Origin of the sequence: Bernardetia aquimarina, assembly GCF_042180575.1 — a bacterium.
Classification (GTDB): Bacteria; Bacteroidota; Bacteroidia; order Cytophagales; family Bernardetiaceae; genus Bernardetia.
This window is the reverse complement of the sequence record NZ_CP170094.1, coordinates 403,700-461,370: the sequence shown is the minus strand read 5'-3', so window position 1 is coordinate 461,370 and position 57,671 is coordinate 403,700. Positions and strand designations below refer to the sequence as shown.

The following is a 57,671-nucleotide window of genomic DNA, read 5'->3' as shown; positions in this document are numbered from 1 at the left end:
TAAGTTATTTCAACTCAGTAAAGTAACAAAATCTTTGAATACACTTCCTGCTCAAAATGAAACAGAATCAGAAGAGAAAACTCTAAAAATAGAAACAGTAAAACCTATTGAAACGCTTGAAATAACTCCTCAGTCAAAAAAATATATAAGACTCACTTGGGTAATTTCTATCGCTTTTCTGACTTTTTTTATTGGCTATGGACTTTCAGTTTTTGTGTCTGCGAATGAATTACAAACTTTTGTTTTTCAGATTCCGACAGAGTTTTTTGAAATGATAGTCATTGGTTTTTTCGCTCAACTTGTCAATGGAAGTATCGGAATGGGCTATTGTGTGGTTTGTGCTACGGCTATGATGTGGGGAGGAATTGCACTTCCAGCCATTAGTAGTAGTGTAAATATGTCGGGTGTTTTCTCAAATGCCATTAGTGGATATTCGCATTATCGTTTTGGGAATGTCAATAAGAAAATGCTCTACTGGCTTGTTGGTTTTGGAATGATAGGAGCAGTTAGTGGCGCACTCTTACTCATTTATTTAGGTGATAAATACAATCAACTGGCTTATTTGCTCTTAGCAATTTATACTTTGTTTGTCGGTTTGCGCTTGTTAGTGGTTTCTTTTAGGTCAGATTCTACAACTAAAAAATCCAAACATTTAGGACTTTTAGGATTGGTGGGAGGTTTTGCAGCAGCTTTTTCTGGAAGTGGCTGGGGACCTATCGTAACCTCTTCCTTAATGAGCAAAAGAAAAGGAGTGAGTTATGTTGTCGGAACATCTAGTCTAGCTAAGTTTTTTATCAATTTTATTTCTTCGACAGTACTTTTTTTCAGTATTGGAGTGAGTCATTGGTACGTCATTGCAGGTCTGATTTTGGGAGGTGTTGTGGCTGCACCAATGGGAAGTAAGCTCACTAAAAAAATCCCTCGCAAGCCTATGATGATACTTGTAGCCTTATTAGTAATTTTATCAAGCGTTAAGATTTTGATGAAATATGTATAGGGACTTAGTTTTAAAATTCAAGCGAGGAGGCTTGAATTAGACAAAATCTGGTTTAAGCGTCCTCGCTTGAACCAATTTAAAAAAAAACATAAAATTTTCAAAATTATGACAAAACAAGAAATTTTAGCTTTTGCAGAATCTGAGCTTCATAGAGAATTATTTCCTTTAGAACTACTTGAAATTCTAGCCGAAAAGTTTCCTCAAAAAGTATGTTTTTCAACCAGTTTAGGAATTGAAGACCAACTAATCACTCATTTTATCTTTAAAAATGAAATTCCTATTGATATTTTCACACTTCAAACAGGAAGATTATTCGAAGAAACCGAACAGCTTTTGATAGAAACTCAACATAAATACAAACAAAAAATAACTGTTTTTGAGCCTAATCAAACTAAAGTTGAAGAATTAGAAAACGAAAAAGGCAAGTTTAGTTTTTATGAATCTGTCGAAAATAGAAAAGAATGTTGCTTTATCCGAAAAGTAGAACCTCTCAATCGTGCTTTAGAAAACTACACCATTTGGGTAACAGGAATTAGGGCAGAACATTCTGACAATAGACAAAATATGCCTCTTTTTGAATGGGATGATGCACATAAAATGCTTAAAGTTCATCCTCTTTTACATTGGAATTTTGAAGATGTAGAAAAACGAATTAATATCTATCAAATACCTTACAATCCTCTTCATGATAAAGGTTTTGTAAGTATTGGGTGTAAACCTTGTACTCGTGCCATTAAAGAAGGTGAAGATTTTCGTGCTGGACGTTGGTGGTGGGAAAACAGCTCTAAAAAAGAATGTGGATTGCATCAATAAGAAATAATTACGAATTAAAAATTATGAATTACGAATGTAATACATCAATAATATCGTGTATTCATTTCTGAGGAAACAAACACACAAAATAAATTACTAATGCCGTTGTCGGTGTCCTCACCGACGACAACTATACCAAAAAAAACTATGAACTATTTAGATCAATTAGAATCCGAAGCGATTCATATTTTACGTGAAACGGCAGGACAATTCGAAAAACCTGCTTTATTATTTAGTGGTGGAAAAGACTCTATTGTCTTAGTACATTTGGCTCTCAAAGCCTTTCGTCCGGCTAAATTTCCTTTTCCTTTAGTCCATATTGATACAGGTCATAATTTTCCTGAAGCTCTAGCTTTTAGAGATGCTTTTGCAAAGGAAATAGGAGAAAAACTTATTGTTAGAAATGTAGCTGACACTATCAAAGCTCAAAATTTAGCCGAACCAAAAGGCAAATTTGCAAGTAGAAATGGCTTACAAACTTATACTCTCTTAGAAACTATTGAAGAATTTGGTTTTGATGCATGTATTGGTGGTGCTAGGCGAGATGAAGAAAAAGCTCGTGCAAAAGAACGTGTTTTTTCGGTAAGAGATGAGTTTGGACAATGGGAACCCAAGCTGCAACGCCCAGAACTTTGGAATACTTTTAATGGAAAAATAAATAAAGGCGAAAATGTGCGTGTTTTTCCGATTAGTAACTGGACAGAGTTAGACATTTGGAATTATATCAAAAGAGAAAATATTGCTCTACCTCCAATTTATTTTTCGCATTTGCGTAAATGTGTTTTTACTTCAGAAAAGCAATTAGTGGCCGTTTCGGATTTTATTCAGATTGATGAAAATGATGTGATTGTTACAGAAAAAGTCCGTTATCGTACCGTAGGAGATATGACTTGTACGGCTGCCGTTCCTTCAGAGGCCTCAACGCTTAATGATGTAATTAATGAAATTATCGCTTCAAGAATTAGTGAAAGAGGCGAAACACGTATTGATGACAAAGTTTCAGAAGCTGCCATGGAAGACAGAAAGAAAAATGGGTATTTCTAAAAACACTGTATTTGTAGGTTAAAGGCAAGCCTTTGCCCTACACAACAATATCACTAAAAAAAATTACAATCAATCAAAAAAACAAATATGGATATTTTACGATTTATTACGGCAGGAAGTGTAGATGATGGAAAAAGCACACTTATTGGTCGCTTGTTATATGATTCAAAATCAATTTTGACAGACCAATTAGAAGCCATTAGCAAGCAATCCAAAAATAAAGAAAATGGCGAAATAGATTTGGCCATTCTTACTGACGGTTTGCGTGCTGAACGTGAACAGGGAATTACGATAGATGTAGCTTACAAATATTTTTCTACGCCAAAACGCAAGTTCATTATTGCCGATGCCCCAGGTCATGTGCAGTACACACGCAACATGGTTACTGGAGCTTCAAATTCTGACCTTGCTATTATTTTGATTGATGCACGAAAAGGTGTTATCGAACAAACTCGTCGTCATTCTTTGATTGCTTCACTTTTGAATATTCCTCATGTGGTGGTGGCTATCAACAAAATGGATTTAGTGGGTTTTAGTGAAACTGTTTTCAATCAGATAAAAGAAGATTATCAAGCTATACAAGAATCACTAGGGCTTTCAAATGTAGAATTTATTCCTATTTCTGCGCTGAGTGGAGAAAACATTGTTGATAGAAGTTCTGTGGTTATGAACTGGTATCAGGGCGACACATTGCTAGAGTACCTTGAAAATGTAGAAATTAAGCAAAATGAAAACCTTACTCATCCTCGTTTGTCAGTTCAATATGTTTTGCGTCCTCAAAATGATGAATTTCATGATTATAGAGGCTATGCAGGAAAAGTAGGAAGTGGAGTTTTCAAAAAAGGAGATACTGTTTTGATACAACCTTCTGGAATTCGCACCAAAATAAAAGCGATTGAACATAACTTAAAGGAAGTACAAGAAGTTTCGGCAGGGCAAAGTGCTGTTTTACATCTTGAAGATGAGATTGATATTAGTAGAGGAGATACGATTGTAGGAGAACAAAATGCTCCGAATATTACTCAAAATATAGAAAGTCTTTTTTGTTGGATGGATACCAAAGACTTACAAGTTGGAGGTAAATATTTATTACAACACAATAGCCGAGTTGTACGTTGTGTAATAAAAAATATTGATTACAAGCTCAATATCAATACATTAGAGAAAGAAACAGGTGCAAAAACAATTCAATTAAATGAAATTGGAAAGTTAGAAATCAAAACAGCATCGCCTTTAGTTTTTGATTCATACAAAGAATTAAGAACCAATGGAGGAGCTATCTTGATTGATGAAACTACAAATCTGACGGCTGCTGCATTGATTTTACAATAAAAATTACTGTATTCGTAGGGCAAAGGCTTGCCTTTGACTATATTGGTATTCTTATATAACAAGTCAAAGGCAAACTTTAACCTACTTTTGAAAATTCTGTCTTTTGTTTTTATAAAACTATCCTATGCTAAATTATTTTGATTCTGATTCTGAATTTGTTCTTGAAAGTGGTCAATCTTTACCTTCACTTCGTTTAGCTTATCATACTTTTGGTAAGCTCAATGATAAAAAAGACAATGTTGTTTGGATTTGTCATGCCTTGACAGCGAATAGCAATCCGTTGGAATGGTGGGATATTCTAGTAGGTAATGAGATAGGCGAAAACAAAACTATAAATCCTGAAGACAATTTTATTATTTGTGTAAATATTTTGGGTTCGTGTTATGGTTCTACTAATGCACTTTCTGAAAATCCAAAAACGGGACAACCATTTTATCATGATTTTCCATTTTTTACCATTCGTGATATTGCAAATTCAATAGATTTACTTCGAAAAGAATTGCAATCAAAATTAGGTTTTGATAAAATTTGGTTGTGTATTGGTGGTTCAATGGGAGGGCAGCAGGCGATGGAATGGGCAATAAAAGAACCAGATTTAATTGAAAATTTGGCTCTCATTGCTACGAGTGCAAAACATTCAGCGTGGGGAATTGCCTTCAATTCTACTCAACGCCAAGCAATAGAAAATGATGTTACTTGGAAAGAATCAAATCCAAAAGCAGGATTAAACGGAATGAAAGTCGCCCGAAGTATTGCACTTTTATCTTATCGAAATTATGAAGCTTATAATCTTACACAAACAAATGATGATGGAAGAACACAGAATTTTAGTTCAGAATCGTATCAAGTTTATCAAGGCGAAAAATTAGCACAGCGTTTTGATGCTTTTGCGTATTACAATCTTTCGAAAGCAATGGATTCACATGATGTAGGAAGAAATAGAGGAGGAGTTGAAAAAGCTCTTTCACAGATTAAAGCAAAAACAGTTGTGGTTAGCATAACAAATGATGTTTTGTTTCCTTCTGAAGACCAACAACTATTGGCAAAATATATTCCTAATTCAAGCTATTTCGAAATAAAATCTCCTTACGGACACGATGGTTTTTTGCTGGAAGGTGAGAAATTAGGTAAAATAGTAGCTGATAGTTTCCAAATTGTCAGAGAAAAAATAATTCTTTAAACTCCACTTTAAAAACCCTAAGGGTCTCAAAGACCCTTAGGGTTTAAAAAATACTAATATGAAAAAAACATTAAAAATTGGTTTGTTTGGTTTTGGTTGTGTCGGAAAAGGGCTGCACGATATTCTTCAAAACAACACCGAAAATACAGGATTTGAAGCACAGATTTTGAAAATTTGTGTAAAAAATAAAGAAAAAAAACGTGAGATAGATTCGTCTTTTTTTACGTTTGATAAAAATGAAATTTTAGATAACTCTGAAATAAATCTTGTTGTGGAGCTTATTTCTGATGCAGAAGAAGCTTATCAGATTGTAAAAAAAGCATTGCTAAGTGGAAAAAATGTAGTTACAGCAAATAAAAAAATGCTTGCTCTGCATTTGGAAGAATTAGTAAAGATTCAAAAAGAAACAGGAACTTCACTTTTATATGAAGCTGCTGCTTGTGGAAGTATTCCGATTGTCCGAACATTGGCTGAATATTATGATAATGAACTTCTATATTCTGTAAGTGGAATTTTTAATGGTTCTTCGAATTATATTTTGTCAAAAATAGCTAATGAAAATCTTACTTATGATGTAGCTCTAAAACAAGCACAAGGTTTAGGTTTTGCAGAAGCAGACCCAACGCTTGATGTGGCAGGTTTTGACCCAACATATAAACTTTGTCTTTTGGCTGCACAAGCGTATGGAATTTTTGTCAATCCTGATGAAATACTTAGAATCGGAATTAATAATCTCAAAAAAGAAGATATTGATTTTGCTTCAAATTACAGTAGAAGTAATGATAATAATCAAAAAACTACGAATTTCAAAGTAAAATTGGTAGCTAATATTTCACGTATTCAATCATCAAAAAATGGAAAGACGGAAAATAACCAACTTTTACTTTATGTTTTGCCTACCTTTATTGATGTTGAAAATCTACTCTATAATGTAGAAAATGAAAATAATGCTGTTTTGGTAGAAGCTGCTTTTTCAGATAAACAAACTTTTATAGGAAAAGGAGCAGGAGGACATCCAACAGGTTCGGCAGTTCTTTCTGATATTTCTGCGCTGCGTTACGATTATCAATATGAATATAGAAAAGTAAAAGATGTCGTTAGTGAGACACCAACAGTGGCTGAATTTTCACCAACTAGAAAAGCTTTATCAGAAATTTATTTACGTTTTGATGAAAACTTGAGTAAAAAAGAACTTCTTCAAAATATTGATTTTAAAGAAATTTTGACAGAAAATGAAAATTATATCGTTGGCAAAATTCTTTTATCAGAACTTTTTGAAAAGCGTCATTTTATTGAAGAAAACAAAATTTTTGTGGCAATTAGTGGAGAAATAAAAGCTGTAGAAGAGGAAAACCTAATTTTAGAGACTCTTGATAAAAACTAATACTTTTCTGTACGTCTTTAAACTCACAAAAAAACAAGTCAGAATTTCTACCTCAGACTTGTTTTTTTCTAGTTTGAAATTGCTTAAAAATAATATTGTCTTAAATCTATTATACTCATTCTTAAAACAACGTCTTTATTTTTTTATTTCCATTACTTCACAAATACACCTAAAACCTAACCACGAAGTAGGATAACGATAACGAATACGCTCATTTATTGTACTTTGGAGAGGAACATGCAACCAAGAACCACCTTTCGAAATTCCTTCTTCGGCTATCATTTCAGCTACATTTCCGATGGTGTGATGAAGTCCTAAAAGTGTTGTAGGGTCAGAATAAGCATAAGTTGTTGGTGGAATAGGTGTGGAATCATTTTTTGATTTGTTTAATTTTTCACTCAAATTAAAAACAGAAGGCGAGATAATAGAAGTATCAAAACCATATTTTTTATTTTCTTTATATAATGTAGTGGTGTCAATAAAAGAGAGTGCAGCTTTTTCCCATTCTTTTTCTGTGGGTAATCTATACTCAAAACGATAGTTGTTTTCTCTACTACTGACGAAATTTTGTGTTGCCATTTCACTTCTCCACGCACAGTAATTGATAGCTTGTTGGTAAGAAACACCCACTACAGGCAAAAAACGATAACCTTCATATTCAAGATAACCCAAAGAAAGAGAAAGTTTTACAGAATCTGAAAAAGGCACTTCTTTATCCATCCAAACGCCATTGGTAGGAATTTGATTTTGATAATACGTATAAGAAGAGTCTTCATTTATATAATGTAAATATTCTAAATAATTTAGATTTACAACCTCTGTTTTGTCCATAAACAAATTATCATTTATCCACACTGTATTTGGAGGAGTAGGAAGGTTTGGCTTTTCAGTAAGATGAGCTTTGACTTTTCTATGAACTTGTTTTTGCCAAACTTTATAGGGAGTAGAACAAGCAAAAAATGAAAGTAGAAAGATGAATAGCGTTATTTTTTTGATAGACATGGAAATAAAGTAAGAAATAAGAAGTAAAAGTTACAAAATAAAATAAGGAATTGAAATTAAATAATATACTTATTTGAAAATGATAAATTGTTGATATTTAGGGTGTTGGGTTCGTAATCTTTAATTAGCTTCGTTGCTTTGACAGGTCGTAATTGTTCCTAAGAAATATAGATGTTGAAAATTGATTTTTTTGAAACAATGCAATTAAGAGTTTTTAATTAACTTGATAACGAAAAAATAAAAAAAACTTGCATCTGTAAACTATTCTATCAAAAATTTAGTTATTTTTTTGATAAAATTGTATTTTTGTAGTAGAAACAGATAAAGACATTCGATTTTATTGCTGTCTTATATCTCATTTTAAGTTTCTGATTTTAGTTTTCTCAATCTTATTTCAATTATGAATTATTCTTCAAACTCTTCTTTTATGACTAACTCTGAAATAAATAATTTAAAATATTCTACTAACTTCTATTCCAACACAGAAACAGAGGTTTTAGAAAAAGTAGATACAAAAGTAGAAGAAGGTCATCGTTTAATTGTTTTTAATGATGAGGTAAATACCTTTGACCACGTTATTGATACATTAGTGGAAGTTTGTGAGCATTCAGAACCACAAGCCGAACAATGTACACTTATTATTCATTTCAAAGGAAAATGCTCGGTAAAAGAAGGGTCTTGGAATGACCTCGTGCCGATGCGTAATGCTATTTGTGACCGTGGAATTTCGGCAGAAGTGGACTAGTAGTTAGTTATAAATGATTTAATCAAATGGCTTTCAAATATTATTTTGTGAGCCTTTTTTATTTTAGAATTAATGATAATTATGCCCCAAGCTCACGTTTATTTATGATAATATTTTTATAAATTGTTTTCATTCTAAAATATTCGTAAATTAGAAAATTAATCTAGCCAGCTTAGTAAGTAAATTTATAAAACTATTTCTGGCAATAAACTTATTATTATGTGATAATAAGCAATTCGATAAATTGAGAGATTTAATTAAATTTTAAAATTAAATTTGTCATTCATTCTATTAAAAATTAAATTAGTAATTATTCAGTATGGATTTTAACGCCCTTAACAAAGAACTAGAAACTATAATTCAACAAAAAAGTATGCTCGCCGATATGGATTATAACGACGAAACCTACGACGATGCAGAAGAAAAGCTACATGAATTTGAAGATGATTTTTTAGAAAATTATGGTGAGTATTTAGAGGATATTTTGGAAGATTTGTATGAACAACACAGTCCAAGTTTGGATGTGCTTTCTCCAATCGCTTATATTGCACGTAATTATTCGCCATTAGAAGAAACCGAACACGGACAACAGTACAGCTTTAAACCACAAGATGCTGTTCAGTTTGAAGTACAAAAAGCTCCAAAAATGGATGCTCGTTTAGTTTTTATTCCTAACCCTGTTCGTCTTTTACTCGTTTTGGATAAAAAAGAAGTAAGCGAACTTTGGAGACAACCTGAAGAAAAATCTGTTAGCTAAAACTAATTACGAATTATTAATTACTAAAGCAGCGAAGCTAATTACGAATTAAATTCGTTTGGTTATTTTTATAATATTACCCAGTTTAACTGACATTTAAAAACTAACTCTGATGAATAATCAACTATTACAAATACGTTTTATGTAATTAGCTTCATTGCTTTAACAAGTCGTAATTTTTAATTCATAATTGAAAATAAAAGTATGAACGAGAAAGATAATCCTAAAAATCCTAGTAACGAACCTAAAAAGGAACAAGATAATTTTGAAGAAGAAAATGAAAAGTTTCCCAATCAAAAATTTGAAGAGAAATTAAATCAACTTCCCAAAAATCTTATTCCAAAAAAATATACTTCACAATCTTCTACCCAAAATACAGATAGTGAGGCTAGTGATTTATTGAAGGTTGCTGAAGGATTTAGAGAAGAAATACAAGAAACTCGTTCGTATTTGCGTCGTTTTGATAAAGATTATGAAGAAAATGTAAAAAAAGACCCTATTTATCATCACCTCAGTCAAATGAGTGACCTTACCATTGAAGATGATGAACTAGCACAACGCATTTATAAAAATAAAATAAAAGAATATAAAGGAACACGAGAAAGTACACGCCAAACAGGCGATATGGTGGGCAGAGGTAGAAAAGTATATTTAAAAGTTTTTGGAGGAGAAGAAGGAGAAGAAGAGCCAAAAGAAAGAAGAAGTGGACCAGACCCTCGTTATCAGAACAATACAACTACACTACAAAATCAAACTCGGACAATAGAAAATATTTATAGCCAAAGTAAAAAAGGATTTGAAGAGTTTTTAGGTGAAAATCTACTCAACAAGGTAGGTATTATTATGCTAATTATAGGTGTAATTATGCTTATCAATTTTGGTATCGATGCTGGTTTTATTGGAAATATCGGACAGTTATTTATTGGTTTTACCGTAGGTGGAATTTTGCTTGCTCTTTCACATCGTCAACGAAATAGTAGCAAAAGTTTGAGTGGGATTTATTTAGTAGGTGGAATGATAATTTTGTATTATTCGGCTACTTTACTCTTTGAATATTATTCGGTAGGAAGTCAGATTTGGGCGTATGCAATAAATCTGCTTATTACCTTGATAGCTGTTGTTTTAGCCATTGCACACAATAGAAAAACGTTAGCTTTGGTTTCCATAATGGGTGGATATGTTACAGCTTTTGTTGTTGTTGGTTTCGAATCTACTAATTATATTGCCCTTTTTACCTATCTTTTATTGCTTAATATCATTGCTTTAGGTATTGCACATCGAAAAGAATGGGATAATATCAATATTTTTACTTTTATAGCTTCACTTGTTCTTTTTGATATTTGGGTATTTGTAGCGGATTTTAATGTTGGAAATAATGCCACCACAGCTCTTCTGTTTTCTACTCTTTATTATATTACTTTTTTTGTGATGAATGTAATTTATAGTATAGGTACAAAACAGCGTTTGAAAAGTTTTAATTATGCAATGCTACTGGCAAATGTAATTTCTTATGTTATCATTATTTCTTATGTACTCTATCAAATTGATAGTTTTGGGTATTTAGGAGCATTTATTTTTGGTCTAGCTATATTTAATTCTTTCTTTTCTTACCAGCTTTATAAGTCAGATAGCGCAGATGTAAAACTTTTTTATACAGTTGTTGGCTATACAATTTTATTTTTTACGGTTGCAATTCCACTTCTTATTGATAAAGAATACATAAATATTTGTTTTGTTTTTGAAGGTGTAATCTTGATTTGGGTAGGTGTTCGTTCACAAATGAGTGTTTTCAAAACAGCTTCTATGTTTTTGATTGGAGCATCTATTATTGTTTGGTTTTTTGATTTATACTGGTCGTATGAAAATGATTTGACAAGACGATTTTTATTAAATGGAGCAGTTTTAAGTAGTCTTCTTACAATGGTCGGACTTGCATTTTCTATTTATTTATTGAAGGATGAAGACGAGGAGGAAGATATTGGATTTATAAATGTAGGTATGTACACCAATTTTTTAGGTGGTTTTATGCTTTTGGTTTTGTTTATGATAGGAAATTTGGAACTCATTATCCATAAATCAAATAATTTTGGAAGTTATGATTTCAAACTTATTCTTATCGGACTTTTTAATGTCGTTTATGCGATTGGTGTATGGCAATTTGCCAAAACAGTAAAATGGAATGGAGTACAACAAATTATGGGAGGAATGGTCTTTGTCATGACTATTGTTTACTTTATTTTGGTACAACCTCAAGCTATGGATTTGCTTTTAGAACACATTCGTACCAAATCAGCAGAATCTCACTGGCTCACTAACAGCAACGCACTTTCTCAATATTTAGGACATTATCTCAATCTTTTGATTACACTTTTTGGGTTGCTTTTGCTTACTCGTGATGTGTATTATGAAGATGGCGAAAAATCAGTTGTTTATGCGACCACAATTTATATTTTGTGTTTTGCAGTAGTTGCTTACTTATCTTTAGAACTTAGAAATACAGTCGTTTGGATTTTTTATGATATTGCTGATGGATTAGAAGGAAAAGATGCTATTTTAGAAACGAATAGTCAGTTTGGCTATCCTATTTTATGGGCATTGTTATCTGTGGCTGCTATTTCTTTAGGACTAAGATACAAGATAAAAGAGGTGCGTTTGTTTGCTCTTGTTTTATTTGTTGTGTTGCTTATAAAATTCTTTGCGTGGGATTTTTGGCAAATGGGAAGAGTGGAAGGAATTATTACTTTTGTTATTATTGGTGCAATTCTATTGCGTATTGGTTGGAAATATAATCAACTCAAAAAAATGGTTATGGAAGGCGAATTACAAGAAGTGTATCAAAATACTACGGAAACAGACCCACCTAGAGCGCAACCCACAGGAAGAATTTCTTCGGAAAGACAACCTAGTCAAGAAACTAAAAATAGAAGGAATCCTAATAGAAATATTGGTTCAGAAATGAGTACTGAAGATAGAAAAAAAGAAAGAGAGGAATTAGCAGATTTACCTCCTCTTCCAAATCCTCGTGCAGAAGATAGAATTCCAAACAGAGATGAAGAAGAATAAAAAAATTATAGTTTATGACTTTTGAAGAATTAGCAATTATTTTACAAGAAAAGTTTCAAGATTCTATTTCAATCCAAAATACAGAAACACTTCAACCTCGTATTTTGATAGAAAAAAAAGAAGCTCTGTTAGAGATTGCTCATTTTTTATATTCTGATGATAGACTTTATTTTGATAATTTGGCTTGTATAAGTGCCTTAGACAATGAAAATTCTTTCGAAGTAGTCTATCAATTCTATTCCTATCCTTTTGAGCATTCCATTACTTTGGCTATTTTATTAGATAATAAAGAAGAAAAAAATCCTGTTGTAGATTCTTTGACCTCAATTTGGAAAGCTGCTGATTGGCACGAACGAGAAGCCTTTGATATGATAGGAATAAAATTTGAAAATCATCCAGACCTTAGAAGAATATTAATGCCTGCTGACTGGGGAGGTTTTCCACTTCGAAAAGACTACAAAACACAAGAAGAATATCACGGAATAAAAGTAGATTATTAGAGTTTTAGACCACACAAAAAACTCAAATCAAATTAGACTCTAATCGTTTTTGTTCTAAATTTTCTTGGATGATAAGTTTCTTTGTATCTAAATCAAAACAGATTAATTTGCCAAAACCTTGATTTTTGAAATCATAAAATACAGCTCCATTGTCAAGACAAATCAAAGGCGAATTATTTTGAATAGAATAATGAATGTCAATGAGTGGTGTAGGCTGATGTCCAAAAATGATAGTTTTAGATTTTGCTAATTCCTCATCATAAAACGCATCACGCATCCAAAGCATAGAATCAAAATCTTGAAAAGGCTTTTCTGCATCAAATTCAAAACCTGCATGAACCAAAAAATAATCCTCTAACTCAAAATAGTAAAATAGATTTTTGAGAAAAGTATGATATTTTACTTCTAAGTAGTTAGACAAAATTATTAAATATTTTTTTTATCTTTGTTTTATGAGAGGAAAAAAACGTTTTATTAGTTTGAGTATAGAGGAAGTATCTTCCTTAGAGCAAGGTTGGAAAGAAGGTAAATCATCAACTTTCCGTACTCGTTGTCATTACATTCTTTTAAGCCATCAAGGAAAAAAGGTTAGTGAGATAATGGATTTTTATCAAGTTACTCGCCAATTAGTTATTCGTTGGTTTAATCGGTATGAAAAAGAGGGCATAGCAGGATTAGAGACGAGTAAAGGACAAGGTCGTCGCCCTATTCTTCGTATAGATAATGAAGAAGAAATGAATAAAGTAGAATCTCTAGTTGAAGCCAGTCCTCAAAGTTTGAAAGTAGTTGTTTCTCAATTGGAAGAGGAATTGGGTAAATCTATGTCAGTCAAGACTTTAAAAAGGTTGCTTAAAAAAAAAATGGTGTTGGAAACGCTTCAGAAAAGTAACTGTTAAGAAACCTGACCCTGTTGTATATGAAGAAAAAAAACGTAGTTTAGAATTTCTCATTCTTTTATTTTTAGCAGGCTGTATAGATTTGCGTTTTTGTGATGAGTCTTCCTTCAATTTAGAACCCAATGTTCCTTATGGTTGGTGTAGAATAGGAGAACAAGTAGGCATTAAAAGTAGTAAGGGAGGTAATTTAAATGTATTTGGATTGCTTAACTTGCGTGGAGAACTAAGCAGTTTTGTAAGCACCCAAAACATTAATTCTAAAGTTATCATTGATTGTATAGATCAGTTTGTAGAAACAATTGAAAAAACGACTGTTCTAGTGTTAGATAATGGACCTTGGCATATTTCTAAAGAAATAGAAGAGAAAATAGAGGAATGGGAAGAGAAAGGAGTACTTATTTTCTACTTACCTTCTTACAGTCCACATTTGAATCCCATAGAAACACTATGGAGAAAAATCAAAATAGAGTGGTTAAGACCTCAAGATTTCACGAGTAAAGAAGACTTACATCAAGCTGTAAAAAATATTCTAAAAAAATACAATAGTAAAAAGTATAAAATTGATTTTACTATATATAAAGGAAAATTGTTACGATAATTATGTCTAACTACTTACATTGCCATTTTCATTCAATAAGTTTTCTAATTGGTAGGCTTTATGAAAAATAAGAGGATTTTCTGGGTATTCTTCAATGCTTTCTAAAAGTGTTTGTTCGTGATTTCCTCTAAGTAGAAAAACTTGATAGTTTTCAGATTGAAGTCGTAAAATCTCATCAATCACTCCCTTACTGTCTATTCCTTTATCGATATAATCCCCCAAGAAAAATAATAAATCATCGTGTGTAAGATTGATTTTTTGAAGTAAAGCACGAAATGTAAAAGAACAGCCATGAATATCTGGAATGACTAACCTTCTTCCTTTAGTTTGCTTTGTGTTAGTGAGTATTTTTGTTGGGAATAGGGGCATATTTTAAATGTAGTTCTCATACTACTAGACATTTTTGAAAAAAATCAAATAGGTCAGTCCCAAAGGGCAGCCCGTTTACTGAAAACACACTACAAACGGTCTGCTCTACGAGGCTGACCTATATAAAAATACAAGATTGGTATTTATAATACTTTTGTATAGTAGTATGTGTAGTTCTAATAATTAACTCCAATTTTACAATCAGAAAGTTGTTTTTTTAGATATTCAATTTCCTCTTTAGAAAGATTACAACCATAACAGTAAAACTCTTCTAGCCATTTCATTTTACTAACTGTTTCTATATCAGAAAAACTAGGATTATCTGTTAAACTAAGAATTTTAAGCTTTTTCAATTCCAAAATTTCAAGAGGAAGTTTTTCAATATAATTCAAAGTCAATGATAGAGTTTCTAAGTTTTTTAAATTCTTAATCTCTTTTGGGATTTCTCTAATAGCAAAACACTCAACTCCTGCCATACAACAGTCTTGTCCAATAACTGAAAGATAAGTTAAGTTTGTTTTGTCAAAAACTTCAGTAGGAATTTTTTTTATTTTTATTAAGGTTAATGAGTTAGAAATGAGATTATCCAATTTTTGTAATTGCTTGACATCCTTCCGTGAATGCCTAATAATATTATCTTGGTTACAAGCAAATAGAAAGAGAATTATCGAAAATAATAGAATTTGGTTTTTCATTAAAAATAAATTTTAGAATTATTGAAGAATATTGAGCTAACTTGACCACTATTGATTAAACGAATTTAATCCTTTTTCAACAGCATTTTTAATTAAACTAGATTTATGACTAATGTAATACTGAAAAAGTTCAAATTTTTCTTTGTAGTTTGAACTCGCTAATAACATAATGCCTTGTGCTATAGTCATTTCTGAAACATCATTTCGTTTCAAGAAAGAGATGTAAGCGTTTATATTTATTTCATTTTTATCAGGCTGTTCCCATATTCCTACTTCTAAAGCACGAATAATTTCACTATTAAGTTCATCTGAATTATTATCATTACTAATCAAATTAGAGATTAGAGTATTCATAAGAAATGAAACTCCTAACTTTGTATGTCTTTCATACTCAAAAAAATCATAGGCAAATCTAGCACCATCAATTTTGTCTTCTATATTTTCCTTTACTAAAAGGTCATTAATTCTTCTAAGAGAATATCTTTCCTCAAAACTCAATCTGTAATAATCTGTATTTGTCATGTTTTCAAATTATAAATTTTTCATTCAAACAAAAATACGATTTATCCGACCAAAAAATAGAAAACAACTATTCTTTTTTTCTTATCCCCTAACTCTCAATTTACACACTCTTTATTGTAACAAAATCAATAAGAACATAACTATCCACATAAAAAATATTGAATAATTGAATACCAAAAATTGCAAAAGTATTTATTTATTAATATTTTGTACTTTATTTAACCTAAAAAGATGTAAAAATGATAAAATTAACATTCACTCTGTTTTTTATTTTGAGTAGTATTATGTACGCACACGCTCAAGTCAATTTATTTTCTGATACTCCATATGCCGTTTATTATGGTGTAATTGAAGGTGGTGACTTAAAATATGAGCAAATAAAAGGTACTCCTTATACCAATGATTCATTCCAAGAAGCTACTCTAGTAGGTGATAGTGTAGAATATCTCATAAGATATGATGCTTACAAACAAGTAATGCAGGTAACAGAAAAAGATGTTCTTGGTAAGGTAAAAATATTTTCTCCCCAACAGCCTTGTCGTTTTGATTTGGTAGGTAAGAATCAGTCATATATTTCTGTAACATATCCTTCTCTTGAAAAAGGTTTTGGGTTACTCTTATGGAGCAATGAAGCAGGTGTCGAATTAATCAAAAGGGAAACTGTTTTTTTTCAAAAAGGTAGAAAAGGAAATGGAGGATATGAAGTTGCTATTGCTGATTCTTTTAGCGAGATAAAAGAAAGTTATTTTATTCGCTTGACAAAAAATGGAGAATTGGTTGAAATACCTTCAAGTAAAAGAGATATTTTAAATTTTTTAGGAGCAGAAATAAAAAAAGAGGCAAAAGCTAAGAAACTCAACCCAAATAAAGAAGAAGAACTTATAAAATTGATTAGTTTAAAATACGATATAAATAATGATTAAACAGAACAGATAGAAAAAATCATATTCAATTTAGGTAATTATGGAATAAAAAAATACGGTTTATCCGACCAAAAATCGAACAAACCGTATTGTGTTTTCTAATTCCTAGAAATTTCCTAGAAATTAAGTTTCAAACCTACTAAGAAGTTACGCCCAGCTTGTGGATAGAAATAATTTTGACGAACAGTTTCTGCTCCTGCAATGTATCCAAAAGTATAACCATTGCTTTCATATTCTTCACTCAAGATATTATTTACAAGTAAATTGAGTTCTATATTTTTGAAGAACTTATAAGAGAAATTATAAACCAGTTGTAAGTCATTTACAAAATAAGCATCTAGTTTTCTTGTGTCTGTACTTGTGTTATCCAAAAACTGTTCGCCTACATATTTTGATAAAAAATTGATAGAAAAACCAGTCGCAGGACGGAAAGAGAACGTATTTGCAGCAATAATTGAAGGCGAAAAAGCAATATTTGTTTCTCCATAATTGATTTCTTGCTGTCCTCCATTATCATAATCATCTAAAAACTCTGTAAAATTCTTAATTTTATTTTGGCTAAAAGTAGCATTTGCTGACCACGAAAATTTTTGACTAAAATCATAATTTGCTACAATCTCCACTCCTGTACGATAACTTTTATCTACATTTTGGCGAGTGTAAGAACCCACATCATTTACCTGTCCTGTCAGAATAAGTTGGTCAGTATAATTCATCAAATAATAATTGGCTGACAAAGAAAGTTTCTCAAAACGACCATTCCAACCCAATTCTATATTATCCAAACGTTCGGCTTTTGGACGAGTAGCAGGTGTAGATTCTGTAAAATCATCACGATTTGGCTCACGATTCGCTCTAGCCCACGAACCATAAAAACGATGATTGTCTAGTTTGTAAGTCAAACCAAATTTTGGATTGAAAAACGAAAGGTTTGCATTTTGTTCTACATTACTAAGGTCATTATCAAAGCCCAAAAAATCATAATTGATAGTTCTGATTTGAAGGTCAGCAAAAGCAAAAAGGTTTTCCACAACTTGATAATTTACTTTTGTGAATAAATTAAAATCCTTTTTTGTAGCATCATTTTCATAATATTTATCTCTAATACTGCTAGTTGAAGCATACTCTGCCCAAATGATTTCTCCAAAGTGTCCACCTTCATAAATATTATAGCCACCTCCAACAATGGCAGTCAAGACAGATTCATTACCTTTTGTGGTGCTACTTTCATAGTTTAGATTAAAAACAGTTCCGTAAAAATCATTATCCAACCAACGGCGACGAATCAAATCAGTTGTATTAATGGTAACAGAATCATTAATTACAATCGGCTCTAAACCATAATCAGAAAAATCTTCATCAGATTTGAACTGCTCAAAATATCCTTTTCCTCTAGTATAGTGTAATGCTAGGTTTGCCGTCAGATTTTGATTAATTTTTTGGTCAAAAATAAATTGATAATGGTCTTGTCCATAATTATCAGTTTCGTTATCGTAACCTGCAAGTTCGTTGTAAGTACGATTTCCTTCGTCTAAAATTTCTTGAGGAACACCATTCCACGCTTGAAAAGTCTGTTCTCTTCCTCCAAAAATATTTAATTTTATACTTGTTCCTACTTTATTTTGATAAACACCAGAAACAAAAAATGATTTCAAATCTGAAAAAGCCTCATCAATAAATCCATCAGAAGTAATTTTTGATAATCTTCCAGAAAATTTAATTCTATCTTTCAAAAGTCCTGTATGAAACTGAACATTATGACGAAAAGTATTAAACGAACCATAAGAATTACTAATTTCTGCTCCAGCTTCATCTTGTGGTTCTTGGGTTGCAATATTTACAGAAGCACCAAAAGCACCTGCTCCATTTACAGAAGTTCCTACTCCTCTTTGAATCTGAATTGAACTTGCAGAACTTGCAAAATCGGGCATATTTACCCAAAAAGTTCCTTGTGATTCAGCATCATTCATAGGAATTCCGTTTACAGTTACGTTTGTACGAGTGGCATCGCTTCCACGAATTCTCATTCCTGTATAACCCACACCAGCACCTGCATCAGATGTACTAACCACAGAAGGCGTATATTGCAATAAAATAGGCAAATCTTGTCCTAAATTACGTTTCTCTATTTGCTTTTCGTTGAGTTCTGTAAGCGTTACAGGATATTCTCGGTACGATTTGATAATAATTTCTGAAAGTGTTTTGCCATCTGGCAATACAATATCAAGAACTGTATTTGCATTTAAAGTAATTGTTTTTTCAATAGTTTGGTAGCCGATATAAGAAACTATCAAGGTATATTCTCCTACTTGAGAAGAAAGATTAGAAAGGTTAAATTCTCCGTTTAGATTAGTAATTGTCCCTTTGCTAAAACTACTGTTATTGAAGTTTAGAAGAACAGTTGCACCAATAAGGTTTTCTCCATTTTTATCTTTTACAGTTCCAGTAATGGAATAATTATCTGTATTTTTATCAGATTGAGCAAAAGAAAAATTAGAAATAGATAAGATAATGAGAAGAGAAAAAATCAAATATAGATTTTTCATAATTTCCGTTTTGTTTTAGTGTTTTTGGTTGAAAAGTAAAACGGAAAGGAGATAGGAGAATAAACCCTAAGGGTCTTTGAAGACCCTTAGGGTTTCGAAGACCAAATATAAAAATGAAGGAGCGAATCCCTACGCTTGCATTACCAAGTTCAGGTTCATCTACAAAATTTTGTATAGGGTATAATCTCAGCTTTTGATTTTCTTTTTTGCTTTGAAAAGAAATAAGAAAATCATCAGCACCCCTTTCGCAAGTGCAAAGGTAAACGAATTTTTTAGATAGATGCAAATAAATATTTGTGAAGTCTTTTTTTACCTTGAAGAGTAAGCCATAAAAATAATTTTAGTTTTTCATCAAAAATTTGTAGTTTAGTAGAATATAAATTTTTTATGGTATTTTTTTTATATCTATCAAAAAATAAATCAAACAAAATAGGCTATTAGTTTGTCGAAGAAAGTAAATATTGATTACTCACGATACCGTTTTAATTAAGAAAAAATGTCTTTTCCTCTCATAAAAGTTTGTGGAATGCGTGATGCTCAAAATATTGAGCAAATAGCTTCTCTTTGCCCAGATTTTGTAGGATTTATTTTTTATCCTCGTTCGAAGCGTTATGTTCGTCAATCAGATTTGTGTACAGAAAAGTTAGATACGTTACTACCAAAAGGTTTGCCTATTTCTATCAAGCGAGTTGGTGTTTTTGTGGAATCTCCCGATGCAGAAGTAGAGCGAATTGCTAATCAATGGAAATTAGATTTTGTGCAACTTCATGGGAATGAATCGCCTGCCTTTTGTCAAAAATTAAAAGAAAAAGGGTTTAAAATTATCAAGGTTTTTTCGGTAGGGAAAGAAGGAATTTCATTACCTCTGATGCGTCAGTATGAAGACTTTGTAGATTATTTTTTGTTTGATACTCAAACACCAAACTATGGAGGAAGTGGACATAAATTTGACTGGGAAATGCTTAAAATTTATGATTTAGAAACTCCTTTTATGTTAAGTGGTGGGATTTCTCTACAAGATGTAGAAAAATTAAAGGGACATATTCATCACAAATGTATTGGTTTTGATGTCAATAGCAAGTTCGAAACAGCTCCTGCTAAAAAGAACCCAATACTAATTGAAGAGTTTATTACTATGATGAGAAAAAAGTAATAAAAAAAATAACACAAACTTTACTATTTGCGTTATTCAATAAAAATTTGATGTTTTTTACTTATTCAATAGCCCATTGTGCGCTCCACCATCCACTTTGAATGTTACCTAGTTGTAAATTTCCATGTTCATTGTGTAAGTAAGTTCCTTTCCAACGGTTTTTTATCCTTACAAATCCATCTCCTGCGTTTTCGATGACCCATTGTGCACTCCACCATCCACTTTCAATTTTTCCAATTTCTAGTTTTCCACTTTCATTGTTTAAGTAGGTGTTTTTCCAGCGATTTTTTATTCTTACAAATCCATCTCCAGCATCTTCAATTACCCATTGTGCACTCCACCAACTGTTTTCAATTTTGCCAGTTTCTACTTTTCCAAACTCAACATGGATGTATTGGTTAGGTTTCCATCGGTTTTTGAAAAAATTGAATTTATTCTTTTGAAGTGTTGTAATTGAGGATTCTGAAAATGATTTTTGAGGAAACACATTATGTGTGCTTAAAAGTAGTACAAGTGTTAATAAGATTTTCATAATAATAGTTTTTTACTTGTGTAAGATTTATTTGAAATACCTAGCCAACTATTAAGCCAAATTAACACTTTCTAATATTTATTAATGGGAGCTTTCAAAAGAAGTATTTTACCTAACGACCTTATATAATCGAATGGTAGTTGTATCTTGAACCTGTTTTTGCCATAAATCGTAGCTTTCTGAAAAATTCAAACCTAAATACTGACTGTGTTCTACATATAAAAAGGGTTCTGAAAGTGTGGGTTCTTTCCATTCTTTCAGAAGTTTATATTTCTGTTCATATTTATTTCTGATTGAATATTTTATTGTTTTATCTTTCATTATTGTTTCTGCTTCCAAACAATCATTAGCCAAAATACAATAATCATCTGTTAGAATGTAAGAAACAGAATCTGAAATAGAGAGATTGGTATCAAAATTTTGAGGTAAGATAAAATAATTAATCGTCTCTTTTTCTAAAAATGGAATTGGTTGTAGTGTTCCTTTCAAGTAGATTTTATGGATTTGATTTTCTATTATGTAAGCAGTTGTTGCATTGTAGGAAGAAGAAGAATAGGAATAAATATGAGCCATAATAAGCCAACAATTATAGAATATTCCTAAAAAAAGCAACCATTTTCCAGATTTATTGAGAAGTTCTCCAAACAAAAATGCCCAAGCAGAAAGTGCATAAGCAAGAATCAAAACCAAAATCCATATACGAGGAGCTTTTTCTAAAAAAAATGTCGGAAGAGCAATAGAAGCCAAAAGTAAAAGCCAAAAAATAATTTTTTGATTAATTAATTCATTCCAGTCAAATGAAAAAGAAGTTTTGTTGTCTTTAGTTTTATTTTCATTTCGTTTCAAAAACTTCTTGATTACAGAAAAAATAACCATTCCCATTCCTATCCAAATCAAAGGATTTTCGAAATAAAAAATGTATTTGAAGTAATAAAGCAAATCAAATTCTACCCAAGATTCTCCTGTAACTTCTCGCTCATGTGCTTCAAAAATTAAATAATATAAATTACCCAAATAAGCCGTCCATTTTCCTGTAAGTAATTGTCCAGTTAATGTCCAAAATCCACCAAAAAGAACATTTATTCCACCAAAAAGAGCTGTTTTTTTGATAAAATCAAGAATGGAATTTTGATAAAATAAGTAGCCAAAAACAAAAGGCAAAATCAATATTGATTTGTAATTAAAACCAAAAGCAATCGCAAAATAAATACTTAGATAGATGATAGATTTGTGATTTTTACTTTTAAAAGTTAGTTTCCGAAGTTGATTCAAAGTAAGAATGACAAAAAGCAAACTTCCATTATCAATCGTCAAGCAACGTCCAGAATAAACGAGTAAAGGAGAACTTCCCACAAAAATAGCCAAGAAAAAAGCTGCCGTAGCTGAAAATTTCCAATCTTTTTTCAGAATAGAACTCAAAAACAGAATAGCCATAATCTGTAAACTTGCTTCTGCATAAACTAAAAAAGTAAACGAATTAGAAATATTTTGAAATGCAAAGTAGGATAAAGCATCAAAAATATGTAAAAAAGGTGCAGCATGATGAAAAAGCATCGAAAAGTCGCCTTCTACTATTTTTTTTGCAGACAAAAAATTAGTTATGGCATCATAATCATGCAAACCTAATTCAGATAAACGAAAAAAACGAAGCAAAAATAAAAAAATAAAAGCGACAACAAGCCAAAGATAATTCTTAGAGTTATTCATTATATTCTACTTTGAAATAATTTTTAATGCCTCTTCTTTTTTAGGAAAATCTGGAATATTCATAATGGCTGAATGCAGTCCTAATACTCCTAACTGACTTTCTATGAGAGCAAGTTTTTCGAAACCCACACCTATCAGAGTTGCCAATTTTTGAGATTTGGGATAGTTACTCTTATTCAAATCTATTTTTTCATTTATGTCCATGTGCAGTTTTGCAGCTTCTTGATATACATCTAAATAACTTTGTAATTGACTTTGCTTAGATAAAGACTCATTTTTTTTATTTATCAGATAATCTTTGCCTTTTTGAGGGAGAGAAAGTCTGTTGAAACGCATGAGTAGAGTAAGTCTTTTGGCTTCTTTTGTTTTTGCACTATCAGTAGGCATTGCATCAACTATTTTTTCTAATTCATAAACTCCAAATTTTGCAGAAATTTGACAAACTTGTTCGTGATTAAGGTTGGTTAGTTCGCTTAATTTGGTAAGATAAGCATTGTTTTTATTATCTTTTGTTTCAAAATCTGTAATACTTGCTGTTTGTTCTGTTTTGCGAAATGACTCTATAAATTGTTTTTGATGAGGTTTTAATTCATCAGAGTTAGCTTTTTTTTGTGTAAGTGTAGAATCTATTTTGCTTTTTTGATTAAATATCTCTTCACTTTGTGTGGTTTTTTCTTCTTTTTTATTTTCACAACCAAAATTAAAAGCGATTATTGAAATGATAAATAGTTTTTTGATAGTTTTTAGATTGGTTTTCATAGAAATAAAACAGTTGAAAAATTTTAAGGCTCTTACCTAATATTGGACTGTTAGGAAATATTGTGTAATATTACCAAATTTTATTCGGTGTAAATATCATTTTTTCTATAGAATTGGGTTTGCAAACCCAATTCTATGGAAAAAACAAAACTATATATTGTTGAAAAATGAGATAATCAAAATTATATTAGTATCCGTCCAAAATCCATTAAGAGCCAATTTTAAAAAACAAAGGTAACAAAAAAGCATATTCTACTAAAAGAATATGCTTTTTATTTAAACTGAAAATGCGTCGTAAAAATTATTTTCCTGTAAGAGCAGTAAATACAGCATTTAGATTTTCACTTCCTCTCAATTTTTCTAAATTATCATTTGGCATATCAGCACGAAAAAGGTCTCCTATTTTATTTCCAACAAGAGAATTAAGGTCTGTTCCTGCATATTGTTTTGCTACTTCTTCTGCCTTTTGGCGAGTAATACTTCCTTCTTGCATATATTTTTCCATCATTTTTGCATCTTCAGGATTCATAGATGCTTTTTGAGGTATAACTTTTATAGTTACTTCTGTCAAATCAGTGTGAATAAAAGTACGCATAGCAATAGAAACTAGACTTGCTTTTACAATATCTTGAATTTGAGCATCATCAGCACTTGCAGGAACAGCAGGAGAAATACGAATTTGTGTATCCGACATTTTCTCATACGTGTTGTTATCAGTGTTATAATCTCCCAAATCCATAATCATTTCATCAAGATTAACAAATTTTGTAGGAGCTGCTTGGTCTGTATTTACCGTTTCGGTTTCGTCAGTAGTTTCTTCTGTTGTTTCTTCAGTAGTACTTTCTGTACTAGCACAAGAAGAAAATGTTCCTATTGATAAGAGTAAAGAAAAAATAAGGAAATACGAGTATAAAGAATTATTTTTCATAAATTAGGGAAGTTCGTTTGATGGTAAGTTGATTGTTGAAAAGTTACGTGTTGTATAGTTTATATTGAGTTTTTAGCCAAAAAATATAAAGTAATTAAATAAATATTTTTATTTAGGTTGAATAAATATATTATTTGATTTATAACAAATTTATTACTTGAGTTGAATTTTCTGTAAAACTGAAATGTAACCGAAAATTACGAAAAAATTAGTAACTTTTGTTAAAAAGTAACAAGATAAAGAATATAAATTAATCTATTGAATTATTTCTTTAAAAAGCGTAGCCCAAATTTAGACCTATACGTGGAAAAACTCCTGCAATCGGAATAGGAATTTCTTGCTCTACAACATCTTCATTTTGATAATTGATAGTAACTTTATCTACATTATACCAAAAACCACCTAAGCCACCAAAAACATCTATCGAAAAATGATTTTTTATTAAAAAATTATACCCTGTCATAACTCCTAAACCATAATTATTAAAATTAACATTTGCTGTGCCTGTTGTACTTGCAGAGCCTCCATTAATAAAAATATCAGCATTCATACGAGCATAATTTGCATACGCACCCCCATAAAATCCACTTAATGCCTGCTGACTAAAATAGTATCGATATTCGGGCATAAACCCCCAATTTGTTAGATTTATTATACCTCCTACTGAGCCATCATTTTTTGTGTTGAAGTTTTTTTCTAGGTCGATATTTAAACGACTAACCAATAAACTCAAAGAAGAGTGTTCTGTAACAGCCACTTCTACGCCCAATGTATAGCGTCCCAAAATTGGATTAAATGGATTTATTTTGATAATAGCTTGTTGAGCAAAGCTTATTTGAAAAAATGAAAGGCAAAACAGAGCTAAAAAAAAGACTTTTTTCATGCTATTTTATTATTGATGTATTCTTAAAATTCTTTTGAAAAATATTTATACAATAATCAAACCCAATGGCTGAAAAGAGTAGTAGTAAGGTGTCTGCCTGTAATAAATAACGCATTTCTACTTGTCTGATAAAGAAATTTATGAAAATATACATAAAGATTATAAAAAATGATGCAGGGAAGAGTATCTTTTCTTTGAAAGAACAAATAATCAAAGTTATAAATCCAATACAAATTAAAAATGAACGGTAGCTAAACAATAATTTAATTACTATATTTTTTATTTGTGCTGATAAATTTTGAGATAGATTCTTATTAGAAGCAGAAGAAGAGTGTGAAGAGTTATTAAGAGAGAATTTGAAAAAAGATTTATATAAATTTTTTGAAGGAGTATAAAAATAATAATTTAAAGTATTATTTGATTTATAAGTATCAAAAAGACTATCATATTGTTTAGCTACTTTTTCTGTGCAATCTTCTTTTGAAGAAAGAGGACGCAGACTTTGCCATACTCTAAAAGAGCGACCACATTTTATAGATTGATTCATGATAGAATAAACTTGCTCTTTATTTTCTAGTGTAGGTGCAACCTTATTAGGTAAGTAGATAGGTTTCCCTTCTTCAATTACTTTTCCATCCTGCATATATTCTAAAACATAATTAGCCGAATCTGTCCAAGCATATAACCATGTACGACAGCTAGTCATGTCTTTATCAAATTCTTTATAACCAGAATTTTCTGTTTTTAATAGAATAATCCGTCCTGTGGTAATATAATTCCGAATAGGCCAAAGTGAATAAAGACTTCCAAAAACAAAACCTGAAATCAGTGTCCATTTTAAAAATTGTTGAAAGTCTTTTGCAAAAATGATATAAGCTATTCCTGCTGAAATTATCAAAATACCCAAATACTCTCTCGTATAAAAACACAAAGCAATAAAGATGCTTAAATAAATAGGATAAAATGTGTCTTTTTTTAAATCATAAACTAAATAAAAGAAAATTATAGTCAAAGAAGTAGCAATAGATTCTGTAAGAACAGGAGTTGTCCAAATGATAGTAAAAGGATAAAAAGCATACAAAAAAGTACCAATATAGGCTGTTCTAATTGTGGATATTTTTTTTAGTATAAAAAATAAACTTGCGACAGCCAAAAGTTCGATAAAGGCTTGAGAGTGTGCTAAAGCGATATAGGCATATTGCTTTCCAAAAATAAGATAATGAAATCCATAAAAAAGAGGGTAAGCTGGTAATCTTCCAAAATAAGCATCTGCATGATTCAAATCAAAAGAATAAATTCCTTTATTCCAAAGATTTAAAAATGAGTTTGTATAGGAAAATGAGTCACCAAAATAAAAAGGATTAGGATAATAAATAAATGCCCCCCACCAAATAAAAGACAAACGTACAATTAAACCTAAAAAAAGTAGTACATAAAGCCATTTATAGGTTTTACTATTTAAGACTTCTGACATAAAAAAATAAAAGTTATCTTATCCAATTACAATATTTGTTTTGATTAATTTTATAGCAATAGCTAGAAGTATGATGCCAAATACTTTACGCAAAACAGCTTTTCCTGTCGCTCCTAATTTTTTATCAATCCATTTTGAAGCACGTAATACAGCATAAATAACAATTAAATTAATAAAAATACTAATCAAAACACTTGCTTGAGAGTATTCAGCACGAAGCGAAATCAGTGTTGTCATTGTTCCTGCACCTGCAATAAGTGGAAAAGCCAAAGGAACAACCGTAGAATGACCAACTTCTGGGTCAGATTTGAAAAAATCTACTCCCAAAACCATCTCTAAGCCAATCAAAAACATAATCAAGCCACCTGCAATAGCAAAAGAAGCGACATCAAGACCAAAAAGCTGTAAAATTTCTTGTCCGACAAACAAAAAAGCAACCATCAAAACACCTGAAACGAGTGTTGCTTGTAAGGCTTTTAGTTCTCCATCATTTTTTTTACGTAAATCAATAATAATGGGAATTGAGCCTAAAATATCAATAACTGAAAATAAAATAAGTGATACTGAGGCAATTTCTTTAAAGTTAAAATCCATAATTGTTTTAGTTTTAAAGGAGGAGTGAGGGAATGAAAAAATGTTTTTGTATTTATATTTACGTCTAAAATCTGACATCTAACTTTGCATTTACTTCTGACTTCTAAAATCTGACTTCTTACTTTATTTACAAAAGGTCTTCTCCAAACTCTTTATCTTTGTTTTCTGCTAGTGCAAGTTCTGAAACACCTCCAGAGGCAATAAATTTCATAAGGTCAGCCGAGTTATCATAATCAATCGGTGTAATATTTTTGGCAGCCACTAAATATAAATTTCCTGAAATATTATAAGAGTGAGGAAAATAAACACCAATCAAATCATTGATTTTTAAGAGTGATAAATCCTCTGCTGTAATAAAACCAAGTCTATAAATTTCATTCTCGGCATTTAATTTTACCAAAACGGATTTACTAAATTTTTTTTCTTCTCCTACAAAAGCAGCCATCAAGTCTTTGATAGAAGTATAAATAAGACCAACCATAGGAAGACGCAAAAGCATCTTTTCAAACCATTCAAAAAAAGATTTTGCTACAAAAAGAGAGGTTAGATAACCAATAAAAGTAAGAGAAATCAAAATAACTATAATACCAACTCCCGAAGTGCGAAAGTTGAGTAATGAATCCATCCATTCCAAAAAAGAAATTACTACATAGATTGTTCCTGCTAGGGGAACTGTAATCAAAAGACCACGAAAAAAATAGGTAGTAATGGTTGAAAAAGTAATTTTCATAGTTTTGAGACCAAATTATATTTTCTCTTACACATTTAAAATTCTACAAAGGTCTATATTTTCTACCATAAAAAATAATTATTAATCAATTTAGAAGCTAGAAATTAGATTTTAGAATTAAATACGAAATCAAGCATAAATTTAGAGTTTAGAAGTTTTATATTTGCAGGAATCAGAATTTTGTATTACTTCTGACTTTATACTTCTAACTTCTAATTTCTAACTTTAATTCATGCTTACAGCCATTTCTCCTATTGATGGACGTTATCAGCGTCATACAAAATCATTACAAAATTATTTTTCAGAATATGCACTCATTCAAGCTCGTGTACGAGTCGAAATTGAGTATTTTATTGCTCTCTGTAAAGTACCTAAAACAGAACTTTCTCAACTTCCAGAACTTTCAGAAAATCAAATTTCTTATTTAAGAAAAATCTATACTGATTTTTCTTTAGAAAATGCTCAAAAAATAAAAGAAACAGAAAAAATTACTAATCACGATGTAAAAGCTGTTGAGTATTTTGTAAAAGAAGAATTAGAAAAACTGGATTTGGGAACATATAATGAATTTGTACATTTTGGTCTGACTTCTCAAGACATAAATAATACGGCTAATCCCATTTTGCTCAAAGAAGCAGAAGAAAAGATTCTTTTTGATGAAATAAATAGTATTATAGAAAAGCTAAATTCTATTTCTGAAGACTGGAAAGAGATTCCTTTGCTGTCACATACACACGGACAACCTGCTTCGCCTACACATCTAGGAAAAGAAATTAAAGTATTTGCTTATCGTTTGGAAAAGCAATTCGAAAACCTCAAAACGCTGCCTCATACAGGCAAATTTGGAGGTGCAACAGGAAATTTTAATGCTCACAAAGTAGCCTATCCAAAGACAGATTGGAGAACTTTTGGAAAGAGTTTTTTAGCAACTCATTTGGGGTTAGAACGTCAAGAATGGACAACTCAAATTGATAATTATGATTTTTTGGCTGCAAGATTAGATGCTTACAAACGAATAAATACTATTTTGATAGATTTTAGTAGAGATATTTGGGCGTATGTTTCGATGGGGTATTTCAAACAAAAAATAAATCCGAATGAAGTAGGTTCTTCAGCAATGCCACACAAAGTCAATCCAATAGATTTTGAAAATGCAGAGGGAAATTTGGGTATTTCAACAGCTCTTTTCGAACATTTATCTACAAAACTTCCTATTTCTAGGCTACAACGTGATTTGACAGACTCTACCGTTTTGAGAAATATAGGTGTGCCTTTTGGTCATTTTTTGATTGCTCTCAAGTCTCTTCAAAAAGGAATTTCGAAATTAGAAATCAATGAAGCCAAAATAAAAGCTGATTTAGAAAATAACTGGGCAGTAGTAGCCGAAGCAATTCAAACTGTTTTGAGAAGAGAAAATTACCCAAAACCGTATGAAGCCTTAAAAGCTCTCACACGAACAGGAAAAACAATGAATGAGGAAACAATACATGAGTTTATCAAAACCTTAAATGTTTCGGAGGAGGTAAAAAATGAACTGTTAGAAATTACACCTTTTAATTTTACAGGTTACAATTAAATAAAGTAAGACCTGCCAAAGTAGCGAAGCTAATTCAGATTTATGAAGTAAGAAGTAAATAAAATATAAATTATTTGTAGGGAAAAGGCTTGCCTTTTCCTATACAAGTAATTAGAAGTTTATGATTTTTAGCGTTAAAAAGACAAAATAATTAGTAAGAGTTATAAAAATTTTGTAACTTTTATAAGTTGTTAATTAATTAAATAGCTTGTCAAAAAATCAATTTAAAAGGTGTAAACATAATGATTATTAACAAGTTATAGTGTAAAATATAAATTGAATAAAGAGTGAAATAAATTTTTATAGAAAAATCATATAAATTATAAAAAAGCGACAAACGAGCAATGCAAAATCATTATACTACTTTAGGGATTCCAGAACTTGCCTCTCAAGAGGAAGCTAAAGTAGCTTTTAAACGGTTGGCAGTAGAATATCATCCAGACAAAAATCCCAATAATCCAGTTGCAGAAGAGCTTTTTAAGCAGATTAATGAAGCCTATCAAGTTTTATCTAATCCAGTTGCAAAAGAAAATTATGATGTAACACTGCGTTTTGTTTATTCATATAGTTATTACGCCAATCAGCGTCCTAAAGAAGCAGACCAAAATTTCCAACGTTATCATACAGAGCGACACAAAGATCCAAAAAATACAAATCTTTATTCGACCTTAATTTCTATTACTTTTATAGTTTATATGTTTTTGGTAGTGCATTCTGTGCATGAATTTTTGAGCAGAGTATATTATTATAGTGCTTTACAAAGTATTGAAGTAGAAAATTATAACGAAGCTATTGAAGAGCTTAGTTATGCTATTGCTTATGACCATTCTTTTTCAACGGCATATTATTTAAGAGCAAAATTATACGCAGAACACTTTAAATTCCCTAATGGGGCATTGAAAGATTATACAAAAGCGATTGAAAATGCACTTATTCAAGAAAGTGATTTTTATTTGGAAAGAGGAATTGCATACGGACAGGTTGATGAAAAACAAGGCGCAATTACAGATTTTGTAACAGCTCTGGATTTGAGTAAATATGAACAAAAAACAGCTCGTGAAATAGCCGATGAATATTATAACAGACTCAAAGAATATGAATTAGCCATAGAAATTTATACTACTTTAATTCGTCAAGATTCCACACAATCTACTTATTATGAGCAACGTGCATTAGCTTACGCAAATCTTCAAAATGATAATTTGGCACAACAAGATTTTGAAACAGTAATTCAAAAGAGTGAAAATTCAATTCAAAAACGAACAGAAATAATAGAAAAACTAGAGAATGAAGTCAAAAATTATGCTTTAGCTTTAAAAAATAATTTGATTCTTATCAATGAAAACCCAACAGAATCAAGCTTTCATCATACTCGTTCGAATTTGTTTTTTAAATTAAATAAGGAGAAACAAGGAATGTATAATTTAGATTTGGCTATTCTATATAACAAGGGAAATAAAGAACTTTATATGCAAAGAGCTGAGTTGTTATTAAATCTTGACCAACCTCAAAAAGCCTGTCAGGACTGGGTAAAGGCGAAAGAATTAGGAAACACAATTAAACATACGACATTAGATTTTTTCTGTTTTGATGACGAAAAAACAAATTGATTTTTTAGAGTTATTTGAAATTCAGAGTTTAGCTTGACTTGTCAATTATTCATTTTTTTTAATATACTGCAACATTTTGTTCAAAAAAATAGTCTTGTCATAAAGTTTTTATGTGTAATTTTGCATCTTATTAAAAATTAAGGTTCTCTGATAATTTTTGCACTATGTCGTTGGTGTCCCCACCGATGACCATCAATATTCAAAATTCGAATAAAATCAATAAGGTGCAAAAATTGTCAAACAACCAAAGTTAAAATCACTAAAATTATAAAATAGTATGAATATTCAATCAAATCAAAAAAAGAATTCAATTTATCTACTTGTTTTATTTACTCTCGTTTCTCTATTTGTTTTTAGTTCTTGTGGAGGTAAAGAAGATACACCTGAAAAGTTGGATTATGCTACTCTAATAAGTGGAGAATATGAAGGAACTCTTACGGTAGGTGAAAATCTAAACTTTGTTAGTAACGCTACTTTATCTAAAGGAAGTACAGAAACTGAAATGATTTTTACTGAAAAACTCAAAAAGGCAGATGAAACAGATAGCACTACTACTTTCAAAATAGAACTAAGAGATTTGAATTCTAGTAAAGCTATTGCATTGAGAATACCTCAACAAACTATTCAAGGAGTAACAATAGTAGGAATTGCTTTAGATGAAACAGATCCACAAGGAATACAAGGTTATTTTTTCTATCAAGATGAGGAGGGAGAAAAATTGAATGATATTACTTTTTTGATTACTGCTAATAATGGTAATTACTATTACAATTATTCAAAAGTAGAGTAATTTGAGAATTCATTTTATTGAAATAGAGAAAGACAAATTCGAATCTGAATTTGTCTTTTTTTTGTCAAAAATAAATTTAAAAGATAGAATACTCAATGGGAACATTTAAAAAAACACAAAGAATGACTAGAATTACAATTTTTTTGAAAAACTCCACTTTTTATGCAAACTTTATACTCAAAGACACGTTTTGAATACAAATTTTAAGTCAATCATTTAATAAAAAACTCAATGAATTTAGTTACAAAATTCATTTCCAAACTCTTTAACGAACAAGTAATGAACTGGAACAAACTAGAAACACCCGAAACACTTCAAAAAATTATTAAAAACTCTGATACTACTCCTGTTCTTATTTTCAAGCACAGTACACGTTGTTCTATAAGTTCGATGGCTCTTTCTCGTTTCGAACGTCAATGGAATCAAGAAAAAATGGGAAATGTAGAACCGTATTATTTAGATTTAATTCAGTACAGAAATATTTCAAATCTGATTGCAGATGAATTAGGTATCAATCATGAATCTCCTCAAATTTTGTTAGTGGAAAACGGAAAATGTACTTATCATGCGTCTCACTCAGCTATTTACTTTGATGATTTGGTATTAAAAGCAAACGCTTAAAAAGAAAATATAAATATTAAATTAGGGAAAAGATAATACAAATTTTAATCATACTCTTTCTTACTTTTTACAAACTCATCAAAATTCATGAAAATAGGAATCGTCTGTTATCCTACTTATGGTGGAAGTGGCGTAGTGGCTACTGAACTAGGAAAAGCACTTGCAGAAGCAGGGCATAAGGTTCATTTTATTACTTACGACCAACCTTCACGCCTTGCCCTTTTGAGTGGCAACATTTTTTATCATAAAGTCGATATCAGAACATATCCACTTTTCAAATATCCTCCTTACGAACTTGCTCTTGCCAGCAAAATGGTAAATGTAGTCAAATGTGAAAAACTTGACCTTCTGCATGTGCATTATGCTATTCCTCACGCCTCTTCTGCATATATGGCAAAACAGATTTTGAGAGCAGAAGGCATACAAATTCCAGTAGTTACTACCTTGCACGGAACAGATATTACGCTTGTCGGAAAAGACCCAAGTTATGAACCTGTGGTTACGTTTAGTATTAATGAGTCAGATGGAGTAACGGCAGTTTCGGATAGTCTTCGTCAACAAACATATAATACCTTTAAGGTTACCAAAGATATTGATGTAATTCCAAATTTTATTGATTTGGAGCGTTTTAAGAAACAGAAAAAAGACCATTTCAAAAAGGCTATTTGTCCCAATGATGAAAAATTAGTTGTTCATACTTCTAATTTTAGAAAAGTAAAACGTATTGATGATGTAATTAAAGTTTTTGCTAAAATCAGAAAACAGATTGAAGCCAAATTATTACTCGTCGGAGAAGGACCTGAAAGACGAGCCATGGAAGACCTTGTAAAAGAATTAAATCTCTCTAATGATGTTCGTTTTTTGGGAGAAATTGATGCGATTGAAGAGGTCTTGTCAGTAGCAGATTTGTTTGTGATGCCGTCTGAAACGGAGAGCTTTGGTTTGGCTGCTTTGGAAGCAATGGCTTGTGAAGTTCCAGTAATTTCTAGTAATGCAGGTGGACTTATAGAACTCAATGTACAGGGGGTAAGTGGGTTTATGAGTAATGTGGGCGATGTAGAAGATATGGCAAAAAATGCTTTGATTATCTTAGATGATGATAATTTGCCTACTTTTAAAGAAAATGCCCTCAAACGAGCAAAAGAATTTGAGCTTTCAAATATTTTACCTTTGTATGAAAAAGTCTATCATAAGGCTGTGGAGAGAGTAAAAGATTTGGTTGTTTAAAGAATAGGAAATAAATTTGAATATATTTTAGGAACTAAAAAACGGCTATTCATTTTTTTGATGAATAGCCGTTTTATATTGAAGTTAAATTTAACTATTTACTGCTGACTGGTAACTGAAATGCCTTTTTTCCAGTCTTTAAATTCAGAAGTATAATAAAGATATGCTGAAGAAGCTGCACCTTCATATTCTCCTGCTAAATCAGCTTTCAAGTCAAGGTTGATTACTTTTTTCTCACTTGGAATCATCTGACGATAATAAAAAACAACACTATGCTCACGAATTTCATAAAAATCAACTTTGTTCTTTTCTATGAGTTCTTTGAGCTGCCAAGGTTGTGCAGAAAGTCCTCCCGGTAAACCTACAATCGCAATAGTCATTGGCAAACCTTCTTTGGTAGTGTTTTCTAAAGTGGTTGTAAGCCTAACTGTTTCGCCTACTTTTACTTTACTTTCTGCCAAACTTGTTTCTAACTTTACGCTGCATTTATCGCTACTTTTTGGTAAATCTGTAAACCATTCTGCCGAAAATGTATAAGGTAAAGGTTCTTTTACACCTACATAATTGATGCGAACAGTATTTTTACCAGCCTTCAAATATTTGCCTAAATTTTCTACTTCAATGGCATTTTGTTCTCCTGCTTCGTAGTGTGCAGTTGTTATTTTTTTGCCATTTACATAAATTTCAATATCACCATTTTCAGGTGTTCTTTGTGCATATTTTGCATACGTAGTCAAAGATTTGAGAGCCAAAACAGTACTTTGTGTATTTCCAAAACCACCATAGGGCGAACGAGAACCAACTAAATATTTTACACCATTTTGCAAAATATTCATTCGTTTTTTGTCAGACTTCATCAAAGCAAGAAGAGCTAAAGAAGTCGTTTCAGCTGTCAGCCCTTGTCCTGTTGAGCGAGTAATGGAATGTTTTGTTCCTTCCCAAGAACCATTTTCTTTTTGTAGAGAAATAAGTGTTTCAAGAAGTTTTTCAGAACGTTTATTATTCAAATTCTGTAAAGTATTTACTACAAGTCCAATTAAATAAGGGTCTTGAGATTTTGTAGCATTTTGATAGGCTGCTTCTGCCTCAGCTTTAATATCCTTAAAACCTGCTTCTGAAAGTGAATAGGTAATATAAGCATTTGTGATGTCTTCATCTGCGCCACCAAAAGCATCTAATGCCTGTGGATTACGCTTAAAGCCACCTTTTCCATCTTTACGCTTCATCAACCAGTTGGTCGTTCTGGTTAGCATTTGTTCATCGACTAAATTTCCAGTAACGGCTGCCATATCTTTAAATTCCATCAAACCATAAGCAGTCAAGGCTTCATGTGCAGGATTTGCTCCAAACCATTCGTAACCTTTGTCTTTTGTTTCGAAAGAAATCAAACGTTTGTAGCCTTTTTCTGTCAATGCTGTTGCTTTTTCTAAGGCTGCTTGTTGTTCAGTAGTTAGATTTTTTTGAACAGAAAGATAATCCATAACCAAAAGATTTGGATAAGTAGAAGATGATGTTTGCTCAAAACAACCATAAGGCTCTCTCAAAATAGATTCAATTCCTGCCAAAAGGTCGTCCAAAACAGAAGGAAAAGCCGTAAAAGTAGCCTTGCTTGTCCCCATTACAGGACTTGCAATTTCAAACGAATAAGTTTTATCAGCACTTTCTCCAGATAAAGCAATGGCAGCAGGAAATCCTTTTGAAAAGACTTCAACTTCTTGCTCAAAACGGTCTTGAACGCCATTTTGCCCAACAAACTGAACAATAAATTTACCTTTTCCAGCTTCGTTTTCAATCAAAAAATCCATATTGACAACCTTTGTTTCATTCGGTTTTAAGGTTATTCTATTTTTCCATTTACTTTCCGAAACAGCAATCCAAGAAGAAGGATAATCAGCCGAAACTGTTCCACTGAGTTCTTTTTCTGTATTGTTTTGTAACATCAAAGGAATAGAAATTTTATCTCCCATTGACATAAATAAAGGCAACTTTGTATCTAAACTAAAAGGTAATTGTGTATAAAAAACAGTTTCCGTTCTTCCAATTCCTCCATCAGATGCAATTCCTTCACAAACAGCACGAAACGCAGTAATTTCGTCAGACATATAAAACTCTACTTGTGATTTTCCTTTTGCATCAACTTTTATATTTCCACTCCAAAAAACGGTACTTCTAAAATCAGTTCTTGATGTAGGTTTACTTTCTTCTTTTTTAGAATAATCAACGACAGGAAAAACTCTAGCACGATGATAAGTTATGACTGGAAGGTTTGGTTTTTGTTCTTTTCTTTCATCTTTGAAAAAACCTTCAAACTCTCCAAATTCGTCATCATCAAGTCGTAATTCACCTACTACTACTTCTGCCATTAATTCTTCCTTTTCTTCTTCAATGATAGGGTTATTTTCTACTATCATTTCATCTTTTGGCATTTCAGCCATTACGATTTTATCCTCAAATACTGCATCTTCCTCTACTGCTCCACCTGCTCTCATTTCTTGCATTGCCATCATAGGAGCTGCTCCTAAAGCATTTCTACGCTTCATCATCTTCTTTACATCATACAACTGAATTGAATAATTTTGAGAATAGGCTGTAACATATTGAGTCTGAGATATTGTTTTAGAGTTATTAGAAACTTTTAAAGTAATAGGTTCATAGAGTTTGTAGTTTGTAAATTCAAAATAGCCTTTATTATCTGTTTTGGTAGAAATATCTTTTCCCTGAATTTCTACTTTTACATTTTTGGCAGGTTTTCCATTCTCATCATTTACAATTCCTGCAATAATTGCTTTTTCTGCATTATATTTTAGAGTAATAGACGATTTTTGCACTTGCTCCCAAGTAAATTTTCTCCAGCCGTGTGTAAGCATCAATAAATCTCTAGCTTGTGCAGATTTTTCTTCTTTATCGTCAAAATAAAAACGAGGTTCTTTTACTTCTCCTTTCAAATCAGCTTCTAATAAAAGATGCGAAAGAATATGACTAGATTTATCATCAGCAAAAGAAAGTAATTTATCATCGACAACAGAAAGCGACAAATTGGCTGGCATCGGAATACCTCTATGGTCAGTAACTTTAATATCTAACGTAACTTTTTCACGAGGTTGGTATTTATCTTTGTTTGATTTTACTTCAATATTGAGTTGTTTGTCGGTATTCAAGAATACCAAACGCTCTGCTCGTTCTATTTTTTTAGAATCAAAAAGTGTAAAATTAGCTACTCCAATAGGCATTTCATCCGTCGGAATATTGATAGTAGTTGAACCTTTTTTGACTGAAACTTTCTTTGAAAAAATAATTTCTCCACGTAGTTTGCCCACCAAAAATACTTCTTCCATTAGAGGCGAATAAATAGAAAACTTCAAATTTGAGGTGTCATACGTTTTTTCTTTATCAGATTTCGAAACAGGAAAGTTTAATTTTAATCCATAACCAATCTCTACCGTTTCAGGTAACTTATACGTCGTTTCTACTCCTTTTGGTTGTGTGATTTTGGCTGTATAAGTTTCATTTTCTTTTGCTTCAAACTCAAAACTCCCCATTCCTTTATGAAATGATGAAAAATTACCAACTTCTTTTCCTTTGCTGTTTAAAACAACTCCTTGAACATCAGCAGGTTTTCCAAATTCGTCTTTACACCAAAAAGCTATATTTGAAGCTGTATTAGCTAAAATATCTCCACCTTCTGGAAAAAATTGTAAATCAAAAACGGTATTTGCTAAAGGAATAGAACGAGAAATAGATTCTGTCTGTCCGTTGTGAGAAAGCAAAATATTCAAAAGTCCGTCGGCTGTGTCAAGTTTTTTAGGAAGTTCGAAAGTGATTGTAGTTTTTCCTTCTGCGTCTGTTTTGGTTTTTGATTTTGAAATAACTTGCCCTTTCAAGCTCACTACAAAATCAACATCTTTGTCTGCAATGGCTTCATTAGTAAGGCTTTGCAAATCCAAATCAGCGTTTACTTTATCTCCTGCACCATAAGCATCTTTTTGAAAATCTAATTTCATTTTAAGACGAGGCAAAACTACTTTCTGAACTGTTATTTCTTTTTCAAAAATAAGTGGATTGCCATTTTGGTCTTTTGCTGTTTTATCTTCTATTACAAAATTTTCTTGCCATTTTGTATAGGCTTTTATTTTATAAAGTCCTCCTGCTGCATCTTCTCCTAAATCAAATTCGCCTGATGCTGTGCCTTCTTCCAAAATAAGTTGTAGTTTTTTGGCTACGTTTCCTTTTGGGTCAATGAATTCGACGTGCAGAATATCACTTCTTTTTGAAGGTTCTAAAGTCGTTTCATCTTGGACATAGGCTTGAAACCAAATTGTTTCGGAAGGTTTGTAAAAGGGTTTGTCTAAGTGTAAATAAACTCTTTCAGAACTGTAATTGCCTTGAAAAGTAGTATTTATTTCTGTTAATTTTTTGAGCCATTCGTCGCCAGTTTTTGAACGAAAACCCCAAAGAGTAACTGCGCCAGCCGTGAGTGCTGCGCCTGCAAGTAAGTGCCACATACGAAAAAAATTGAGTTGCATAATTGATGTATTAATAATAGGTAAATTAGGTAATTTTTATGAATAATCTGTCATTTTTGTCTTGTTTTAGTAAGAAGATGCAAAAGGAATAGAAATTCCATAATTTTTTTTGAGAAATTCTAGATTTATCAAAACCAGTACAACTTTTAACGAAAGTGAGGAAGTAATAGGAAAAAGTTTCTTTTGCGTTATCTCCAACCGTCAACGAGCTTAAAAGTGTCGTTGAGGGCAAAAAATACAAAAGAGTTTTTCCTTCTCCCATTACAAAAATGAAAAAATAACTATATTCGTTTTTACTCTGCCATTTTTGATTTCTTTAACGATTCTGCCGTTGTCGGTGTCCCCACCAACGACAGTTTTTGCCCACAAAAAACATTTCCTTCTTCCATTATAAAAAAAGAAAAAATAACTATATTCGGTTTTACTTAACTACTTAAAAAACAAGAAAATGGCAAATATAGAAGAAGCCGAAAGACGTATTGAAGAGAATTTGAGGGCTAAAAATACTACACTAGATTTATCTAAATGTAACATTACAGGCGAGGAAAAAATATTGGAAAAGTTACAAGGAGCAAACCATATATTACGGCTTAAGTTAGACGATAATATAATTACAAATATTTTATTTTTGTCAGAGCTAACACAAATAGAACGTCTATATTTAAAAAACAACAAAGTTTCAGATATTTCATTTATCGAAAACTGGAAAAATTTAAAACATCTAGATTTAAGTTCAAATCTTATTATAGATTATTCTCCTATTCAAAACTTAAATAAATTACAGGGACTTTTTTTAAGTTTTAATCAGATTTTAGACTATTCTTTTATTCAAAATTTAACCTCAGTACAATCACTTAGTTTATTTGATAATAAAATTTCAGATATTTCATTTTTGAGCAATCTAAAGATTTTAACAAATTTGAATTTAAGTTTTAATCAAATTTCAGATATTTCAGTTCTAAAAGAATTAAAACAATTAAGAGAACTTCATTTATCTGAGAATAAAATTTCAGATATTTCAGCTTTAAAAAAATTAGAAAAATTAGAAATACTTTACTTAAATGAGAATAAAATTTTAGATCTTTTAGCTTTAAAGGAATTAAGACAATTAAAAGGGCTTCATTTATCTGACAATAGAATATCAGATATTTTATCTTTAAAAAAAATAACAAATTTACAAGTTCTTACTTTATGGAATAATAAAATTTCAGATATTTCAGTTCTAAAAGAATTAAAACAATTAAGAGAGCTTTTTTTAACTGATAATCGAATCGAAAATATTTCTCTAGAATTTTTGAATTGTTTGCCTGATTTAAAAGAACTTTATCTAGGTCGCAATGATATAAAAAACATTCCTAGAGAGTTATATGAAGGACATTTTAATAATTGTCTTGAAGCAGTCAAAAACCACTTAAAATCAATAGAAAAAGAAGAAGAAAGAAGAGAACTAAATGAAGCCAAACTAATTTTTGTAGGAGTAGGAGAAGTCGGAAAAACAGAGCTTTCAGAGGCATTGAGTGAAATAAAATATGAATTTAAAGAAGGTAGAAAATCTACAACAGGTATTCGTGTAAAACCTTGGCAGTTAGTAGATTGTAAGCGAGAAGAAAAAAAAATAAGTTTTATAGCTCATATTTGGGATTTTGCAGGACAGGAAATAAACTACGGAACACATCAGTTTTTTCTTACCAAAAATTCAATTTATGTTTTTGTGTGGGAAACTCGTAAGGGAGAAGATGAATCAAAATTTGCGTATTGGCTGCGTATTGTGTCGCTACTTTCCAAAAATGCACCTATTTTGGTCGTTCAAAATAAAATAGATGAAATAGTAAGCGAAGTAAATCAAAAACAATGGAAAGAGCAGTTTGATAATATTATTGGTTTTTATAAAACGTCTTGTAAAGAAGGAACAGGAATTAATGAACTTAGAACAGATATACAAAACCAACTTATAGAACTTCCACACACTAGAGAAATTTGGAATAAATACAGAGTTGCTGTGCGTGATGAGCTTGTAGAAATGAGCAAAGAAACTGATTATATTAGCTACAAAGACTATTTGAAAGTGTGTGAAAAACATACAGTTTCGAAAGAAGATGCAGGTTTTTTGAGCGACCAACTTCATAATATTGGTTCTATTCTTCATTTTTCAGAAGAAGCAAGATTAAAAAATACCGTTGTTCTCAATTCAGAATGGGTAACTGACGCAGCGTATTTGCTTTTAGACACCAAAAAAGTAACAAATGGACGTTTTGATTTTGATAATTTGGACACGATTTGGAGTGATGAGCGTTTTGATGAAAAACATGAGTTTTTGATAAATCTAATAGAAAAATTCGAACTCATTTTTCAGTTTCAAGATAGTGATTTGTATATCGTTCCAGAAGGTTTGCCAGTAGAAGAACCGACAGGAGTAGCAGAAATAAAACCTACTTTTGAAAGCGAAAAAACTAAATATTTGCGTTTTGAATATCATTATCCTTTTATGCCAAAGGGAATTTTGAGTCGTTTTATTTGTCGTCTGCACGAAAATATTTTAGAGGAGTATTTTTGGAAAAATGGTGTTGTGCTTGAATTAGATAAAGAAACATTTGCAAAAGTAATTTTGAATGAAGTAGAAAATCCCAAAACAATAAAAATAGAAGTTTGGGGAAAACAAGCCGACAAACTTTTGGCTATCATTCGCAGAAATATCGAACATATTCATAGCAAGTTTGAAGAATTAGAGGTTTTTCAGAAAATTCCTTGTGTTTGTGTGGATTGTAAAGATTCTTCAAAACCTCATTTGCATGATTATAGTACCTTGAAACGCTTTCAAGAAAAAGGAAGAACTACAAGAGAATGTGCTATCGGTGCAGAAGATGTAGAAATTGCTACACTTTTAGAGGGAATTGTAGAAACTGATAGTATGAAAACAAGTTATTTTTTAGAATTACTTGAACGAAATGAAATAGACAGACTTTTTATAGAATTACAAGAAAGTAAACTTTCAAATAAGTATGATATAAACAGTCTTAAAGATGAATATATTGATGGAACAAAAGACCCTAGATTTATCAAACGTTTACGTGTTCTTCTTTCTGGACTTTAAAGGGTTAATTTAAAACTTTGTAAGTAGTTTTTCGGTAATCTGAAATAACTCTGACAATAGTTGAAAAATATTACAACTGAATATGTACGTGGTCGTCGTGCCTAGAAGCTCTACAACCGTGAAAACGCCATTTTGGAGAAGTAATTTTAAAACGATTTTTGAGATGAGGTTCTAAAAAAAACTTCTTTATAGATTGTTCTTTTATAATCAAAGTCATTAAGTAATTTGTTCGTTTTTTATCAAAAGAATAATCTTCTTCATTGCTATATACTTTGGCATATTTTCCTATTTCGTAGTACCAACTTTGTTTTAAACAGGCTTCTGGTTGATTGAATTCTCCCTTTTTTGGTTCTTCATAAATTCCATAGCCTGAAAAAGAAGGCTTTTCATTAGTAGGTTCTTGAGTTTCATTATCCAAATAGAAAAAACTCAAATCTATTTTTTTGCCGTCGTTGTGGCTAAGATGAGGTAAAAGTGGAAAGCCTTTGTTTTTATATAAGGCAAGAGAAAATGGGAAATTAGCATCTAAATAACTGACTTTTGAGTTAGGATATTTTTTTTCAAAATCATTTCCTATTCTAAATAAAGCCTCTTTGAGTTTTGGTTTTACATAATGTCTATTCAAAATACACGTCCAAATGGTGGTAGGTTCAATATTATTTTCTGCAAAAATTGGAAGTGCAACTCTATTACTATACTGCTCTGCTGCAAGTGGAACAACCATAAATGTAGCAAAAAAATAAAAACCGAAAAACAAGGCTAGTTTTATTTTGAGATATGTAGAATATGATTTTTTCTTTATTTTAGTACATAAAAAATTGACTTGTAGCCACATCAATAACCAAATTATTCCTCCAATTTGAGTAAAAACGGTCAATAAAACAATAAGCAAAATCTGTAAAGTAAAAGAGACTATTTTCTTGAACATGGATTAATGTTTTTTTAAGAATGTGCATAATAAAACCCACGAGTTTAATCGTGGGTAAAATTGAAATTTTTGTATAAACTTTTAATTATTGATATACTTCAAAAATACATCTGAATAGTCTTTTTTGACATATTTTTCTTTTGCATCATCCAGAAACTTATCGATATAATTGGTTATTTTTTCCAATTCTTCAGCTTGATTTGCTCCCTCACTTCTATTATTCGAAACGACTTGAATGGCTTTATTGATGGTATCATACGCACCATTATAATCTGAATAATTGCTACTTTCTATCAGCGACATCGAATAAAGTGCTTTGTACAAATCCTTTAGTTGTTCTAATTGATTTTTATCTACATCAATAGAAAAAGAAGCTCCTCCATCAGAAGAAGAACTCATTTTTGAAATTGAAGATGCACTACTTTTTGCTCCCAGTTTGAATTTTATTTCTACATCTAAATCTATTGTTCCTGCTGTTTCTAATAAAACATTCGAAATTGGATATTTGTAATATTCATATCTTTTGAGTGTTCGTTTTTTGCTCATGGCACTTGTTCCATCCACATGGATTAAGGCACGATTGGTAAAACAATATTCGTCTTGTTTGGACTTGATAAGAAAAAATATTTTTTCATTGTCTTCGTGCAAGATATAATCATCAGATTCTACTTTATCATAATCTTTTTTAGGAATAATCTTTCCAATATCGCTAAGACCGAGAGCTTCAGAGGCAAATTTTTTGAACATATAAACGAAGTTAATTAGGTATAAATGGTTTTTAAAAAGAATAATTAGAAATTATGAACTGAAAAATTAATTAGTAAAACTATGTATAATATTAACGTAATTTTTAATTCGTAATTGTTTTAAGCGTATGTAGATTGTTAAAGTCTTTTATACGTCTTGCATCAGAATAAGGTTGTTTGAAAAATTGGTTTTATTCTGTTTTTTTAATCCAATATACTAAAAAAGCGTTCTATCTCCATAAGATAAAACGCTTTTTTGTGATTTTTCAATTTTTTATTATTATTGATATTCCAATAACGACAAATAAATTATTTGGTTGTTTGACAATTTTTGCACCTTATTGATTTTTTCGAATTTTGAATATTGGTGGTCGTCGGTGGAGACACCGACAACGGCTATAACCTGCCGTTGTTGGTGTCTCACCAACGACATAGTGCAAAAATTGTCAGAGAACCAATTATTTAGCTTTTTTGTAGTTTTCTGTTACTTGTTCCCAATTAGCTACATTCCAAAATGCACCTACATAATCAGGGCGTTTGTTTTGATATTTGAGGTAGTAAGCGTGTTCCCAAACATCAATTCCAAAAATAGGAGTTCCTTTTTCAGTAGCGATGTCCATTAATGGATTGTCTTGATTTGGAGTTCCTGTAACAGCTAAAGAGCCATCAGCTTTTACGATAAGCCAAGCCCAACCCGAACCGAATTGTGTTTTGGCTGCATCTTCAAATTTAGCTTTGAAGTCTGCAAAAGAACCAAATGATTTATTGATTGCTTCTGCTAATTCTCCAGAAGGTTCTCCACCACCGTTTGGCGACATTACTTTCCAGAAAAGGTCGTGATTGTAGTATCCACCACCGTTATTACGAACGGCTTTACTAGCAGAACCTACACTTTTAAGAATTTCTTCAATACTTTTACCTTCCAATTCTGTGCCTGCAATAGCAGCATTTAGATTATTGGTATAACCTTGATGGTGTTTGGTGTGGTGAATTGTCATTGTTTGCTCATCGATATTTGGTTCAAGAGCATTGTAAGCGTAAGGCAACTTAGGAAGTTCGAATGCCATAATTAAAAAATAATTTAGGGTTAAAAATGAGGTTAAAAATAAATTCAAAAAAATAGAATGAATTATAAAATTACCAACTTGATTAAAACTGAATTGTTTGAGAAAATTTCTATAAACATGTTGATAAAAAACAGTTTTAAATTCTATTCCAAATATCTAAATACATTTTCCATTTTCCTTCTACTTTTTTCCAAACAATAACATATTTGCCTTTAAAGTCTGATTTTTCGCCTTCTTTTGATTCTATTTTGCCTTCATAATAACCAAAATCATACGCATAATCTCCCAAAAATTTAATTTCTAGAGGTGTTATTTTATGATTTAATATTTTGCTTCCATCTTTAATAACCCACTTTTCTTTTATGGCTTCTCGTCCATCTATAATATCTGAACCATTAGGAAATATTTTAGCATCAAGAGAATACGAATTTGCAATCGCATCAAAGTCAGCATTCATATAGGCTTTTGAAAAAGCATCAATATGTTGCAAAACAATTTCTTTTTCCTGCTGTGCTGTTAATTGTGCTTCTTTTTTGCAAATTATTTTCCAAGTTGTATAAATGATAGATTCGTCTTTGTTTACCCAAGCTCCTGTCCAATCAAAGCCATCTTTAGAAATATTTGAAAATACAATTTTGTAAAAACCATCTGCTCCACTTGGTGAAGGTTGATTTTTATACAAAACTATATCTCCATTTTTGTCTTTATTACCTTCCCAAACTGACATAATTGGAATGGCAACCGAACTACTATAATAATGCACATACCAACGAGAACTATCTGAATTGAATTGTCGAATACTTCCCGAATGTTTGCCGTCAGCTTTCAGAGTCTGGTCTTGAACAGCCATTCCGTCCATGATATATTTAAAAGTCCAAGTCATGGCAACAGTATCTGCCCATTCTGTTTGATTGATGCGACTGACAGATTTACAATTACATTTTCCAATTAAATCAGCATAATCCAAAATTTCTTTTGGTGCATCTGGATTTGATATACCATAGGGATTTTCTAACGAAGGTTCGTTTGTATAAATAGATTGTGCTTTACAAATTGATAGAGATAGAAGAAAAAGCAACAGGATAAAAACGGTTAAAAGTGTATTTGTTTTCATAGATAAACGATTAGTGATTTTAAAAAAGCGAAATGCTTTTTTCTAAAGATAAGAATTTGTTTATTCTTTTTTTTAATCACGAATTTTTTACTACTTCTTTTTCAAGTTTACAAATTTTTCTTCTCCATTTATTTCGACATTAAAACCAAATTTTTCAGGAACAAATGCTATTTTATCATATTCAAAATCTAGGAGAGTTTTGCCTTCTATGTCCAAAATTCCGTATTTTCCTTTTTGTTTTGCTATGATAAGTGTTTTGAAAAAAGCATTTTGTTCGGCTTCTAAGGCAAGATATTTTATTTCTTCATACGAATCTTCTAATGTTTGTTTTCCTTTTCTATCAATGGCTGTCCATTTTCTACCCTTTCTGACAAATGCAATATCTTTACGAAAAGCCTCAGCAGCATCATAATTTACCTTTATAACTTCTTTTCCTTCCAAATTTATCCAACCCCATTTTCCATCTTTTTGAACTAAAGCAATCAAATCTTCTGCTTCTCCAGTTGTTTTTCCTTTTTCAGTAGAAAATTCTCCCAAATAATCGTATTGAGGAACTAAAATAGCTTTATTATGCAAAGTTATGAAACCATATTTTGTTCCTTGCTTTATTTTTAAAATATGAGTAGTGTGTGTTTTCTTTTTCGTTTCTACTTTTACATTTTGTAAATAATCAATAGCATTATACTCTGAACGCAAAAGAGGAACATTTTCATGAAGGTCAAAAAGCCCATATTTCCCTGCTTTTTTGGCTGTAATTAATTCAGGTTTCAAAACTCGTTCAATTCTAGCTGTATCTCCGTAGCGTGTTATATAATATTTTATAAACTCAATTTCATCATACGAAGGACGAATGACTACATTTCCATACGCATCTGCCAAACCTACTTTTCCTTTATTATAAAACAACATCACTTTTGTTTTTCCACTTGCACTTTGGCATGTTTCGGGCATAAATTCTATTTTTTCATAAAGTGCTGTAAGTGGTTTTCCTGTTGCATCCAAAACACCATATTTTCCTCTGCTTTGCACTAATAAAGTTCCTTCCCAACGTGTACACGTAGAATCTTCGCCTTCAAAAAAACTAATTTTTTCATATTGAAAAGGAACAATCGTAGCATTTGTATCATTCAAAACACCTAATAACCCTTCAACACTTGCTATCCGAATAGAATCTCCTCCATACGCCAAAAGAGCCTTTCTTTCTACAATAGTAGTATCAATTTTGGGGGAAGTGTTTTCTTCTGGAGATGTATCCCAACCATCATTATTTGTATCCTGTGCCAAAACGAGAGAAGGCATAAAAAGTATTCCTACACAAAGAAAAAATAATAAAATAAGTTTTTTGAAATTATTTTTTGAAATAAAAGTCATTAGAAAGGATTTTAAATGAGAGTGAGTTGAGTGAAAATATAACTTTTTTGATTTTTTATAAGGCATAATTTAGAATAGCAAATAATATTCCTTTTTCTTTGTACTGAATTTGTGGGTGCATAATGTTGTTGGTGTCGCTACGCTAAAATACCAACAACAGCATCTTAATTTGATTTTGGATTCTATAATTTAATCAACTTTTAAAAAATATATATTATATGGAAATCAGCCTTACTACCCCTGCTTTACTTTTTCCTGCAATTTCGTTGCTTTTATTGGCTTATACCAATCGTTTTTTGGCAATCGCTACACTTATTCGAAATTTACATGAAAAATATGAAAACGAACCCAATAAAATTTTGATAGAACAAATCAGAAATCTTCGTAAGCGAGTTTATTTGATTCGAAATATGCAGTTTTTGGGCGTTTTTAGTTTGCTTTTATGTGTAATTTCTATGTTTGCTCTTTTTTGGGAACAAATGGAGATTGGACAATGGCTATTCGGTATCAGTTTGGTTTTGCTGATGCTTTCCCTGTCTTTGTCGGTTATTGAAATACAAATTTCTGTAAAAGCACTCAATATTCAGATTGGTAAAATGGAAAAGAGAAAATAGAGGTTTTATACGGAATTACTGTACCCTACTTTTTTTAAAATACAAAGCTCACAGAGGAACACAGAGAATGAAAATACGTTTTTGTTTGATTTGTATTTATCCTGTAATTATCATTAAATTTCAAATACAAATCCTTCTTTTACCACTTGTTCGTATTTATCTTTATCAAATTTATAGAGTTGGGCTGCACGATGCGAAACGTTTTGTTGATATTCATCTAAAGGAAGAACTAATTTTGTTTTCAATATTTTTCTTCTAAAATTTCGTTTGTCAAGTGTCATTCCTAAAACTTGCTCGTACAAAATTTGAAGTTGAGAAAGAGGGAATTTTTCGGGCAAAAGCTCAAAACCAATCGGTTGATAACGTACTTTTCCACGCAATCTTTCCAAAGCTATTTTCATTACTTCTTGATGGTCAAAGGCAAGCTCAATTTCTGAAAGGTCTTTTATATTAATCCATTGGGTATCAGCAGCATCAGAAGCTGCTTTTATTTGGTCTGCATGATGTGCTAGACTTACTAAAGCATAATAAGCTACACTAATTACCCGTCCTCTAGGATCACGGTTTGGCGCACCAAACGTATAAAGTTGCTCCATAAAAAGGTCATTCATCCCTGTTTCCTCTTCCAATTCTCGTCGTGCAGCCGTTTCCAAATCTTCATCCATATCTACAAAACCACCAGGGAATGCCCATTTTCCTGCAAAAGGGTCGTGCGCTCGTTCTATCAAAAGCACTTTTAAGTCAGAGTTCTCACTGTCCCAAGCAAAAATGACACAATCTACAGTAACAGAAGGACGTGGGTATTCGTAGCTATACATAAAAGAAGTATTAAGTAAATGAGTATTTTTTCGTTTTGTTATTTCTTAGTGTTTTTTTTACACAAAGTAAACTATTTTTTCTGAATAAACCAATTTTTGGATTAAAAATAGATGTATATTGATTCGAATTAAAAAAAAACTAAAAAATAATTTTTAATGTTTTATTCTACTTGCTCTAAATTCAATATTCTTGCCTTTTTTCTGTTTTTATTCCTTTATTTTCCGTCTTTTTCTCAGAATATACAAAATATACAATTTGAGGAAGATACATTAAAAAAAAATACATTAAAAAAAACGACTTCATTTTTTGAAAAAGATTCTACTTCAGAAACGTCACAAACTAAAAAATGGCTTTTACCAACAATAGCAACAACTACTTATATTGGAGGAATGACTTTTTTATATCAAAGTTGGTATAAAAATGAAAATCAAACTTCATTTCATTTTTTTAATGATAATAAACAATGGAATAAGCTTGACAAATTTGGGCATGCTTATACTTCGTATCAGTTAGGAAAAGTAAGTTATTATTCTCTCAAAAAACTAAATTATTCAGAAAAAACAGCTCTTTGGGCTTCTACGACTGGTTTTTGGTTAATGCTTCCTATCGAAGTTTTTGATGGGTTTTCTCCTACTTATGGAGCAAGTTATGGTGATTTGATAGCAAATGGAACAGGCTCTTTATTATTTTTATCTCAACAAATTGCTTTTAAAGAACAACGCATTCAACTTAAATTTTCGTTTTCTCCGACTTCTTACTCAGCTTTACGTCCGAATACATTGGGTGAAAACCTGCCTACAAAGATTATAAAAGATTACAACGGACAAATATATTGGCTTTCTTCTAGTCCTGCTTTATGGTCAAATCAGATAAATAAAGGGATTTATCAAGATACAAAAACGAGTTTTCCAAAATGGTTAGCCTTTTCAGTTGGTTATGGTGCAAATACTATGGTGTATGGGAGTGAAAAACAAAATAATGAAAATGGTTATTATAGTTCACGCACTTTTTATTTTTCTTTGGATATAAACTGGAGTCAAATAAAAACCAAACGAAAAGGATTGAAATTACTTTTTGGAGCTTTGGATGGAATAAAAATTCCATTTCCTGCATTGTATTATGATACTAAAACAGGTTTTCAAGGTAGTTTACTAACTTTTTAAGTTAGATAAGGTTTTATTTTCCTTGTATTTTTATCCATTCGACTGCTTTTTCCAAATTTCCAAAAGGAATAACATTGACACTCCCTTTTCGCTTTACCAAAATTTCATCGGCAGACATTTGCATAAATAAATCATTAGGTATAACATAACCAAAATAAGTAAGTCCAGCTTGTAAGGCACGAGGAAACCAGTTTGTGTCTATCCAATTTTGGTCTTCATCTGTGTAAGTTTGGCGATAAGTCAAATCTACGATTAACTTATTTGTGTTTTTTTCTTTTAAAAAAATGAGAATTTTATCTAAAAAAGTCTTTAACTCCATATCATAAACAAAACCAATACTGCGAGTAATTATACAATTTGCTTTTTCATTATAATAAATACGCAAGGAATCATTTGTGCTAACATTAACATCATAAATTAATTTATTTTCTGGAGCAGGTAAATGTTTGGGTAAATCCATAGGTCTAAATGTTTTTAAGGGGGTAAGAGAATATGTAGTTGCATTGTTTTTCTATAGCAAGTTATTCAAAAAAAGTTAGAATAGAGAAATTTAATCATAAAAAAAAGCGCAATTCAATGAATTGTGCTTTTTGTAATTACTGTTATATAATTATGAAACTAAAATCTAGTTTTTTATTTATATTTTTTATTAAAATTTACTGATTTGTTACAGTAAATTCTTGAAAACGGTCTTCTAAACGCTGCACAGCAGTACGCAAATCATCTAAATCAGATTGAGGAAGTGTTCTTCCAATATAGGCTACAAAACGCCAAACTTCTCCTACTTCTGCAATTTCTAGTTCATAAGGGTCGTATTGTGGGTTTGTAGATTTGAGAAGCAAAGTTCCTTTTTCTGCAATTTTATTAAATACTTTTTTGAGAACGATACCTTCATTTCTCAGTACAACAACACAAACTTGTCCATCTTTTACTTCGTGCCAATCAGTTACATACTCACCAATTACGATAGTTCCTGATTGCAAAGGAAGCATTGAATCTCCTGTAATTTCGAAGGCTCTGTATGTTCTGTCTTTTGGTAAAAAAGGAAGTCTATATTTTGGTAAGTCTTTCAAATATTGCACATCTGTATAACCTTTGGTGTAGCCTGCTGCTGCTTTTTCAGGTACCATTTCAATATTTTCATTATTATTTTCATCGACAGTTATGGCAAGAACTCGCAACGAATCGGCTGCTACATAACGAGCTAATCGTTTGCTTGGTGTATCTTGACTTTCTTCTTCCAAATTTTTAGCTACCAAATTATCTATCTGTACTTCAAAAATTTGCGCTAATCGTTGTAGCGTTTGAAGGCGTGGTTCTGCTCTTCCTTCTTCATAAGAAGAATAAGCACCACGAGAAATAGAGGCTTCATCAGCCAATGCTTGCTGACTTTTTTTGGATTTACGGCGTAAATAACGTAGGTTTTGGCTTAGAAACATAACAGTATTGATAATTTTTGTATAACAGTATTTTTTAAGACATAATTTTTAAGAAATAATTAAAAATTATGACTATAATTTATTAATTGATAAATTGTAGATAATTTTGAATGCTCTTACTAAAAATAAAAAATGCTTTTAAGTAAATTTTAATTTTAGCATTATCTAATAAAAGTAACTAAATTTATCAAAAATACCAAAATATTTTGAAATATATAAGTTTTTTAGCTAAAAAATTGCTAAAAATACTTGCTTTTTCTGTTTTTGTGAGAAAAAATAGCTTTAAAATACTTTTTTCTTTACAAGTTTATCATTTATTTTCAAAAATACTCTAAAAATAGTCATGAATAAAAAACAAGAACCCAAGAAATTAGAACTTTCATTTTTAGAAAGTAAAGACGGTTCGCACACACTTCTTCGCCACGACCTCAATGAAACATATCATTCTCACAACGGAGCAATACAAGAATCGCTTTGGGTTTTTATAGATAAGGGATTGAATTATTTAAAAGATAAAAGTTATACTTCTGTCAATATATTAGAAATTGGTTTTGGGACAGGTTTAAATGCTATTTTGGCTTATGAGTTTGCTCAAAAAAATAAAATAAAAATAGAATATATTTCTTTAGAACCTTTTCCAGTTCCTTTAGAGATTGCTCAAAAATTAAATTATACAGATTTTTTGGAAGAGAAAAGTAAAACTGTTTTTAATGAACTACACCAAATTAGTTGGGAAGAAAAACACGAAATTTCGCCTTATTTTTCTATACAAAAAATAGAAACTACTTTAGAAGAATATAATCATAATTATAAAAATAATTTTGAAAATCAAAGTGAAGATTTAAATAGAAATTATTTTGATTGTACATTTTATGATGCCTTTGCACCTAGCAAACAAGCCGAAGTTTGGCAATTATCCAACCTTCAAAAAGTAGTTGATTTAACCAAAGAAAACGGAGTTTTGGTAACTTATTGCGCTCAAGGACAGTTCAAACGAGATTTGAAAACGGCAGGCTGGAAAGTAGAAAGCATAGACGGTGCGCCACCAAAACGAGAAATGACAAGAGCCATAAAATCAGTTACCAGTTAATAGTAACCAGTAACCAGTTAAATACAAATTCTATTTCCCTAATTTCCATTTTCTAATCTCCATTCCCCAATCTCCAAAAATTATGAAAATTATTGCTATTATTCCTGCTCGTTATGCTTCGACACGTTTTCCTGCAAAAGTTTTGGCTGATATTAATGGAAAGACGATGATTGAGCGTGTTTTTAATCAAGCCAAAAAAGCTACACAATTAACTGATGTTTTTATTGCTACCGATAATCAACTTGTGTTTGAGAAAGTAAACGAATTTACTCCAAACGTTTTGATGACAAGTGATAGTCATATTTCTGGAACGGATAGAATTGCAGAAGCAGCACTCACTTTAGAAAAAAAAAATATTGAATTTGATTTTATCATTAATATACAAGGAGATGAGCCATTTATAAAGCCAGAACAAATCGATAGTTTGGCAGAAATTTTATTGGATAATAAAGGTACTCAACTCGCTACCTTAGTGAGTAAAATAAACGATTCAGAAACACTTTTTGATTCCAATGTTGTAAAAGCTATTTTTGATGTAAATCATAAAGCTATTTATTTTAGTCGAAATCCAATTCCTTTTGTTAGAAATACGGATAAAAATCAAACAGAAGAAAATCAAAAAAATGCTTGGATTTCTGCTCATACTTTTTACCGACATATCGGAATGTATGCGTATCAAAAACAGGTTTTACAACAAATCACAAAGCTAAAACCTTCAACATTAGAGCTTGCCGAATCATTGGAACAGCTTAGGTGGATAGAAAATGGTTTTGAGATACAAATAGCCATTACACCTTTCGAAAGTATAGGAATTGATACTCCACAAGATTTAGAGAAAATACTAGGGTTAATATAAATCGTTTATCAAATCAAAAATCCCTTACCAACTCAATGATAAGGGATTTTTCTATTTTTTATAACTGGTTCAAGCGTCGACGCTTGAACCAGTTATAAAACTATTTTGCAGTTACACCTTGATACATAGACTTACGAAGTTCTTTGATAGATTCGTCTGTAATGTATTCATCATAAGTCATCATTCTATCAATAAGTCCGTTTGGAGTAATTTCGATAATACGATTTGCAACTGTTTCTGTAAATTCGTGGTCATGAGAAGTAAAAAGAACACTTCCTTTAAAACTCTTCAAACCATTATTAAATGCTGTAATTGATTCCAAATCTAAGTGATTGGTAGGTTCATCCAAAACTAAAGCATTTCCACGCTGCAACATCATTCTTGAAAGCATACAACGCACTTTTTCACCTCCAGAAAGTACATTTGAAGATTTTAAAGCCTCTTCACCAGAGAAAAGCATTCTTCCCAAAAATCCACGTACAAAAGTTTCATCTCTTTCTTCTTCTGTTTTTGTGTATTGACGAAGCCAATCTACAAGATTCAAATCATCTGTAAAAAACTCGTGATTTTCGTTTGGTAAATAGGTTGGTGTAATTGTTACGCCCCATTTTACAGTTCCTTCGTCGGCTTTTTGTTCGCCCATCAAAACTTGAAAAAATGCTGTTACTGCCAAACTATTTTTTGATAAAACAGCTACTTTATCGTGTTTGTTGATAGAAAGATTGATGTCGTGGAAAAGACGTTCGCCATCAACAGAAGTTTTGGATAATTTTTCTATTTCTAAAATAATATCTCCAGCTTCACGTTCTTGGTCAAAAATAATCGCAGGATATTTACGTGTAGAAGGCTGAATATCTTCAATGTTGAGTTTTTCCAACATTTTTTTACGGCTAGTTGCTTGTTTTGATTTGGCAACATTGGCAGAAAAACGAGCGATAAATTCTTGTAATTCTTTCTTTTTATCTTCTGCTTTTTTGTTTCTATCATTTCTCTGACGAAGTGCAAGCTGACTTGATTCGTACCAAAATGTATAGTTTCCTGTGTGCATTTGAATTTTTGCAAAATCAATATCAACGATATGTGTACAAACAGTATCTAAAAAGTGTCTATCGTGAGAAACTACAATAACTGTATTTTTAAAATTAGCTAAGAAATCCTCTAACCACATCACTGTTTCGATATCCAAGTCATTGGTAGGCTCATCTAGTAAAAGTACATCAGGATTACCGAAAAGAGCTTGTGCCAAAAGAACACGTACTTTTTCTGTTCCGTCAAGTTCATTTACTAATTTATAGTGCTTATCTTCTGTAATTCCTAAGCCACTCAAAAGGTTTGCAGCATCACTTTCAGCATTCCAGCCGTCCATTTCTGCAAATTTTGCTTCTAATTCGGCTGCTTTATTTCCATCTTCTTCCGAAAAATCAGGCTTTTGATAAATAGCATCTTTTGCTTGCATAATATCCCACAAAGGACGGTGTCCCATCAAAACAGTATGTAAAACAGGAATCTCATCATATTCGAAGTGATTCTGTTTCAAAACAGCCATACGTGCACCAGGTTGCATAGAATATGTACCACGAGTAGGGTCAATTTCTCCAGAAATAATCTTCAAGAAAGTTGATTTTCCTGCACCATTTGCACCAATGACACCATAACAGTTGCCATTTGTAAACTTTAAATTTACTTCATCAAATAAAACACGCTTACCAAACTGTAAGCCTAAATTTGAAACATCTAACATAGAAAGAATTTATATTTATAATAAAAATGCTTTTATGTTTATTGAAAAAAGCATTTTTTGAGAATAATTCGGTTTAATAACTTATTGAATGTGAGTAACTTATGATTAAATGTAAGCCGTTTTTTCAATACCACAAAGGTACGAAAATATTTTGATTTTTTGAAGTGGTAGCTTTTATATTATTATCTTATGTAGCCTACGCCATAATTATATTTAAAATCTTCCCAAGATGGAATAATAAAGTGTGCTTCTTTTGGTAATTCTTCTAAAAAATTGTGATATAATTGAAAAGCATAGATATTCAAATAAGAATCTTGATGAATATGCAAAAATTGAAAAAAAGTTCCGATAGCTGTTTTTCTTTACTTTTGAAATATTCTTGTGGATAAGAAAGAGGTTGTTTTGCTTTTTGTAATACGTGGTAAAAACTCTTAATTTCTCTGTTTTTCGTTGTTTGTACAGAAAATTTATATAAAATGGTTGTTTGTTCTTTATCTATTTTATCCCAACTCAGAAGGAAAAAGTTAGTATCTAGTTCTTGATTATAAATAATACTTTGTCTTAAATCTGCAATTTCAACTTTCAAAGTGTTAGACTTTATTTCTTCATTTTCTTTTAAAAGCTCCTCAAAATATTCTACAAAAATCTGCAAACTATCTTTCAAGTATATGCTTTTACTCTCTGCTAAAACATCAATCTCTCTAGGCATAGGAGGACAACTAACTGCACCTGTTTTTTTCATTCTTAAATAAGGATGTTTTCTATTCTCTCTTTGTTCATAAATATCATCAAATAAAAACCTTTCTGCCAAATACTTCCTAGCTGCATTAAAAGTAGTATCACTCTCATCAAACTCAATTTTATAATTTCCTGTTTCTTTGTTTTTTCATTCCAAAATACTTCCATTTTCATTCATTAAAGCTAGATAAGCATTTTCTTTTAAAAAAATAAGTTCATTATCATTTTCAGAATTATAGGAAAGTGTATCACCTATTTGTAGTGTATCTTTATCAGCACTAAAGGCATTATAAGCCAGTAAAACTTTTGCTTTATCAAAATTTTGTGAATCTTGAGCAAAAGAAGTAAAGTAAATAGAGAATAAAAGTAGAGTAGACAAAAGTAGTTTCATTGTTTGGTAATTTTGAGAAGTATTAATTTAAAGGTAAGGTTTCAATATGGTTTAGTTCACACCATTGATTTCCTGTATGAAAGTATCAAAAAAGGCTATTTAATACAGAACACAAAGAATATCTGCATTTTCTTTGTATTGGTAAAAATTCTTTCATAATTTTCCATTTGGAATCAGTTAATATAATTTATATTGAGTTTGCAAGCTCAGTTTTAAGGAAAAATAATATATTCAAGAACAGAAGCACGGAACATTATACAACAAATAAAAATGGAATTAGGATTATTACTATCGTTTATTGGAGCATCAATAATTTTGACATTGATGCCAGGACCTGATAACTTATTTGTACTAACTGAAAGTCTAACAAAAGGACATAAAAATGGAATTGCCATATCTCTTGGTCTTTCATTAGGCGTGCTTGTACATACTCTTGCAGCAGCTACTGGACTTTCAATTATTATCCAAAAATCAGCACTTGTATTTTCTATACTTAAATATTTAGGTGCAGCATATCTATTCTATTTAGCTTTTATGTCTTTTAAAGAGAAAAAAAAAGACTTAAATTTAGAATCGAATAGTGATATTGAAGAAACTAAAATAGTTCCTCTTGTAAAAAAAGGATTTTTAATGAATGTTTTGAATCCAAAAGTTTCTTTATTTTTTATTGCTTTTTTACCTCAATTTATAAGCTCAGATGGCTATAATGTAACTTTACAAATGGTTATACTTGGACTTATATTTATGTTACAAGCATTTTTAATTTTTAGTGCGATTGCTATTTTAGCAAGTAAACTGACTAAATATATAAATAATCCTAAGTTTTGGAGAGTTACAAAATGGAGTAAAATAAGTGTTTTATCTATTTTAGGTTTAGTATTAGTTTTTTCTGAAAAATAAATATTCATAAATTTTGGTCTATGAATATAGCTTTCAAATGGATAAATTTTTGGACAAATAATTCAAAACCAAAATACTTTTCTCAAAACAAAGTAGTACCATTACATTTTAGCATATATTTCTTACTTTTGTAAACAGTAAAATTTGCCAAGAATATAGGCATTAAATTAAAGTCATTAAACATTTAGAATGAAAAAAGCACTCATTACAGGAATTACAGGACAAGATGGCGCATACATGGCGCAACTTCTTCTCAATAAAGGGTATGAAGTTCACGGTATCAAACGTAGAAGTTCACTTTTCAATACCGACCGAATAGACCATTTGTATCAAGACCCACACGTCGACGATTATCGTTTTAAATTGCATTATGGCGATCTTACTGATTCTACCAATTTGATTCGTATCATTCAAGAAGTTCAGCCAGACGAAATTTATAACTTAGGTGCAATGTCGCATGTAAAAGTAAGTTTTGATATGCCTGAATATGTTGCTAATGTTGATGCTATGGGTACTTTACGTATCTTAGAAGCTGTTCGTATTCTAAATTTGACAGAAAAAACTCGTATTTATCAAGCCTCAACTTCTGAATTGTATGGTTTGGTACAAGAAGTTCCCCAATCAGAAAAAACACCTTTTTATCCTCGTTCTCCGTATGCAGTAGCCAAAATGTATGGTTTTTGGATTACAGTAAATTACAGAGAAGCGTATGGAATGTATGCCTGTAATGGAATTTTATTCAATCACGAAAGTCCAATCAGAGGCGAAACTTTCGTAACTCGTAAAATCACTCGTGCCACAGCAAGAATTGCTCTTGGTTTGCAAGACAAAGTATATTTAGGAAATCTAAATGCAAAACGAGATTGGGGACACGCAAAAGATTATGTAGAAGCCATGTATTTGATTTTGCAACAAGATAAAGCAGAAGATTTTGTCATTGCAACAGGAATCACAACCACAGTAAGAGATTTTTGTAGATTAGCTTTTGCAGAATTAGGAATTGAACTAGAATTTGTGGGCGAAAACGAAGAGGAAAAAGGAATTGTAAAATCATGTTCTAATCCAGATTATCAAGTTGAGATAGGAACAGAAGTAATTGCAGTAGATTCTCGTTATTTTCGTCCAACAGA

Annotated in this window: 52 protein-coding genes, 1 pseudogene and 1 riboswitch (2 of these 54 running past the window's edge); of the genes and pseudogenes, 26 read left to right on the top strand and 27 right to left on the bottom strand. The window is 31.1% G+C overall.

What is annotated here, in order from left to right; translation table 11 throughout:
* From ACE193_RS01880 to ACE193_RS01855, 6 genes are all read left to right on the top strand, one after another.
* Window positions 1-997 carry the 3' portion of a TSUP family transporter gene (locus ACE193_RS01880; RefSeq protein ID WP_375561325.1) on the top strand. The gene continues 527 nt to the left of window position 1, outside the view, so only the last 997 of its 1,524 coding nucleotides appear in the window; the start codon falls outside the window, past its left edge; its stop codon occupies window positions 995-997.
* Between the two features lie 105 nt (window positions 998-1,102).
* The gene (locus tag ACE193_RS01875; protein ID WP_375561324.1) at window positions 1,103-1,810 is read left to right on the top strand and encodes a phosphoadenylyl-sulfate reductase; all 708 of its coding nucleotides are present in this window, start codon (window positions 1,103-1,105) and stop codon (window positions 1,808-1,810) included.
* A gap of 147 nt (window positions 1,811-1,957) precedes the next feature.
* Entirely contained in the window at window positions 1,958-2,854 is an 897-nt protein-coding gene (gene cysD, locus ACE193_RS01870; RefSeq protein WP_375561323.1) for a sulfate adenylyltransferase subunit CysD, read from the top strand.
* Window positions 2,855-2,941: 87 nt separating this feature from the next.
* On the top strand, window positions 2,942-4,186 hold the full coding sequence (locus ACE193_RS01865) for a sulfate adenylyltransferase subunit 1 (protein ID WP_375561322.1): 1,245 nt from the start codon (window positions 2,942-2,944) through the stop codon (window positions 4,184-4,186).
* Window positions 4,187-4,310: 124 nt separating this feature from the next.
* Window positions 4,311-5,366, top strand: a complete 1,056-nt coding sequence (metX, locus tag ACE193_RS01860) for a homoserine O-acetyltransferase (protein WP_375561321.1) — start codon at window positions 4,311-4,313, stop codon at window positions 5,364-5,366.
* A 58-nt stretch (window positions 5,367-5,424) separates the two neighbouring features.
* Complete coding sequence (locus ACE193_RS01855) at window positions 5,425-6,750, top strand: homoserine dehydrogenase (protein WP_375561320.1); 1,326 nt, start codon at window positions 5,425-5,427, stop codon at window positions 6,748-6,750.
* A 135-nt stretch (window positions 6,751-6,885) separates the two neighbouring features.
* On the opposite strand, the gene ACE193_RS01850 is transcribed toward ACE193_RS01855, so the two are convergent.
* Window positions 6,886-7,752, bottom strand: a complete 867-nt coding sequence (locus ACE193_RS01850) for a formylglycine-generating enzyme family protein (protein WP_375561319.1) — start codon at window positions 7,750-7,752, stop codon at window positions 6,886-6,888.
* A gap of 427 nt (window positions 7,753-8,179) precedes the next feature.
* Between ACE193_RS01850 and ACE193_RS01845 the strand changes: the two genes are divergently transcribed.
* The 4 genes from ACE193_RS01845 (at window position 8,180) to ACE193_RS01830 (ending at window position 12,817) form a co-directional block, all read left to right on the top strand.
* Entirely contained in the window at window positions 8,180-8,497 is a 318-nt protein-coding gene (locus tag ACE193_RS01845; protein ID WP_375563332.1) for an ATP-dependent Clp protease adaptor ClpS, read from the top strand.
* Between the two features lie 319 nt (window positions 8,498-8,816).
* A complete protein-coding gene (locus ACE193_RS01840) occupies window positions 8,817-9,254 on the top strand; it encodes a hypothetical protein (RefSeq protein WP_375561318.1) in 438 nt (145 codons plus the stop codon).
* Window positions 9,255-9,458: 204 nt separating this feature from the next.
* Window positions 9,459-12,317: a DUF2339 domain-containing protein gene (locus ACE193_RS01835; protein WP_375561317.1), complete on the top strand. Its 2,859-nt coding sequence runs from the start codon at window positions 9,459-9,461 to the stop codon at window positions 12,315-12,317.
* Window positions 12,318-12,331: 14 nt separating this feature from the next.
* Window positions 12,332-12,817 carry an NADH-quinone oxidoreductase subunit C gene (locus ACE193_RS01830; protein WP_375561316.1) on the top strand — a complete coding sequence of 162 codons (486 nt, stop codon included), beginning with the start codon at window positions 12,332-12,334 and terminating at the stop codon, window positions 12,815-12,817.
* A 22-nt stretch (window positions 12,818-12,839) separates the two neighbouring features.
* On the opposite strand, the gene ACE193_RS01825 is transcribed toward ACE193_RS01830, so the two are convergent.
* Complete coding sequence (locus tag ACE193_RS01825) at window positions 12,840-13,238, bottom strand: hypothetical protein (RefSeq protein WP_375561315.1); 399 nt, start codon at window positions 13,236-13,238, stop codon at window positions 12,840-12,842.
* Between the two features lie 31 nt (window positions 13,239-13,269).
* On the opposite strand from ACE193_RS01825, the gene ACE193_RS01820 reads away from it, so the two are divergent.
* Both ACE193_RS01820 and ACE193_RS01815 read left to right on the top strand, forming a co-directional pair.
* A complete protein-coding gene (locus tag ACE193_RS01820; protein ID WP_375558679.1) occupies window positions 13,270-13,713 on the top strand; it encodes a helix-turn-helix domain-containing protein in 444 nt (147 codons plus the stop codon).
* Between the two features lie 31 nt (window positions 13,714-13,744).
* Window positions 13,745-14,311: pseudogene (locus tag ACE193_RS01815) on the top strand (IS630 family transposase); the annotation flags it as partial.
* Between the two features lie 6 nt (window positions 14,312-14,317).
* Here ACE193_RS01815 and ACE193_RS01810 read toward each other — a convergent pair.
* The 3 genes from ACE193_RS01810 to ACE193_RS01800 all read right to left on the bottom strand — a co-directional run bounded on the left by ACE193_RS01810 (window position 14,318) and on the right by ACE193_RS01800 (window position 15,897).
* Window positions 14,318-14,680: a metallophosphoesterase gene (locus tag ACE193_RS01810; RefSeq protein WP_375561314.1), complete on the bottom strand. Its 363-nt coding sequence runs from the start codon at window positions 14,678-14,680 to the stop codon at window positions 14,318-14,320.
* 176 nt (window positions 14,681-14,856) lie between these two features.
* Window positions 14,857-15,375, bottom strand: coding sequence for a hypothetical protein (locus tag ACE193_RS01805; protein WP_375561313.1), 519 nt, complete (start codon window positions 15,373-15,375; stop codon window positions 14,857-14,859).
* Window positions 15,376-15,423: 48 nt separating this feature from the next.
* A complete protein-coding gene (locus tag ACE193_RS01800; protein WP_375561312.1) occupies window positions 15,424-15,897 on the bottom strand; it encodes a hypothetical protein in 474 nt (157 codons plus the stop codon).
* A 239-nt stretch (window positions 15,898-16,136) separates the two neighbouring features.
* Here ACE193_RS01800 and ACE193_RS01795 point away from each other — a divergent pair, with 239 nt between their 5' ends.
* A complete protein-coding gene (locus ACE193_RS01795; RefSeq protein ID WP_375561311.1) occupies window positions 16,137-16,820 on the top strand; it encodes a hypothetical protein in 684 nt (227 codons plus the stop codon).
* A gap of 116 nt (window positions 16,821-16,936) precedes the next feature.
* On the opposite strand, the gene ACE193_RS01790 is transcribed toward ACE193_RS01795, so the two are convergent.
* Window positions 16,937-19,366, bottom strand: a complete 2,430-nt coding sequence (locus ACE193_RS01790) for a TonB-dependent receptor (RefSeq protein WP_375561310.1) — start codon at window positions 19,364-19,366, stop codon at window positions 16,937-16,939.
* 109 nt (window positions 19,367-19,475) lie between these two features.
* Window positions 19,476-19,620: riboswitch (TPP riboswitch) on the bottom strand.
* Between the two features lie 242 nt (window positions 19,621-19,862).
* Between ACE193_RS01790 and ACE193_RS01785 the strand changes: the two genes are divergently transcribed.
* Complete coding sequence (locus ACE193_RS01785) at window positions 19,863-20,519, top strand: phosphoribosylanthranilate isomerase (protein ID WP_375561309.1); 657 nt, start codon at window positions 19,863-19,865, stop codon at window positions 20,517-20,519.
* A 61-nt stretch (window positions 20,520-20,580) separates the two neighbouring features.
* Here ACE193_RS01785 and ACE193_RS01780 read toward each other — a convergent pair whose 3' ends face one another.
* From ACE193_RS01780 to ACE193_RS01745, 8 genes are all read right to left on the bottom strand, one after another.
* Window positions 20,581-21,051, bottom strand: coding sequence for a hypothetical protein (locus ACE193_RS01780; RefSeq protein WP_375561308.1), 471 nt, complete (start codon window positions 21,049-21,051; stop codon window positions 20,581-20,583).
* Between the two features lie 108 nt (window positions 21,052-21,159).
* Window positions 21,160-22,758, bottom strand: a complete 1,599-nt coding sequence (locus ACE193_RS01775; RefSeq protein WP_375561307.1) for a hypothetical protein — start codon at window positions 22,756-22,758, stop codon at window positions 21,160-21,162.
* Between the two features lie 6 nt (window positions 22,759-22,764).
* On the bottom strand, window positions 22,765-23,517 hold the full coding sequence (locus tag ACE193_RS01770; RefSeq protein WP_375561306.1) for a hypothetical protein: 753 nt from the start codon (window positions 23,515-23,517) through the stop codon (window positions 22,765-22,767).
* A 301-nt stretch (window positions 23,518-23,818) separates the two neighbouring features.
* The gene (locus ACE193_RS01765) at window positions 23,819-24,445 is read right to left on the bottom strand and encodes a hypothetical protein (RefSeq protein WP_375561305.1); all 627 of its coding nucleotides are present in this window, start codon (window positions 24,443-24,445) and stop codon (window positions 23,819-23,821) included.
* A gap of 271 nt (window positions 24,446-24,716) precedes the next feature.
* The gene (locus ACE193_RS01760) at window positions 24,717-25,328 is read right to left on the bottom strand and encodes a DUF3575 domain-containing protein (protein WP_375561304.1); all 612 of its coding nucleotides are present in this window, start codon (window positions 25,326-25,328) and stop codon (window positions 24,717-24,719) included.
* Window position 25,329: 1 nt separating this feature from the next.
* Window positions 25,330-26,802, bottom strand: a complete 1,473-nt coding sequence (locus ACE193_RS01755) for a hypothetical protein (RefSeq protein ID WP_375561303.1) — start codon at window positions 26,800-26,802, stop codon at window positions 25,330-25,332.
* 18 nt (window positions 26,803-26,820) lie between these two features.
* The gene (locus ACE193_RS01750; protein ID WP_375561302.1) at window positions 26,821-27,396 is read right to left on the bottom strand and encodes a MarC family protein; all 576 of its coding nucleotides are present in this window, start codon (window positions 27,394-27,396) and stop codon (window positions 26,821-26,823) included.
* Window positions 27,397-27,523: 127 nt separating this feature from the next.
* Complete coding sequence (locus tag ACE193_RS01745; RefSeq protein ID WP_375561301.1) at window positions 27,524-28,126, bottom strand: DUF502 domain-containing protein; 603 nt, start codon at window positions 28,124-28,126, stop codon at window positions 27,524-27,526.
* Window positions 28,127-28,358: 232 nt separating this feature from the next.
* On the opposite strand from ACE193_RS01745, the gene purB reads away from it, so the two are divergent.
* The 5 genes from purB (at window position 28,359) to bshA (ending at window position 33,950) form a co-directional block, all read left to right on the top strand.
* Window positions 28,359-29,702: an adenylosuccinate lyase gene (gene purB / locus ACE193_RS01740; RefSeq protein ID WP_375561300.1), complete on the top strand. Its 1,344-nt coding sequence runs from the start codon at window positions 28,359-28,361 to the stop codon at window positions 29,700-29,702.
* 344 nt (window positions 29,703-30,046) lie between these two features.
* Window positions 30,047-31,312 (top strand): DnaJ domain-containing protein, encoded by a 1,266-nt coding sequence (locus ACE193_RS01735; protein ID WP_375561299.1) that lies wholly within the window; start codon window positions 30,047-30,049, stop codon window positions 31,310-31,312.
* Window positions 31,313-31,589: 277 nt separating this feature from the next.
* A complete protein-coding gene (locus ACE193_RS01730) occupies window positions 31,590-32,102 on the top strand; it encodes a hypothetical protein (protein WP_375561298.1) in 513 nt (170 codons plus the stop codon).
* Between the two features lie 231 nt (window positions 32,103-32,333).
* Window positions 32,334-32,723: a bacillithiol system redox-active protein YtxJ gene (gene ytxJ / locus ACE193_RS01725; RefSeq protein WP_375561297.1), complete on the top strand. Its 390-nt coding sequence runs from the start codon at window positions 32,334-32,336 to the stop codon at window positions 32,721-32,723.
* An 87-nt stretch (window positions 32,724-32,810) separates the two neighbouring features.
* On the top strand, window positions 32,811-33,950 hold the full coding sequence (gene bshA, locus ACE193_RS01720) for an N-acetyl-alpha-D-glucosaminyl L-malate synthase BshA (protein ID WP_375561296.1): 1,140 nt from the start codon (window positions 32,811-32,813) through the stop codon (window positions 33,948-33,950).
* 98 nt (window positions 33,951-34,048) lie between these two features.
* On the opposite strand, the gene ACE193_RS01715 is transcribed toward bshA, so the two are convergent.
* The gene (locus tag ACE193_RS01715) at window positions 34,049-38,473 is read right to left on the bottom strand and encodes an MG2 domain-containing protein (RefSeq protein WP_375561295.1); all 4,425 of its coding nucleotides are present in this window, start codon (window positions 38,471-38,473) and stop codon (window positions 34,049-34,051) included.
* Between the two features lie 448 nt (window positions 38,474-38,921).
* On the opposite strand from ACE193_RS01715, the gene ACE193_RS01710 reads away from it, so the two are divergent.
* Entirely contained in the window at window positions 38,922-41,564 is a 2,643-nt protein-coding gene (locus ACE193_RS01710; protein ID WP_375561294.1) for a COR domain-containing protein, read from the top strand.
* A gap of 70 nt (window positions 41,565-41,634) precedes the next feature.
* Here ACE193_RS01710 and ACE193_RS01705 read toward each other — a convergent pair whose 3' ends face one another.
* The 5 genes from ACE193_RS01705 to ACE193_RS01685 form a co-directional block, all read right to left on the bottom strand.
* Window positions 41,635-42,492 (bottom strand): hypothetical protein, encoded by an 858-nt coding sequence (locus ACE193_RS01705; RefSeq protein ID WP_375561293.1) that lies wholly within the window; start codon window positions 42,490-42,492, stop codon window positions 41,635-41,637.
* Between the two features lie 81 nt (window positions 42,493-42,573).
* Window positions 42,574-43,239, bottom strand: a complete 666-nt coding sequence (locus ACE193_RS01700; RefSeq protein WP_375561292.1) for a PH domain-containing protein — start codon at window positions 43,237-43,239, stop codon at window positions 42,574-42,576.
* A 457-nt stretch (window positions 43,240-43,696) separates the two neighbouring features.
* Window positions 43,697-44,305: a superoxide dismutase gene (locus tag ACE193_RS01695; protein WP_375561291.1), complete on the bottom strand. Its 609-nt coding sequence runs from the start codon at window positions 44,303-44,305 to the stop codon at window positions 43,697-43,699.
* 136 nt (window positions 44,306-44,441) lie between these two features.
* On the bottom strand, window positions 44,442-45,419 hold the full coding sequence (locus ACE193_RS01690; protein WP_375561290.1) for a YybH family protein: 978 nt from the start codon (window positions 45,417-45,419) through the stop codon (window positions 44,442-44,444).
* A 90-nt stretch (window positions 45,420-45,509) separates the two neighbouring features.
* Window positions 45,510-46,790 (bottom strand): WG repeat-containing protein, encoded by a 1,281-nt coding sequence (locus tag ACE193_RS01685; RefSeq protein ID WP_375561289.1) that lies wholly within the window; start codon window positions 46,788-46,790, stop codon window positions 45,510-45,512.
* 218 nt (window positions 46,791-47,008) lie between these two features.
* Between ACE193_RS01685 and ACE193_RS01680 the strand changes: the two genes are divergently transcribed.
* Window positions 47,009-47,404 carry a DUF2721 domain-containing protein gene (locus ACE193_RS01680; RefSeq protein WP_375561288.1) on the top strand — a complete coding sequence of 132 codons (396 nt, stop codon included), beginning with the start codon at window positions 47,009-47,011 and terminating at the stop codon, window positions 47,402-47,404.
* Between the two features lie 113 nt (window positions 47,405-47,517).
* Here ACE193_RS01680 and ACE193_RS01675 read toward each other — a convergent pair whose 3' ends face one another.
* Complete coding sequence (locus ACE193_RS01675) at window positions 47,518-48,222, bottom strand: NUDIX domain-containing protein (RefSeq protein ID WP_375561287.1); 705 nt, start codon at window positions 48,220-48,222, stop codon at window positions 47,518-47,520.
* A gap of 156 nt (window positions 48,223-48,378) precedes the next feature.
* Here ACE193_RS01675 and ACE193_RS01670 point away from each other — a divergent pair, with 156 nt between their 5' ends.
* The gene (locus ACE193_RS01670) at window positions 48,379-49,386 is read left to right on the top strand and encodes a DUF2279 domain-containing protein (RefSeq protein ID WP_375561286.1); all 1,008 of its coding nucleotides are present in this window, start codon (window positions 48,379-48,381) and stop codon (window positions 49,384-49,386) included.
* A gap of 13 nt (window positions 49,387-49,399) precedes the next feature.
* Here the strand turns inward: ACE193_RS01670 and ACE193_RS01665 are convergent, their stop codons facing one another.
* Both ACE193_RS01665 and ACE193_RS01660 read right to left on the bottom strand, forming a co-directional pair.
* Window positions 49,400-49,846 (bottom strand): hypothetical protein, encoded by a 447-nt coding sequence (locus tag ACE193_RS01665; RefSeq protein WP_375561285.1) that lies wholly within the window; start codon window positions 49,844-49,846, stop codon window positions 49,400-49,402.
* A 196-nt stretch (window positions 49,847-50,042) separates the two neighbouring features.
* Window positions 50,043-50,825: an XRE family transcriptional regulator gene (locus ACE193_RS01660; RefSeq protein WP_375561284.1), complete on the bottom strand. Its 783-nt coding sequence runs from the start codon at window positions 50,823-50,825 to the stop codon at window positions 50,043-50,045.
* A gap of 343 nt (window positions 50,826-51,168) precedes the next feature.
* On the opposite strand from ACE193_RS01660, the gene mnmD reads away from it, so the two are divergent.
* Both mnmD and kdsB read left to right on the top strand, forming a co-directional pair.
* Window positions 51,169-51,915 carry a tRNA (5-methylaminomethyl-2-thiouridine)(34)-methyltransferase MnmD gene (mnmD, locus tag ACE193_RS01655; protein WP_375561283.1) on the top strand — a complete coding sequence of 249 codons (747 nt, stop codon included), beginning with the start codon at window positions 51,169-51,171 and terminating at the stop codon, window positions 51,913-51,915.
* 82 nt (window positions 51,916-51,997) lie between these two features.
* Window positions 51,998-52,771 (top strand): 3-deoxy-manno-octulosonate cytidylyltransferase, encoded by a 774-nt coding sequence (gene kdsB, locus ACE193_RS01650; protein WP_375561282.1) that lies wholly within the window; start codon window positions 51,998-52,000, stop codon window positions 52,769-52,771.
* A gap of 100 nt (window positions 52,772-52,871) precedes the next feature.
* Here the strand turns inward: kdsB and ACE193_RS01645 are convergent, their stop codons facing one another.
* The 4 genes from ACE193_RS01645 to ACE193_RS01630 form a co-directional block, all read right to left on the bottom strand.
* Window positions 52,872-54,512, bottom strand: a complete 1,641-nt coding sequence (locus ACE193_RS01645; protein WP_375561281.1) for an ABC-F family ATP-binding cassette domain-containing protein — start codon at window positions 54,510-54,512, stop codon at window positions 52,872-52,874.
* Window positions 54,513-54,694: 182 nt separating this feature from the next.
* The gene (locus ACE193_RS01640) at window positions 54,695-54,817 is read right to left on the bottom strand and encodes a hypothetical protein (protein ID WP_375561280.1); all 123 of its coding nucleotides are present in this window, start codon (window positions 54,815-54,817) and stop codon (window positions 54,695-54,697) included.
* Window positions 54,814-55,323 (bottom strand): hypothetical protein, encoded by a 510-nt coding sequence (locus ACE193_RS01635; protein WP_375561279.1) that lies wholly within the window; start codon window positions 55,321-55,323, stop codon window positions 54,814-54,816. Before ACE193_RS01635 ends, ACE193_RS01640 begins: the two co-directional genes overlap by 4 nt.
* 75 nt (window positions 55,324-55,398) lie before the next feature.
* Window positions 55,399-55,641, bottom strand: a complete 243-nt coding sequence (locus ACE193_RS01630) for a hypothetical protein (RefSeq protein WP_375561278.1) — start codon at window positions 55,639-55,641, stop codon at window positions 55,399-55,401.
* 270 nt (window positions 55,642-55,911) lie between these two features.
* On the opposite strand from ACE193_RS01630, the gene ACE193_RS01625 reads away from it, so the two are divergent.
* Complete coding sequence (locus ACE193_RS01625; RefSeq protein ID WP_375561277.1) at window positions 55,912-56,541, top strand: LysE family translocator; 630 nt, start codon at window positions 55,912-55,914, stop codon at window positions 56,539-56,541.
* Between the two features lie 189 nt (window positions 56,542-56,730).
* Window positions 56,731-57,671, top strand: partial view of a GDP-mannose 4,6-dehydratase gene (gmd, locus tag ACE193_RS01620; protein WP_375561276.1) — the 5' portion only. The gene runs 172 nt beyond the window's last position; 941 of the gene's 1,113 nt are visible here — the first part of the coding sequence; the start codon lies at window positions 56,731-56,733; the stop codon falls past the right edge of the window.

Bases quoted from the DNA above. Each gene is read 5' to 3' on its own strand.
- ACE193_RS01865 (WP_375561322.1), top strand. From the start codon at position 2,942: ATGGATATTTTACGATTTATTACGGCAGGAAGTGTAGATGATGGAAAA.
- ACE193_RS01795 (WP_375561311.1), top strand. From the start codon at position 16,137: ATGATAAAATTAACATTCACTCTGTTTTTTATTTTGAGTAGTATTATG.
- ACE193_RS01750 (WP_375561302.1), bottom strand. From the start codon at position 27,396: ATGGATTTTAACTTTAAAGAAATTGCCTCAGTATCACTTATTTTATTT.
- ACE193_RS01630 (WP_375561278.1), bottom strand. From the start codon at position 55,641: ATGAAACTACTTTTGTCTACTCTACTTTTATTCTCTATTTACTTTACT.
- ACE193_RS01790 (WP_375561310.1), bottom strand. From the start codon at position 19,366: ATGAAAAATCTATATTTGATTTTTTCTCTTCTCATTATCTTATCTATT.
- ACE193_RS01745 (WP_375561301.1), bottom strand. From the start codon at position 28,126: ATGAAAATTACTTTTTCAACCATTACTACCTATTTTTTTCGTGGTCTT.
- ACE193_RS01835 (WP_375561317.1), top strand. From the start codon at position 9,459: ATGAACGAGAAAGATAATCCTAAAAATCCTAGTAACGAACCTAAAAAG.
- ACE193_RS01670 (WP_375561286.1), top strand. From the start codon at position 48,379: ATGTTTTATTCTACTTGCTCTAAATTCAATATTCTTGCCTTTTTTCTG.
- ACE193_RS01845 (WP_375563332.1), top strand. From the start codon at position 8,180: ATGACTAACTCTGAAATAAATAATTTAAAATATTCTACTAACTTCTAT.
- ACE193_RS01800 (WP_375561312.1), bottom strand. From the start codon at position 15,897: ATGACAAATACAGATTATTACAGATTGAGTTTTGAGGAAAGATATTCT.
- ACE193_RS01695 (WP_375561291.1), bottom strand. From the start codon at position 44,305: ATGGCATTCGAACTTCCTAAGTTGCCTTACGCTTACAATGCTCTTGAA.
- ACE193_RS01710 (WP_375561294.1), top strand. From the start codon at position 38,922: ATGGCAAATATAGAAGAAGCCGAAAGACGTATTGAAGAGAATTTGAGG.
- ACE193_RS01690 (WP_375561290.1), bottom strand. From the start codon at position 45,419: ATGAAAACAAATACACTTTTAACCGTTTTTATCCTGTTGCTTTTTCTT.
- ACE193_RS01855 (WP_375561320.1), top strand. From the start codon at position 5,425: ATGAAAAAAACATTAAAAATTGGTTTGTTTGGTTTTGGTTGTGTCGGA.
- ACE193_RS01775 (WP_375561307.1), bottom strand. From the start codon at position 22,758: ATGAATAACTCTAAGAATTATCTTTGGCTTGTTGTCGCTTTTATTTTT.
- bshA (WP_375561296.1), top strand. From the start codon at position 32,811: ATGAAAATAGGAATCGTCTGTTATCCTACTTATGGTGGAAGTGGCGTA.
- ACE193_RS01840 (WP_375561318.1), top strand. From the start codon at position 8,817: ATGGATTTTAACGCCCTTAACAAAGAACTAGAAACTATAATTCAACAA.
- ACE193_RS01645 (WP_375561281.1), bottom strand. From the start codon at position 54,512: ATGTTAGATGTTTCAAATTTAGGCTTACAGTTTGGTAAGCGTGTTTTA.
- mnmD (WP_375561283.1), top strand. From the start codon at position 51,169: ATGAATAAAAAACAAGAACCCAAGAAATTAGAACTTTCATTTTTAGAA.
- ACE193_RS01770 (WP_375561306.1), bottom strand. From the start codon at position 23,517: ATGAAAACCAATCTAAAAACTATCAAAAAACTATTTATCATTTCAATA.
- ACE193_RS01805 (WP_375561313.1), bottom strand. From the start codon at position 15,375: ATGAAAAACCAAATTCTATTATTTTCGATAATTCTCTTTCTATTTGCT.
- cysD (WP_375561323.1), top strand. From the start codon at position 1,958: ATGAACTATTTAGATCAATTAGAATCCGAAGCGATTCATATTTTACGT.
- ACE193_RS01705 (WP_375561293.1), bottom strand. From the start codon at position 42,492: ATGTTCAAGAAAATAGTCTCTTTTACTTTACAGATTTTGCTTATTGTT.
- ACE193_RS01665 (WP_375561285.1), bottom strand. From the start codon at position 49,846: ATGGATTTACCCAAACATTTACCTGCTCCAGAAAATAAATTAATTTAT.
- ACE193_RS01755 (WP_375561303.1), bottom strand. From the start codon at position 26,802: ATGTCAGAAGTCTTAAATAGTAAAACCTATAAATGGCTTTATGTACTA.
- ACE193_RS01780 (WP_375561308.1), bottom strand. From the start codon at position 21,051: ATGAAAATCTTATTAACACTTGTACTACTTTTAAGCACACATAATGTG.
- ACE193_RS01850 (WP_375561319.1), bottom strand. From the start codon at position 7,752: ATGTCTATCAAAAAAATAACGCTATTCATCTTTCTACTTTCATTTTTT.
- ACE193_RS01875 (WP_375561324.1), top strand. From the start codon at position 1,103: ATGACAAAACAAGAAATTTTAGCTTTTGCAGAATCTGAGCTTCATAGA.
- ACE193_RS01675 (WP_375561287.1), bottom strand. From the start codon at position 48,222: ATGTATAGCTACGAATACCCACGTCCTTCTGTTACTGTAGATTGTGTC.
- ACE193_RS01625 (WP_375561277.1), top strand. From the start codon at position 55,912: ATGGAATTAGGATTATTACTATCGTTTATTGGAGCATCAATAATTTTG.
- ACE193_RS01785 (WP_375561309.1), top strand. From the start codon at position 19,863: ATGTCTTTTCCTCTCATAAAAGTTTGTGGAATGCGTGATGCTCAAAAT.
- ACE193_RS01715 (WP_375561295.1), bottom strand. From the start codon at position 38,473: ATGCAACTCAATTTTTTTCGTATGTGGCACTTACTTGCAGGCGCAGCA.
- ACE193_RS01830 (WP_375561316.1), top strand. From the start codon at position 12,332: ATGACTTTTGAAGAATTAGCAATTATTTTACAAGAAAAGTTTCAAGAT.
- ACE193_RS01660 (WP_375561284.1), bottom strand. From the start codon at position 50,825: ATGTTTCTAAGCCAAAACCTACGTTATTTACGCCGTAAATCCAAAAAA.
- ACE193_RS01730 (WP_375561298.1), top strand. From the start codon at position 31,590: ATGAATATTCAATCAAATCAAAAAAAGAATTCAATTTATCTACTTGTT.
- ACE193_RS01685 (WP_375561289.1), bottom strand. From the start codon at position 46,790: ATGACTTTTATTTCAAAAAATAATTTCAAAAAACTTATTTTATTATTT.
- ytxJ (WP_375561297.1), top strand. From the start codon at position 32,334: ATGAATTTAGTTACAAAATTCATTTCCAAACTCTTTAACGAACAAGTA.
- metX (WP_375561321.1), top strand. From the start codon at position 4,311: ATGCTAAATTATTTTGATTCTGATTCTGAATTTGTTCTTGAAAGTGGT.
- ACE193_RS01680 (WP_375561288.1), top strand. From the start codon at position 47,009: ATGGAAATCAGCCTTACTACCCCTGCTTTACTTTTTCCTGCAATTTCG.
- ACE193_RS01700 (WP_375561292.1), bottom strand. From the start codon at position 43,239: ATGTTCAAAAAATTTGCCTCTGAAGCTCTCGGTCTTAGCGATATTGGA.
- ACE193_RS01765 (WP_375561305.1), bottom strand. From the start codon at position 24,445: ATGAAAAATAATTCTTTATACTCGTATTTCCTTATTTTTTCTTTACTC.
- purB (WP_375561300.1), top strand. From the start codon at position 28,359: ATGCTTACAGCCATTTCTCCTATTGATGGACGTTATCAGCGTCATACA.
- ACE193_RS01760 (WP_375561304.1), bottom strand. From the start codon at position 25,328: ATGAAAAAAGTCTTTTTTTTAGCTCTGTTTTGCCTTTCATTTTTTCAA.
- kdsB (WP_375561282.1), top strand. From the start codon at position 51,998: ATGAAAATTATTGCTATTATTCCTGCTCGTTATGCTTCGACACGTTTT.
- ACE193_RS01820 (WP_375558679.1), top strand. From the start codon at position 13,270: ATGAGAGGAAAAAAACGTTTTATTAGTTTGAGTATAGAGGAAGTATCT.
- ACE193_RS01810 (WP_375561314.1), bottom strand. From the start codon at position 14,680: ATGCCCCTATTCCCAACAAAAATACTCACTAACACAAAGCAAACTAAA.
- ACE193_RS01735 (WP_375561299.1), top strand. From the start codon at position 30,047: ATGCAAAATCATTATACTACTTTAGGGATTCCAGAACTTGCCTCTCAA.